Origin of the sequence: Paraburkholderia sp. BR13439 (assembly GCF_040948805.1) — a bacterium.
GTDB lineage: Bacteria > Pseudomonadota > Gammaproteobacteria > Burkholderiales > Burkholderiaceae > Paraburkholderia > Paraburkholderia youngii.
Genome location: NZ_JBFPKN010000029.1, coordinates 1 through 56,029, shown reverse-complemented (window position 1 = coordinate 56,029; position 56,029 = coordinate 1). Strand labels below are relative to the sequence as shown.

Below are 56,029 nucleotides of genomic sequence, written 5' to 3'. Positions count from 1 at the left end.
GCGAACCATAAATAGAACTGAACTTTTCGGAATGTGTGCCGTTAACTCAGCGGTATCTCACTCCTTCCGAATTCAGCATGAAACTGACCATCAAGTTCCGTCTTCTCGCCACCCTCACCCTGCTCGGGTTCTTGCTGACGGTGACTGGCGTACTGGGTATCGCCGGCATGCGCGGTTCGAACCATGCGGTTGCGCAGGCGTATACCAACGACGTGGCCGCCGCGACCGCGCTCGGCAAGTCCAACCTGAACCTGACCGTAGTGCGCACTACGCTCGATCGCGTGCTGCTGCACCCGGAGGCGGCGGATAGAGCCGCCCTCATCGATAAGGCGCGCAACTATCTAGCGGTCTCCGACAAAGCCTGGAAAGAGTACCGCGCACTGCCCGTCTCCGATGCGGAAGCGGCCTTGTCGAAGGCTGTCGCCGACGCCCGCGAAGCGATGCTGCATGGCGCACTCGAGCCGATGATGGACGCGATGAGCCGTGGCGACCACGAGGGTGCCGACCAGATCGCGATGGTCGTTATGCCGCCGTTTGCCGCGGCTCTAACGCAGAAATCCGCGGAGCTGGACAAGTTTCGCAACGCGCAAGGCAACGCTCGCTACGACACGGCACAGCATAGCTACCAGACACTTTCAACCATTACCGCAATCGCGATCGCCGTCGGTCTTCTGACCTGCGTCACCTGCGGCTTCACGCTGCTTCGCGCAATCGCGCGCCCGCTCGACATGACGGTGCGCCATGTCGAGCGACTCGCTCAGGGCGACATGTCGCAGCACCTGCGGTTCGACAGTAATGACGAAATGGGTCGCCTCGTCAGAAGCGTTGGGCAGATGCAGAAGGACATCGGCACGATGATCGAACAGATCGCTCGCGGCAGCGAGTCGATCGCGTCCGCGACCCAGCAAATTTCGGCCGGCAACGCGGACCTGTCGGCGCGCACCGAGGCGCAGGCGGCGTCCATCGAGGAAACGGCGGCGAGTATGGAACAACTGACCAACGCCGTCACGGAGAACGCGGCGCACGCGCGTGAAGCGCGCGAGCTGGCCGACGCGACGAAGGCGACGGCCGGTGCGGGCGCGGACGTCGTCCGTCAGGTCATCGACGCGATGCGCGACATTCACGACGGCGCGAAAAGAATGGGCGAGATCATCGGGGTGATCGAAGGCATCGCCTTTCAGACCAACATCCTCGCGTTGAATGCGGCTGTCGAGGCCGCGCGCGCCGGAGAGGAAGGACGCGGCTTTGCCGTCGTCGCCGGCGAGGTACGCAATCTCGCTCAGCGCTCGGCGACCGCGGCGAAGGAAATCAAGGAGCTGATCGACGCGTCGACCGCGCGCGTCGCCGACGGTTCGCGCCTCGTCGGCCGGGCCGGTGAGACGATGGGCGAAGTACAGACGGCCGTCGGTCGCGTCACGTCGATCATGAGCGACATCGCGACGGCTTCGGCCGAACAGAGCGATGGCATCGAGGAGGTCAATCGCGCGATTACGCAGATGGATCAGATGTCGCAGCAAAATGCCGCGCTGGTCGAACAGGCAGCCGCCGCGGCCGCGTCGCTCACCGAGCAGACTGGCCTATTGACCCGGGCGGCTGGCCGATTCCGCTTTGCGTCCCTGTCCTGATGCCGCGCTATAGGCTCGCGTGCCGCGACACGCCTTAGGTTCGCGAGCCGCCGGAGGTCGTGGTGTCGGCGTCATTGGCAGGCACCGCCTCGAGAAAACCGCGCCCCATCTCCGCCTCGAAGCGCGCAGCGCTGCCCTCCCAGATGATGCGCGCGTGTTCGAGAACGTAAACGCGATCGGCATGCGGCAGCGCAAACCTGACGTTCTGCTCGCCCAGCAGCACCGTAATGGGCGTGGATTTCTGCAGCGAATCCAGCGCTTTCGACAATTGCTCGAGAATCACGGGCGCGAGGCCGAGTGTCGGCTCGTCGAGAATCAGCAGCTTCGGTTGGGTCATTAGCGCGCGCGCGATCGCGAGCATTTGCTGCTCGCCGCCGGACAGCGTACGCGCGGTTTGGCCCTGGCGCGACTTCAGGATCGGAAACAGATCGAACAGCCACGACAGCTGTTTAGCGCGCGCCGAATCAGCAAGATGATATCCGCCAAGTTCGAGATTCTCGCGTACCGTCATGTCGCCGAATAGCTCGCGCGTTTCCGGGCATTGCACGAGGCCGGCGCGCGAGATCGCGGCACCGCTGATACCGCGCAGATCGCGGCCGTCGAAGCGGATCGTCCCCTTGTACGGCACTAGGCCCGAGAGCGCGTTGAACAGCGTCGTCTTGCCCGCGCCGTTCAGGCCGACAACCGAGACGAATTCGCCCTCGCGCACTTGCAGACTGACGTCGTCGAGTGCGCACGCCTTGTCGTAGAGCACGCGCACACCGCTCACCTCGAGGATCGTGGGCTTCGCATTGCCCGCGGCTCCGGTGCGCTGGCGCAGCTCCAGCTTGCCGCCCAGATAGACTCGGCGCACCGTGTCGTTCTGCATCACCTGTTCGGCGGTGCCCTCGGCGACACGCTCGCCAAGGTACATCGCCAGCACGCGGTCGGCGAGCGCGGACAGACTCTTCACGTTGTGATCGACCAGCAGCACCGCGCGGCCTTCGGCGCGAAAGCCTCGAATCAGCTCGGAAAACGCGTGCGATTCCGCCACCGTCAGTCCCGCGAACGGCTCGTCCACCAGCACGACCTGCGGGTCGCGCGCAATCGCCTTGGCCATCTCCATGCGGCGCAGATCCGCAAACGGCAGCGTCGCGGGATGCCGATGCACGACGCCGGCAAGGCCCACGCGCTCGGCGATTTCCTGCGCGCGCTGGTGCACGTGGGGTTCGGCAGCGAGCTTGACGAGCGAATCAGGCAGCAGCGCGAGCTTGATATGTTCCAGCACCGTTTGCCGATGCAGCGGCCGCGAATGCTGAAACACGATGCCCACGCCCGCGCGCGCGATGCGGTGCGGCGCCCAGCCGGCCATCTCCACGCCGTTCACCTTGACCGACCCCGCATTGGGCCGCTCGATGCCCATGATCAGCTTCATGACCGTGGACTTGCCCGAACCGTTCGGTCCAATCAGACCGAGGATCTCGCCGGGCCGGATCTCGAAGCCGATATCCTTGACTGCGACGAGACCGCCAAAGCGCTTGGTCAGCCCGCGTACGGAGAGCAGCGGCGTGTCGTTCATTGGCGCTCCCTCGCACGTAGCAGATTGCCGAGCAGACCATCTGGAAAGAACAGCAGCGCAGCCAGCGCGACCGCCGCGACGACGAACGTGTTGAGCTGCCCGAGCGGTCGCAGGAACTCGCCGGCGACGATCAGGAAGATCGAGCCGAGCACCGCTCCGAGTATCGTCCGGCGTCCGCCGAGCACGGCCGCGATGATGATCTGCACGCCCACGCTGAGATCCACCACCGTGCTCACGGAAGCCGTGCCCTGGTAGAACACCAGCATCGCGCCGGCCACGCCCGAGAAAACGGCGCTGATGCAGAAGGCCACGAGCTTGTGCCGCGTGACATTGAAACCCAACGCCTGCGCGCCGGTCGCGTCCTGGCCGCTCGCCTGCAGGATCAGACCGACTGCCGAACGCGACAGGCCGAACAGCAGGATCGCGCAAACGATCAGGAACGCGAGCGCGATCCAGTAGTTATGGTTCGCATCGACCGACATCACGTCCGGCACCATCATGCCGATCTCGCCGCCCGTTATGCCCGCGAAGATCACGATGGCGTTTTGCAGCAGCAGTACGGCCACGAGCGTAACCAGCCCGAAATAAGGACCGCGCAGCCGCAGCGCGGGCACCGCGAGCAGCAAGCCGCCCACTAGCGCGACGCCGCCGCCTGAGAGCACGCAAACGGGTATGGGCAGGTCCCACCTGGCGTTGAGGATCGCAGCCGAATAGGCGCCGAGTCCGATCAGGAACGTCGGCCCGAAGTTGACCTCGCCGGCAAAGCCGAACAACAGGTCCCACGACATCGCGAACACGCCGAAGTAAAACGCAACCGTGAGCACGCCGAGGATGTAGCCAGAAAGCCACCACGGCAACGTCGCGGCGATCACGGCGAGCGCAACGGCGATCCATGCGCCACGCGAACGGAGAAGAACGGACATAGGGGTACGCTCCATTCGCACTGTTAGCGGCGTCCCAGGAAGCCCTGGGGCCGTACATACACGACCAGCACCAGCAGCAGCAACGCGGGCAGCGGGCGCAGCGTCGGCGCGATCAGATAGGCCGTGACCGTCTCCAGATAACCCACGACATACGCGGCCATCAACGAGCCCGACACACTGCCGAGTCCGCCCAGCACGACGATCGAGAACGCGCTGGCCGTGAGCTGCCCCGCATTGTTCGTGCTCACGCCAAGGAACGAAGCGAGCAGCACGCCCGCAATGCCGGCCAGCACGCCGTAGATGCTCCACGCGAGAAGATAGATCCTGGAGAGTTCGAAGCCGAGCAGCGTGAGACCGCGCGGATTCATCGAAGCCGCGAGCAGCGCTTTGCCTGCACGCGTGCGGTTCACGAACAGCCACAGCATGCCGATCACGGCCCAGCAGACCACCGCGATCATGATTTCGTTGTACGGCACGCGCACGCTGCCCACCATCGCCACCCCGGTGATCAGCGGGCGCATCGTCACCGGGTTGTCGGTGAAGAGCCACGCCATGCCCTGCTGGATCATGATGCCCCACAGCAGCGTGCCGGTGAGCACGAAGATTTCCTTCTCTTCGCCGGGAATCGCAGCCGAGCGTTGAATGGGCCGCACCACCATCAAGTAGGTGACGAAGGCCGTCACCAGACCCGCGATCACGCCGAGCAGCGTGCCGAGATAGGTGCCAAGACCCGCCTCGCCCGCGAGCATCCAGCCCATCAGCGCCGCGACCAGCATCACGCCGCCGTGCGCGAGATTCAGAATGCCGGAGACGCCGAAGATCAACGTGAAGCCGATCGCGCCCAGCGCATAGAGGGAGCTGATTGCAAAGCCGTCGACGAGAATCTGCAGTAGCAACATGCCCGGCCTTTCATGTTGGTTAGGGTGTCGATTCGTGCGGTGTCCGGGCCTTCGCCCGGACAGTCGCGATCGTCGTACGGCTAGTTCGCGCTTGCCTGCTTCACCTTGATGAAGGTCGGGAATTTCACCGCGCCGTTGGCGATCGACTTGGGCCAGATCGCGACCTGCTTGCCGTTCTGCCATTGCAGGTTGATACCCGTGATATAGCCGGGCCCGTACTTCAGCGCGTGCGTGAACTGATCGCTCTTACCATAGAACTGCCAGCGTCCGATCGTGCCCACGTAGTCGGTTTTCTCGAGCGCGTCGACCATCTGGTCCGGATCGGTCGAGCCCTTGTTGCGCCTGATCGCGTCCGCGATGATGTAGACGAGGTCGTAACTGGTGAAGCCGCAATACGCCGGAGAGACGCCGAACTTCTTCTGGTACTCATCCGTGAAGGGGACCGTTTTCGGCGTGATCGCCACGCCCGGTGCGGCGGCCGAGGCCGTGATCACGCCCTCGGTCGCGCCGTTCGTGTCCTTCCAGAAGCTGGTGGTCGTGGCCTGCGAGCTTTGGCCCGACATCGGGATCGGCACTTGCTGGTCGTGCCATTGCACGGTCGGCTGCACGCCCACGTGGCTGATGCCGGTGGTGATCGTATCGGGGTGCTTCGCCTCGATCTGGTTGAAGATCGGCGTGAAGTCGGAGGTATCAGGATTGAAGCGGATGTGATCGAGCACCTGAAGGCCCGCTTTGGGCAGGCATTCGAGGTAACGTTCGTCGAGCGGCTTGGTCCACGCCGCGTCCTCGCTCATGACGACGGTCGTTTTCATCTTGAACTGGCCGACCAGAACGTCGTGCGAGAAGTCGCAGATAGATTGCGCGATGAATGCCGACGTCATCCAGCCGTGGAATGTGTATTTGTAGTGGTCGTAGTCGTCGTGAACGTGCTTCGAGATGTCGTTGCTAGCCGCGCCCGGGGTGATGAAGGGCACCTTCAGGCGCCCGGACCACGGTTCCATCGCGAGCGCCACTTCGCTGATGTAGCTGCCGATCACAGCGACCACCTTGTCCTGGGTCGCCGCGCGCTGGAAGGCGCGCACGCCGTCCGAGGCCGATGAATGGTCGTCGTACGCGACGATCTGGATGGGCCGGCCATCGACGCCGCCGCTAGCGTTGATCTGGTCCGCGGCGAGCTGCGCCGCCTTGCTGATCGAAGCGCCCGCCACCGAGGATTCTTCGCTGATCACGCCGATCTTGATCGGCTCGGCCGCCGCATGAGCGCCTGCCGCCAAACCTAGCCCCGCCGCTACCATCCCCGTCGCGACGACGCAATGAAGGTTTCGCCACACATTGTTACTGGACATCATGCATCTCCGATTCGAATGGATCGTTGAGCAACAATTGCCCGCCACATTGCAGCATCTTAAGAATGCGCACACAACAATATTCACCCGTGTTGCGCCGCTCAATCGGTACAAACGATGACCGGGTCCGTACGGACTTCATGGTGCAGAGCGGAAAAATCTTGCCGCTCGGGCCGCGGGAAGCGGTTTTTTCTTGGTGAGCTAGCGCTGTGTAGTGTGAGATTAGCGGCCTTCTTCCTCTAGCTTATTCGTCATCCGAAGCATTGTGTCGGCGGTTCAATGGACCAACGTCCTGCCGCCTTGCAACCGCCCGCGACGCAGCGCATCAACCCGCGCCACGATCAGCTCGAGGGTGGCACGCGTGCCTGCGTGCGGGTCCGAACATTACGCGGCAACCCTGCTTGCTGACATATGTACGTCATGATAGGTTGCTGCAATTCCCGCTGCCGAACCTGGCATCTGTTTTTGCAACGCTACACGCCCGATAAAAAAAAGCGGGATGGGTTGATCTGGACTCATCGCACGCATACGCCTTTCCCCAACAGGAATTCAAGAGCCATGGCTTCAATGATCCAGCGAACGACCCTGTTCGCCTGTCTTCGCGCGGCTTGCGTCGCGGCTTCCCTGTCCATCGCCGCACTTGGCGCGCACGCCGCCGATCTCGTGATCGCAGGCCGGGACGACATCTACGGCCGCGGACTCGCGCAGGCGGTGGACGGCTACAAGAAACAGCACCCGGGCGTCGATATCGAATTGCTGAAGCTGCCGAATAACGACCTGTATCAGAAGCTGAAGCTGTCGTTACGCGAAAACACGCGCGCTTATGACCTGGTGATGATGGACGACACCTGGTCGCCCGAATTCATCGCCAGCGGATGGCTTCAGCCGCTGCCCGCCACGCTCGCGGATGCCGATATGGTGACGTCGACGATCTCCCTCGGACGCGCGTCGACCGGAACCTTGTATGCGATGCCGATCGTCGGCAATGTCGAGATGTTCGCCTATCGCAAGGATCTGCTCGCGAGTCGCGGCCTGCAGCCGCCGCGCAGCTGGGACGACGTGCTAAAGATCGCACAGACCATCGGGACCGCCGACAAGGACGTTTCCGCTGTCGTGTTTCGTGGCGTGAAGGGCAACCCCGTCGTCACCGGTTTTCTGCCGATCCTTTGGGCCTATGGCGGAGAAGTCGTCGACACGAACGGCAAGGTCACGATCGATTCGCCCGAAGCGCTGGCCGCGCTGAAGATGCTGCTCGCGCTGAAGAAGTGGGCACCGAAGGATGTCGACGTGTATGGCGCCGGTGAAGTGCGCGACGCATTGCAGGGCGGCACGGCCGCGCAGGCCATCGAAGTGTGGCCCGCCTGGCTGCCAGCGCTCGACGATCCAACGAAGTCGCGCGTCGTCGGCCAGGTCGCGCTGCAACCGCCGCCTGGCCAGGTCAAGGGGCCGGCGCCGATGCTGGGCATCTGGCAAATGGGCATTGCGAAAGATGCCGCGCATGCGAAAGTGGCGGCGGACTTCCTCGCCTACCTGACTTCGTCGGCGACGCAAACGCAACTGGCCGTGCTCGGCATTCCGCCGACGCGCAAGAGCGTCTTCGTCAATCCGGCACTCGTCAAGCAATATCGCTGGTACCCGGACCAGCTGAAGGCGCTCGAAGCGGGCCGTGCGCGGCCTCGCGTAAAAGATTGGCAGCAGATCGAGGCGATTCTCGGCGACGCATTGCAACTCGCGCTGACGGGGCAGGCCACGCCCGACGCAGCGTTGCATCAGGCTGCACAGAAGATCGGCCAGGCCAACGCGGCAGTGCAGTGATAGCGGCAGTGACAGCGCAGGCTAGCGTGGGAACGGTTCGATGAGCCGCTTGCGACGTTATCTGCCGCTGCTCGTCCTGATGAGCCCAGCCGCGCTCGTGCTCGGCGTGCTGGCGCTCTATCCGGTCGCGCGCGTGCTGATCGATTCGTTTTTCTCGGTCGATTACGCATCGGGGCATCGCTCGTTCATCGGGCTCGCCAACTATCGATCGGTCATTGCGGACGGCGAGTTCGGCACGAGCTTCGTCAATACGATCCAGTTCATGATCGTGGCCTCGCTCGCTGAAGTCCTGTTCGGACTCGCGCTCGCGCTGCTGTTCGTCCGCGCGTTTGCGGGCCGGCGCATCGCGTTGCCGCTTGCGGTGCTGCCGATGATGCTCTCGACGCTGGTTTGCTCCGCCATCTGGCGCAACTGGCTCAACTACCGAGGCTTTCTGAATGCGCTGCTCAAGGCGATAGATCTACCGGCGGTGCCCTGGCTATCCGATCCGCACCTCGCGCTGTGGTCACTGATGCTGGTCGATGTCTGGCAATGGACGCCGATGGCATTCCTGATCATTCTCGCGGGGCTACAGTCGATTCCGCCTGAAATCGCCGAGGCGGCACGCACCGACGGCGCGAACGAATGGCAGTGCCTGCGCTACATCACGCTTCCGCTCGTTGCACCGCACGTCGCTCTCGCGATGCTGCTGCGCTCGATCGATACCTTCAAGCTGTTCGACAAGGTGTACGCGTTGACGGGCGGCGGCCCGGGCAATGCCACGCAGACGCTGTCGACGTATATCTACGACACGGGTTTCCGCTTCTTCAACGTAGGACCCGCCAGCGCGGCTTCGGTATTGATGCTGGTCACGTGCGCGGTGCTGGTCTCGGGATACATATGGAAATCGGCAGTCAGGCGCGACCGTTGATGCCGCTCGCGCGCTTGCAGGGTTTCGCGCGACGCTCGTCCGGTGCCGCGGTGCGAGGTCTGTTGCGGGTCGTAGCGCTGGCGGTGTTGCTGCTGCCGTGCATATGGATGGCTGGCGCGGCCTTCACGCCGACGCTGGAACGCCTCGCCCATCCGCTTGCGTTGTGGCCTTCGGCGCCCACGTTCGAGCATTTCGCGGCGGTGTGGGAAAGCGGCATTGCCCAGTCGGTGCTGAACTCCGTGTGGGTCGCAGTGGGCGCCACGTTGCTCGCACTCGCGCTGGCTTTTCCGGCCGCCTATGCGCTCGCGCGACTGGCGTTTCCGGCGCGACTCGATCTGCTGTTCCTGATGCTCGTGCTGGCACTGAAGCTGATGCCGCCGATCACCGTGGCGGTACCGCTGTTTTCGCTGGCCAAGTGGCTCCATCTGCTCGATTCGCTGTTTGGGCTGGTACTCGCCTATCAGCTGTACGCGTTGCCGATGGCGATCTGGATGTTGCTGCCATTCGTCCGTGACGTGCCGATCGAATTCGAGGAGGCCGCGGCGCTCGACGGCGCGAACCTCGCGCAGCGCATCGTCTTCATCGTCGTGCCGCTGTGCGCGCCGGGTCTCGTTGCCACCGCGATCTTCGTGTTCATCATCGCGTGGAACGAGTTTCTGCTGGCGCTCTTGTTCGTCTCGTCACCGAGTCATTTCACCCTGCCGCTCACGATGGCGGGTTATGTGACCGAGAACGGCATCGACTGGGGCGAACTGATGAGCGCAGGGCTGATTTCGTCGGTGCCGACGCTTCTGCTCGCGGGCTATGTGCAGCGCTATCTGCTGCAGGGCTTTTCGGGCGGCTTGAAGTAACGGACTCCAACTCTGCGTCGACGTTGCAGCAGACGCTTTGCTTATCCAGAGGTTTTCTTGCGCCCTGCCCTGACCCATCCCAATGTTTCGCCCGCTGACTGGATGTCGGCCATCGATGGCAGCCGCTTGCTGTCTGCACTGACCTTGCCAGGCAGCCATGACACCTGCGCCTACACGGTCGATGACCGGCTCGCGCGCACGCAACATGCCACGCTCGACGATCAGTTGCACCATGGGGTGCGGGTTCTCGACATCCGCTGCCGTCATCAGCGCGATCGCTTTGCGATTCATCACGGCGGCATCTCGCTGGGTCTGAGTTTCGACGATGTGGTACGGACATGCGCTCAGTTTCTCGCGCGTCACCCCGGCGAATGCATCGTCATGTCGATCAAGGACGAATGGCCCGCGCGTGACTGCGCCCGCGCGTTCTCTGCGACCTTCGAATGGTATGTCGAACGACACGCGGATGTGCACTGGCACCTTGCCTCCGACCTGCCGCTGCTGGAGGCGGTACGCGGGAGCATCGTGCTACTGCGGCGCTTCGCGAATGAAAAGCCGCTCGGCATCGACCTGACGGCCTGGCCTGACAACGTAACGTTCGACATCGACGACCTGCCGGCGCCGTTCACCATCCAGGACGAATATCGCGTGCCGGTGCCGACATCGATCGCTTACAAGTGGCGCGCCATCGATTTGCTGTTGAACCGCACCCCCGGTGTGTGCGACGAGCGTTGGGTCATCAACTTTTGCAGCGGCACGGGGATGGCGGCGCCGCCGGTCGTCGTGGCGTGCGGCGATACACAGCATCGCGGTATTCACGAGCAGCTTGCCGAACGGCTCGCGGCTCGTCCGCAACCATGCGGCACCATGCTGCTCGACTTTTGCGACTGGCAGGATTGGCGCCTCGTTGATGCGTTGATCGATTGCAACTGGAGCCGATAACGCATCGCTGCGGGCATCACGTTGACCGCGAATCTCAGCGTGATTCCTTTGCTCGAGGTTGCCGCGGTGGCGGCCTCGATTCCGGTCCGCGCCTCGCCGGTTCACGCGTGCAGGCGTCTGGCGGCGTGACATAAGGAACGTCGTCGCGACAACACGCATAGATCGGAAATCCGTACGCGTTCGTACCGACGATGGTCGTTGGCCCGTGCAGCGGGCACACCGCCTTCATCGCGCCTCCTCGTAACTCATCGATCAATCGCTTCCATCTTACGCTCGCTCGCGACAGATGTTCTATGTGCGCCTGCATTGCCCTTTGCACCGCCTGGTCCCGCTCCCACCACCGACGCGCATTCGCCATCCGTGCCGCGCCGCACCCTCACGTACTGTGTCGGCGGACCGGCACCTCGTGCAGCGACTCTCCCGGGCGACAGCGGCGGTGCAAGGGAGCGTCGGTTGAATTGTCATTTCTTGCACAACATGCAATGATTCATCCCAATGCATGATCCTGTCATTCCGGCCATTTCTATGACATTTCGGGAATGCTCTGCGAGGCAGTCGAAGAGCCGACTCATGGGGGTCGCCGTTCCAGTCCGTTGTCCGGACGATCAAACAGCGCCTTGGCTCGACAGCCACCCCTCAAGGCGGAGCATTTGGTATCAGGGTATTTACCTAGTCCTTCTTCCCGAAAATTTAACATTTTGAAGTTAGAATGAACCCTCTAAAATCGATTGTTATGTCATCTGATGACAATTGAAATAGAGATCGAAGCGTCGGGTCGGCCGCACGACCTACCGTCGCGGGCCATGGCCGATTGAGCGGCTGTGACTCGATGAAGAAACACCATGTTGTATGTCGACTGACGAATACAGACATCAGAAGTGCGATCCGGGCACATTTTTGGCAGCGTTCATTTAGTCTTACTAATAATACTTTTGCTCCGGAATCTTCACCGACGATATTCCGCATACTGATTGCGGATATGGTCTCCGGGGCAGGCGGGTTCGAAATTCAATCCAGGAGAAGCAATGAAAGACCTTTCGTCCGAAGATTTGCTGAAATTCTGCCGAGCGAATCCGTCGACGTTCTTTTCGCCCGCCACCGAAGCGTTTGAAGGAACAGGGAAACTCGCCGGCCTGGACCGGCAGGCGGGGAGCACCGTTCGGGGCACCTGGAATCTTTGAGCAGTGCGCCGGCGCGGCATGTCGCCGCTAGCTGATGCACCAGCTCCATTCGCGCAATACCACAAGCCTATAAAAACCCGCGCAGTTCAATCAATGCGGAAGCCGTTCCTCCCGTGACGCTGGAGGCGGCCGCGCGTTGTGGCAAAGCAATGGCGGGTTGTGCGAGACGGCCATTGGGCGTTCACGATCCTCGCAGACATTTCGATCACGGATGGAAAGGATGACGAAACGAATCGTAGTAGTAACGGGCGGCATGGGCGGACTCGGAGAAGCGATCAGTACGAAACTGCACGACGCAGGGTATGCAGTGGTAGTCACGCACTCGCCGAGCAACACCGGTGCGGACAAATGGTTGGCTGACATGGAAGCTCAGGGTCGGAGCTTTCGCGCTTACCCGGTCGACGTGGCCGATTACGACTCATGCCAGCGTTGCGCGGACAAGATTCGGGCGGAAGTCGGCCCGGTCGACATCCTGATCAACAACGCAGGCATCACCCAGGACATGACCCTCAGGAAGATGGACAAGGTGAATTGGGATGCGGTCATCCGCACCAACCTCGACTCTGTCTTCAACATGACCAAGCCGCTGTGCGAAGAGATGGTCGCACGAGGCTGGGGGCGCATCGTCAATATCTCGTCCGTCAACGGCTCGAAAGGCTCGGTCGGCCAGACCAACTACGCCGCGGCCAAGGCCGGCATGCACGGCTTTACCAAGTCACTGGCGCTGGAAGTGGCGCGCAAAGGGGTCACGGTAAACACGATTTCGCCGGGCTACCTGGCCACCAAGATGGTCACCGCGATTCCGCAGGAGATCCTCGACACGAAGGTCCTGCCGCATATCCCGATGGGACGTCTCGGCAAGCCCGACGAAGTCGCGGCGCTCGTGCTCTATCTGTGCTCGGAAGATGCCGGCTTCGTGACCGGCTCCAATATCGCGATCAACGGCGGCCAGCACATGCAGTGACGCAACATACCGCGCCGGTACGTGCCGCAACACCGGACGAATCGGCGTGAACCATTCACGCAACACCCCTGTGCTTCCATGAGAGAGGAACGTGTCATGAGTGAGACCTGGATGGGCCTGATCATTGGGGGCACGGCCCTCAGCATCGCAATGCTCATGGTGATTGATCACTATCGCCGTGAGCGCAGAAGGGCAAGACTGCTACGACATCTGGATCATCATGAGTGGTGGCATCAACCGCACGGGCGAATGTAAGTGCGTCGACCGCGCCAATAAAAAATCAGATACATCGAGAGGGCTGAAGAATGACACCGGAAATCACCGGACAACAAAAGGCCACAGGCCATCAGATCACGGTTCGTACGAGGCGCGGCGGCATGAGGGTCGCCGCAGTGTGGCAGGTATTGATGCCGGTCGCCGATGCCATCGAGGACGTACGGATTACGAGCAACCGCAAACATGATGTCGAAGACATGACGATCGCGTTTGCAGACAGGTTCTCCGGATCGCTGCACACCGTTCTCAAGAAGTTCGAGACGATGCCGTGGGTGGCCGCCGCGGAGCTTTGCTGAACACCGAGGGCCGTGCCGCTTGCGATGGATCGCGTCGCTGCGAGGACCGGCGCGCGTTACGCTGCCTGGCTCGCCAGGCAGCTGACGGGCGCGCGCGCCTCACAGGGGTTGTATGGCACAAATGGACCAATTGAAGTCCGGGGTACACGGCCGGACCCAGCCGGTCACCACCTGAGAGAAGTGGATGAAAACAACAATCAAGAGAGGGCCCCCGGACAGGGAGAGTCCCTATACACCCCTGACCGCTGGCGAGGCAATTTCGCATCTGGAACGGATCCTGTCCCACGATGGCGTGGATTCGTTGTTCAGCCGGACCTACTGGCGCGCGCGCGTCCAGCAGGTGAGCGCTACTCAAGGACTGACTCCGCAGCAGCAGGCAAGGCTGGTGAAGCTGCTCGAGTCGCTGCATCCCCCGGTCCCAAGCGAGGAAGCGTGCTAGTCACTCCTCGACGCGGACGTACGTCGTCCGCGTCGATCAGAGCTGATCGTCGACATCCAGCAGCCGATCCTCCACATGCAGATCTTCGGCGCACTCTCCCTGCAAGCTCAGTTCCCTGCCTTCCGCTCGGAGGTGATCGCGGACCATCCGGCACAGGCGTTCGCGCACGAGGATACGTTGTGCCGTATCCATCTGCGCGTATCGCTGAATCTGCGAAGCCGAAAAGTGCAGTGTCAACACGCACCGCGCATCCAGCGTCGTGTCGCCATGTGACTCGATCACCCAGGAAGCCTGGATGAGGAAGTTGCGGCCGTCGTCGTAACCGCTGATCGCGGGCGCTTTCGGCGACTCGAATAGCGTGGAAAGAGCCAGTTCGATTTCTTCGATGCGCTGATTCAGATCGATGTCTTTCATAGAAAGTCCTCCTTGTGGTCGAGGCCCCGCCCCCCGCCTGCAGGCGAGCAAAAACCGTGTCCGGCCGTCGCTGTCTGTCCAGTGCTTCGACTGGAGCCGGACTCGCAATCCTGTTGCCGCTCATCAGGCAATATGTGCCGATGAAACCGGTCAGCAGATATTCACGAGCGTAAGGAGCGATTCGCAAGCTTCATACAGCGACGAAACGACGCTGCCGCGCACATATCGCCGGTTCAAATCGCACTTCAGTTCTTTAAACAGAAGCCGACATAAGGAATAGGCCGAACAACCGGTCAAGCCCAGGTCGACGAATCGGGCCGCACCATCGACGAAGTCGTGCCGCGGTGCGTCGCCTGACCGACCTGATGGGCGAGATTACCGCTGCGTCCCGTGAGCAGCATCAGGGCATCGAGCAGGTCAATCAGGCGATCGTGCAGATGGACAAGGTCACCCAACAGAACGCCGCGCTGGTCGAGCAGGCTGCCGCCGCGGCGAGCTCGCTCCAGGAGCAATCAGGCACGCTGGTGCAACAGGTAGCAGTATTCGCCGTCGACTGAGGTCGGCACGCTTTCAAGGGTTGCGATTTTCTTCCAGGGTCATCGAATCTGTTTATCGCGCCCGACGCGAGACCAGGCCAGGCAAGGCCAGGATGCGTCACTCGCGACGTCCGTCGACTCCTGCCGGGAAGAAGCTCCGCGCAACGTAGATCATCGCCGCGCGCGGGCGGGCCCGGCAATGCGCGATGGATGCAGAACAATGCGTATGTGGTTAACCCGCTCTTTCAACCCGTGGTGCGCGTGCTTATTGTGCTGGGTGCGAACGGCAAGCGGGCAGGCTTAAAACTTCAAGCCGCATGCCGTTATTGGTTGGATCGGGAAGTCGACGGCGGACGCAGTCAGCGCAGCTTCGCCATCCCCTACCATCGCACACGCGCGCAAGACGGCGCACAACGGCTTCTGCGGCGCGGGGGCGACCGCCACATCGGCGAGTCGAAAAGCGCACGCAGAAGCGAACAGATACCTGCACCGCCGGCATGGCCGGACGGGTTCGCAGCCGAGCGGGCCACAATCGAGAGGCCTCCGTAGAGGGGACAAAAGATGTTCGGATGCAAGCTGATCGACGTCAACGCATTATCCGCCCGACCCGCCCGAGCGCCGGTCCAGCGGCACGCGCGCCGATCCAATGACGGCCACGTCCATCCCGTGCCCACGCCCCACGACAAGACACAGTGCGGTCATTAGCCACTAGCAGGCTCACCGCCGCATTTCATGACCGCCGCCACTCCCAACCGATCAGTCAATCCCTCGGCTTCGGGTGTGCAAACCGTTACGCCGGACCCCGCTCACAGCGCTCGCCCAGCAATGAACAAGGGGTCCGATTTTCAACGTTGTTTACGTGGTTCGTTAGCAAGGAAATCGAATGCAAAACAAAAAGCGCACTTTGCTTAAGGCCGCCGCCGCACTCGTGCTGGCAGGTTCGAGCGTGGTCGCCCATGCGGACGATGTGGTCAAGGTCGGGCTCATCGTTCCGATGAGCGGACCGTTCGCGTCCACGGGTCGTCAGGTCGACGCGGCGGTCAAGCTGTATATGGCCCAGCATGGCGACACGGTCGCGGGCAAGAAAATCCAGGTCTTCCTGAAGGACGACACCGACGTCCCGGATACCACCAAGCGCCTCGCACAGGAGCTGATCGTCAAGGATCACGTGTCGGTGCTGGCCGGCTTCGGGCTCACGCCGCTGGCGCTCGCCGCCGCGCCGCTCGCGACCCAGGCGAAGGTGCCGATGATCGTGATGAACGCGGCCACCGCGATGATCACCGAGCAGTCGCCTTACATCGTGCGCTCGGGCTTCACGCTGCCGCAGAACACGTTGGGCATCGCGCGTTGGGCGCCGAAGAACGGCATCAAGAAGGTGGTCACGCTGGTCGCCGACTACGGTCCCGGCATCGACGCGCAGAACTCCTTCAAGAAGGTCTTTGAATCGGAAGGCGGCAGCGTCGTCGAGCAACTGCGCGTGCCGGTCGCCAATCCGGACTTTTCGCCGTTCCTGCAGAAGGTCGCCGACCTGAAGCCTGACGCGCTGTTCATCTTCGTGCCATCGGGTGCCGGCACCGCGTTCATGAAGCAGTTCGCCGAGCGCGGCCTGAGCAAGCAGGGCATCAAACTGATCGGTACCGGCGACGTGGTGGATGACGACATCCTGAACGCCATGGGTGACGTGGCGCTGGGCGCGGTGACATCGATGCACTACTCGGCCGCTCTCGACAATCCCGAGAACCGCGCCTACGTGGCCGCCTTCGAAAAAGCCAACCCCGGCATGCGCCCGAACTTCCACAGCGTCGGCGCCTATGACGGCATGCACCTGATCTACGCGGCGCTGCAAGCCACCAAGGGCGACACCAACGGCGACAAGCTGCTGGCAGCCATGAAGGGCCAGAAATGGAACAGCCCCCGCGGCCCGGTGGAACTCGATCCGCAGACGCGTGAAATGGTCCAGAACGTGTACATCACCCGGACGGAACGCGTGAATGGCCAGCTGTTCAACGTGTCGTTCGACAAGGTCGACGCCGTCAAGGATCCGGCCAAGATCAAATAAGCTCGCGAAAGCGGGGCACGCCGTATCCGGATGATTCGATTTGCCCGCCGCGCCCCTCGCACTGCCAGGGGCGCGGCGTTTCGGCGGTAAAAACTCATGCTAACCATTCTCTTCGACGGTATTGCCTACGGCATGCTTCTGTTCGTGCTGGCGAGCGGTCTGGCCATCACGCTGGGATTGATGAACTTCGTCAATCTCGCTCACGGCGCCTTCGCCATGGTGGGCGGCTACGCCACCGTGCTCGCGATGTCGCGTCTGGGCATCCCTTTCCTGTGCGCCTTGCCGATTGCGTTCGTCGCGTCCGCGGTGCTTGGCGGCATTCTCGAACGCACGCTGTATAAGCACGTGTACGGGCAGTCCGAACTCAATCAGGTGCTGTTTACGATCGGCCTGACCTTCATGGCCATCGCGACGGTCGACTACTTCATGGGCTCGACCCAGCAGTTCCTGAACCTGCCGCAATGGCTGCAGGGCCGCACGGTGTTCGCCGGCATCGGCATCGGTTACTACCGGTTGTTCGTGATCCTGGTCTGCGTGGTACTCGTCGTCGCGCTCCAACTGATCCTGACCAAAACCCGTTTTGGCAGCCGCCTGCGCGCATCGGTGGATGATCCGCGCGCGGCGAGCGGCCTCGGCATCAACATCAACTTCGTGTTTCTGACCACCTTCGCGTTCGGCTCGGGCCTCGCCGGCCTCGGCGGCGCGCTCGGCGCAAACATGCTCGGCCTCGATCCGATCTTTCCGCTCAAGTTCATGATCTATTTCCTGGTCGTGGTCGCGGTGGGCGGCACGACCTCGCTGACCGGTCCGCTGCTGGCTTCGCTGCTGCTCGGCATCGCGGACGTGGCGGGCAAGTACTACATCCCCGATCTGGGGGCATTCATCATCTACGGCGTCATGATCATCACCCTGATGTGGCGACCACAGGGTCTATTCGTCAGGGCGGGGGGCAAATGACGTCGGCAACTTCTAGCGAAATGCGTGCATCGACGATCGTGCCCGAAGTCCGCAGCATGGGCAGGCAGTGGTCGCGCTGGCGCCCAGTGGAAATCATCTTCTGGATCGTGGCGCTGGGCATCTGCGTGACGCCGCTCAATAACTTCCTGCTGCTCAACGAGATGGCGATCCTCGCGTTGTTCGCGGTATCGCTGGACCTGATCCTCGGCTATACCGGCATCGTGTCGCTGGGCCATGCGGCCTTTTTCGGTCTCGGTGCTTATTCGGCTGCGTTGCTGGCCAAGTACTTCAATGTCGATCCGCTGCTGGGCATGCTGCTCTCGTGCGGAGCGGCGGTGCTGGCGGGCCTCGTCACCAGCGTGCTGGTGATGCGCGGTTCGGACCTCACGCGCCTGATGGTGACGCTCGGCGTGGCCTCGATCCTGCACGAACTGGCCAACAAGCTCGGCTGGCTCACCGGCGGGGCCGACGGCATGACTGGCGTGCCGATGGTGCCGCTCTTTGGTCACATCGAGTTCGATCTGTTCGGCAAGGTGGCCTACACCTATTCGATCGTCACGCTGTTCGTGCTGTTCGTGATCGCGCGCGCGGTGGTCAAGTCGCCGTTCGGCATGTCGCTACAGGTGATCCGCCAGAATCCGCTTCGCGCGGCGGCCATGGGCGTGCCGGTCAACCTGCGCCGAACTGCCGTCTACACGTTGAGCGCGGCCTACGCGGGCGTGGCCGGCGCTCTGCTCGCGCAGACCACCGGCTTCGCGTCGCTCGACGTGCTCGACTTCCACCGCTCGGCCGACGTGCTGCTGATGCTGATGATCGGCGGCGCGGGTTATCTGTATGGCGGTATCATCGGCGCGGTCGTATTCAGGTTCATGCAGGACCGGCTGGCGGACATCACGCCGCAATACTGGCAGTTCTGGATCGGCTTGCTGCTGGTGATCATCGTGATCGTCGGTCACGAGCGGCTCGTGCGTCCGTGGACGTGGTTCCGTCGCAGCGGGAGCAAAGCATGACGATCGCACTGCAAACATTCAATCTGATCAAGCGCTTCGGCGGCCTCGTCGCCACCAATGACGTGTCGATCGCGGTCGAGAAAGGCGCCCGCCAGGCGCTGATCGGCCCCAACGGCGCCGGCAAGACGACGCTGATCAATCAGCTGACGGGCGTGCTGTCGCCGACTTCGGGCCGCATCGAGCTCGAAGGCTACGACATCACGTCGCTGTCCGTGCACAAGCGGGCTCGCGCCGGGCTCGTCCGCACGTTCCAGATCAATCAGCTTTTCAAGCACATGACGCCGGCCGAATCGCTGTCCGTCGCGATCTCCGAGCGCGACGGCCTGGGCGCACGCTTCTGGCGTGCGCTCGGCCAGCGCGGCGAAATCATGGACGAGGTCGCTTCGCTGCTCGAACAGTGCAAGTTGCTCGACGTGATGAGTCGCGAAACGCGCGTGCTGCCTTACGGCAAGCAGCGCCTGCTCGAAATCGCGCTGGCGCTGGCGGCAAAGCCGCGCGTGCTGCTGCTGGACGAGCCGGTGGCCGGCGTTCCCGACGGCGAACGCCGCGAGATTCTCAATACGGTCGCCGCATTGCCCGACGATGTGACCATTCTGCTGATCGAGCACGACATGGACCTCGTGTTCAGCTTTGCCAACCGCATCTCTGTGCTGGTGAGCGGCGGTCTGCTTACCGAGGGCGCATGCGCGGACATCGCCCGCGATCCTCGCGTGAAGGCCGTGTATCTGGGCGAGGAGCTGGTTGGAGGTGAATATGTCTGAATTGCTGAAGCTGGAAGGAGTCGTAGCGGGCTACGGCGAAGCCAGGATCCTGACGGGCATCGATCTGGCCTTGGATCACGGCCAGGCTCTCGCGCTGCTTGGCCGCAACGGCACGGGTAAAACCACGCTGATCAACAGCATCGTCGGTCACACGCGTCGCTTTAGCGGGCGGATCTGGCTCGATGGCAAGGACGTCACCGCATTCAAGCCGCACCAGCGCGCGCTGGCCGGCATCGGCTGGGTGCCGCAGGAACGCAATATCTTCAAGTCGTTGACGGTCGAAGAGAACCTGACCGCGATCGCGGTGTCCGGTCCCTGGGACCTGGCGCGCATCTACAGGATGTTCCCGCGCCTGGAGGAGCGCCGCGCCAATATGGGCAACCAGCTTTCCGGCGGCGAGCAGCAGATGCTGGCAATCGGCCGCGCGCTGATGCTCAATCCCAGGGTGCTGCTGCTCGACGAACCGCTCGAAGGCCTCGCGCCGATCATCGTGCAGGACTTGATGCGCATCCTGTCGGAGATCATCCGCGACGAAGGCCTGTCGGTGATTCTGGTCGAGCAGAACGCGCGCAAGGCGCTGAGCATTACGCACAACGCCGTGGTGCTGGAGCGCGGCTCGGTGATTCATTCGAGCACGGCGGCCGAGCTGCTGGCCCAGGATCACAAGATCGATACCTTGCTGGCCGTGTCTCAACACTGAGCGGCGCGCGATGCGTGGCCGGGCTACGCGACGAAGGTCGTGACCGCCCGGTTGAACGCATCCGGTCTCGCGACATTCATCCCATGCGACGCACCGTCGATCGTTTCGCGTTCGGCAAACTCGATCCACTGTTCGAGCTTGTCGACCGTATTGCGGAACATGCGGGGACTTCTTTGGCCGTCGATCAACAACGTACGGCACTTGATATCGCGCGCGGCTTCCGGCGTATAGGCCGGAAGCGGATCGAGCAACTGCTTCGGCAGCGTGAGCGCGTTGTCGAGCGCCATGCGACGAAAGCTCTCCGGGCTTTTGTTCCAGTACCCCGGCATGCTCACGGAGTCGACGAACATCGACAAGCCGGCGTCGTACTCGCCCCGTTCGATCAGTTCCGCGACCCGGGCACGCAACACGTTGGTCGCCGGCGGCATGAACGCGGGCTGACCCCGCGGTTCGGTTTGCAGCGGGCCACCGGGATCGGCTAGCGTCAGCGTTTTCACGAGGCGCGGATAGGCGCGCGCGAGATGGAAAGCCACGCACCCACCCCGGGAGTGACCGACCAGATGAACCGGAGCCAGGTCGAGCGCCGTGATGAATCCGGCCATTTCCTCGACGTGCGCCTCCCAGCTGAAGTCGCCGTGTCCAAACGCATCGATCTCGGGCCAGTAATGGCTCAAGCTCGGCGCGAAGCAGCGAAACCGGCCAGACAGCGAAGCCATCTGGGCATCCCAGTAGCGATAGTCGCAAAGCGAGCCGTGCACGAACACCATCGGCTCGCCGCTCCCGGACTCGACATACGGTATGGCAACACTCGATGCGGTGGTCACGAACGATGGCGCGGACGCGCCATAGGCTGAGGCCAGGATCGATGGGCTGGTACGTGCATTCATCAAAGGGCTCCTTTGGCGACACTATCGATGGTGTGCTGGCAAAAGAAAATCGCATAATATTGATGGAATCGATCTATTTTTCTGATACGAACCATCATGGCAACGGAAATGAAAGCGCTCGATCTGGACGTGCTGTCGATGATCATCGCGGTGGCGGACGCCGGCACGATCAGTCGCGCGGCGCAGGTCGTGCATCGCTCGCAATCGGCGGTGAGCATGCAGATCAAGACGCTCGAGACGGCGCTCGGCAAGGCGCTGTTCGTGCGCAAGCCTCGCAGCGTCGTGCCGACGCAGGACGGCGAAATGCTGTTGACCTACGCGCGACGGATGATCGCGCTGCGCGATGAAGCGTGGGCAGCGGTGGTTCGGCCCGACGTGACCGGGCGCGTGGTGATCGGCGTGCCGGACGACTATGCGACGTCACTGTTCCCGCCGATCCTCAAGAAATTTTCGGCGACCTATCCGAAGGTGGAGATTCAGGTGGTGGGGCTGCCAAGCGTCGCGCTCGAGCCGATGTTGAAGGACGGCACGGTCGATCTCGTCTGCGCGACGCGCGTGAAAGGATTGCACGGCGAGTTCCTGCGTCACGAACCGATGGTGTGGGCCGCCGCCCCGGGCGCGACCGATATCTGGCGCGAAAGGCCCTTGCCCATCGCCGTGTTTTTGCCCGGCAGCGTCGCGCGCGAGAAGGCCATCCGGAGCCTCGAGCGTGCGCGCATCACGTATCGAACGTCGTATGAGAGTCCGAGTCTCCTGGGTCTGCTGACGATGGCCGAGGCCGGACTCGCGGTGACCCCTTTGGCCAAGTGCGCGGTACCGGCTCACTTCTCACTGCTGGGGGCCGCGAATGGCCTGCCGGAAATCGGCACGCTCGAAGTCGTGCTGGCGCGAAGCGCGGCTTCGAAGCGACCTGTGTGCGATTTTCTCGCGGAGCACATTCTCGCCGACCTGAAGAATTAACCCGGAAGACGTCAGGAAGACTCCTCCGCGCCGGCTCGGCACGACGCACACATCCACCACGCAGCCTTCGGCGCAGCGACGGTTTCCGCAACCCCGCGCCACCAGCGATCACCGCGATGCACCGCAGTCAGATCGAGCCGCTCGCCCATGCGCGGTGTCGACAGCGCGACGCCGCGCGCGAGCGCCAGCCCCGTCACCCTCTCGAACGGCTCCTGCCAGCGATGCATCGCGAGGTCGAAGGTGCCGTTATGAATCGGCACGAGCCAGCGGCCGCGCAGGTCGATATGCGCCTGCACGGTTTCTTCGGGCTGCATGTGGACGTATGGCCACATCGCGTCGTACGCGCCGGTCTCGATCAACGTGACGTCGAATGGTCCGAGGCGCTCGCCGATCGCGCTGAAACCATCGAAGTAGGCGGTGTCGCCGCTGAAGAACACGCGCAAATCGTTATCGACGATCACCCAGGACGCCCACAACGTGCGGTTGCCATCGAACAGGCTGCGCCCCGAGAAGTGCTGCGCCGGCGTCGCGGTGAACTCGATGCCCTCGACCACCGTGCCCTGCCACCAGTCGAACTGGCGGACCTTCGCCGCGTCGATACCCCATTCGATGAGCCGGTCGCCGACCCCGAGCGGCGTCAAGAACACCTCGGTACGCTGCGCCAGGATCAGGACGGTCTCGCGGTCCAGATGGTCGTAGTGATCGTGCGACAGGATCACGCCATGCAGCGGCGGCAAATCCTCGAGCGAGATCGGCGGCGCATGAAAGCGCTTCGGACCGAGATTGCTGAACGGCGACGCCCGCTCGGCGAAGACGGGATCGGTCAGCCAGAACTTGCCGCGCAACTTCAGCAGCATCGTCGAGTGACCGAGCCGGTACAGGCTGCGATCGGGCGCCGCCTCGAGTTGCGCGCGTGTCAGCGTTTCGACGGGCAACGCGTCGGCCGGCACGGTGCCGCGCGGCTTGTTGAACAGCACCGTCCACGCGAGCCCGAGCGTTTTGCGCAGGCTTTGCGCCGGACGCGGCTTGACGTTGCGAAAGCGCTCGCCGTCATGCTGCGGCGACAGGCCGAACTTCGCGCGGCTGCGTTGCGCGGCGTTCACACCGAGCATTTGGCGGACATAGGCGGGAAGCGACGTCATGAAGTTGACCTTTCGAAGAAAATGTACACCCGGCAGTGTAGTTTATTTTCAAGAAAAGTAAACTGACCAGTGTAAAATTAGGGGATGGAATCGCCTGCCCGCACCCAACGTCTGACTGACCGAAAGCGCGTCGCGATCGTCACCGCCGCGATCGAGGAATTCCTCGCGGCCGGATACGACGCAACCAGCATGGACCGCATCGCCACCCGCGCGAGCGTCTCGAAGCGCACGGTCTATAACCATTTCCCGAGCAAGGAAGCACTTTTCGCGGCGATTCTCCAGCAACTGTGGGACGCGAGCCACGATGGCGATGCGCCCTGCTACCGCGCCGATCGACCGTTGCGCGCGCAGTTGCTCGATCTGCTGGAGCGCAAGCTGAAGCTGCTTAACGACGAGTCTTTCTTGTCGCTGGCACGGGTGGCGATCGCGGCTGGCATCCATTCGCCGGAGCGCGCGCGCGATATGGTCGCACGCATGGGGGAGCGCGAGGAGGATCTGACCGCGTGGGTCCGGGCGGCTGCCGCAGACGACCGCATCAAGACCGAGGACCCCGTTTTCGCCGCACTGCAGTTGCAGGGGCTCGTGAAGGCTTTTGCCTTCTGGCCGCAAGTGGCGATGGGTCAAGTGCCGCTCGATGCCAGCGAGCAGAAGCGGATCGCGCAAGCGGCGGCGGATATGTTTCTCGCGCGTTATGCGTGAGTCGGTTTGTCAGGTTAGGTTTGCTTTGGCTCTGCCCGTATAAGCAAGAAGTTCTTTGCTCGAGGGCCGCCGCACGCGTAGCGAACTTCCGCGAAGCCGCACTTCAAGAGCGAACTCTTCCTTTTTCGCAAACGTTTGCCTCCGGGTATCAAGTCTCAGCTTCCGAAGCCGAAAACGCGTACATCGCCTCGAAACTTTGGAGACCCGATGTGACGCGCGTTGTGCTCTTACTTGCCGTAATGTTCATAACAGGCTGCGCACAAGTGCAGCAGCCCACTACGGCTCAAGCCGAGAAACCTGCGGTGTCGAACGTGATCATGAAGTTCGACATTCCCGCCGATGCACTCGGCGCGCGCGATCCGCAACTGGCTACGGTGCTCGCCAAGGCAGGCGCGCTCGCCGCCGCGCAGAAGCGGCCCACGGTGATCCGCGTGACGGCGCTGGGCCAGGACTTCAAGTACATCAACGAGGCGATCTGGCGGGGCGTGCCGCAGCAGGGGCTCAAACCCGCGCTCGAAAACCTGACGACCGGCGCGAACCAGACGTACAGCGTGTCGATCCAGCCGCTACGTGCGGGGAGCTGACACGATGCGCCTGATCGCTTTCGCCGCGGCATCGCTATGCTTGAGTTCGGCCGCGTGGGCGGGCCAGCCCGCCGCCAGCGCGCCCGCAACCGCCGCCCCCCCTGCCACCCTGGCCTCCGCGGACAAGGTCTACCCGCCGCTGCCCACGCTCGCGATGCTGCCGCCCTCCACCGGCGACGATGACGACCTCCCCGCGCCGCGCTCGACGTCGCGCAACAAGAAGAAGACGCAAAAGCGCGATTGCCACTGCGCGATGCCGACGCCGCGCCTCGTCGTCTCCGATGAATCGCGCGCCTATCTGAAAGACATCGAGCAGCAGCTCGATTCCGCGCTGGCGCAGTAAACCAGGACCCGGAGCCCCGACCCATGGACCAGCCCAAGACCAACGCCTTCCGCCCTTTGCGATCGTGGGCCATCTGCGCCTGGGCGGCGCTGGTGGTCCTCGGCAGTTCGTCCGCGCACGCCGCGCCGAGCGCCGATGATTGCTTCGACAAGGCTGGCGCTTACCAGGGCGTCAATCCGCACGTGCTGCGCGCCGTGGCATGGCGCGAATCGAAAGGCGACGCGACCGCCATCAACCGCAATGCCAACGGGTCGATCGACGTGGGCCAGTTGCAGATCAATTCGATCCACTTTCCGGAACTGGCGAGCCAGGGCATTCCGCACCGCGCGCTCGCCGACCCATGCGTGAATATCTTCGTGGCCGCCTGGCTGCTCAAGCAGAAGATGGTGCGCTACGGCAACACATGGCGCGCGATCGGCGCGTATCACTCGGAATCGCCGCGCGAGCGCGACAGCTACGCGCGCAGCATTCAGGCGATTCTCGTTGGCTGGGGGCTGTTGCAGCCGGAGCGATGAGGTTCAGGCGCGGGCGCGGCGGGTCGTTGCCAGCGCACCGCGCTCCGCTAACTCCCCGCTGATGCAAGCTCCATCCGCTTGCGCTGCAGGAACCAGCGCACGGCCGGGTCACGCTCGAGACCGACCGCCAGATCGTACGCACTGAGGGCTTGTGCCGTCGCGCCGGCACGCGCGAGCAGATTGGCGCGCGCAGCCCAGTAGGGCTGGTAGTCGGTGAGCCTCGGATCGTCCGCATAAGGCGCCAGCGCATCGAGCGCCGCCAGCGGGCCGTCACGCTCCGCCACCGCGAGGGCGCGGTTCACTGCGACTACCGGCGACGCCGCAATCGAAAGCAGCCCATCGTAGAGCTGCACGATCTCGTCCCAGTTCGGGCGCCCCGTCCGGCAGCGATCCACATGCGCCGATTGCAGCGCGGCCTCGAGCTGAAAGCGGCCGATTGCGTTGAACGCGTTCGCGCGCCGCAGCAGTGCGTTCGCCGTTTCGATCATCGGCGCGTTCCAGGTTGCAGGGTCTTGTGCCGACAGCGGCACGTAGTCGCCAGCCGCATCGCGTCGCGCATCACGCCGGGCCTGTGCAAACAGCATCAGCGCGAGCAGGCCCAGCGTCTCCGGTTCTTCCGGAAGCAGCTCGACGAGCAGTTGCGCGAGATACAGCGCCTCGTCGGCGAGCTCGCGCCGCTCGGTGTCGCCGCCGATCGGGTCCGTCCACCCTTCCGCGTACGCCGCATAGACCGCTTCGAGCACCGCGTCGAGCCGGCCGGGCAGCTCCTCGCGCTCGGGCACGCTGAACGGAATGCCCGCTTCGCGGATCTTGGTCTTCGCCCGCACGAGGCGCTTGCTCATCGCGGCGGGCGACATCAGGAACGCCGACGCAATCGTCTTCGCTTCCAGCCCCAACACCACTTGCAGCATCAGCGGCGTGCGAATCGGGGCCTCGAGCGCAGGGTGCGTGCACGCGAACAGCAGCGCCAGCCGCCGGTCGGGCAACGCGTCTGTCGAGCACTCGTCGATTTCGTCGGCGAGAATCAGCAGCTGGTTCGCCACGTCGTCGCCGACCTGGCGATGACGCGCGCCGTCGATCGCCCGGCGGCGCGCAACCGTCATCAGCCACGCTTCAGGACTCGCCGGACAGCCGTGCTCCGGCCAGTCCGCGAGCGCCGCCGCAAATGCGTCGGCGAGCGCGTCCTCGGCCGCGGCGACGTCGCGCGTGCGCATTGCCAGCAGCGCGACGAGCTTGCCGTAGCTGCGGCGAGCGACCGCCTCGGCGATCGACCGCGCGACGCCGTCATCGCCTCGGGCGTCGCGGGACGAGCTCATGCAGACGGCGCTTCGTACGGAGCGGTCCAGACCGGGCGCACCTCCATCACGCCGTGCGCCGCGCCGGGACAGCGCGACGCCCACGTCATCGCCGCGTCGAGGTTAGGCACGTCGATCAGGTAGTAGCCGGCGAGTTGCTCCTTCGAATCGGAAAACGGGCCATCGAGCACCTGCGGCTTGCCGTCGACGAGCCGCACCGTGGTGGCCGTGTTCGAGTGCTGCAGCCGGTTGGCGCCCACCAGAGCGCCCGATTTCTTCAACGATTCGGTGTACGCGTGATAGGCGGCAACGCCTTGCTGCCGCTCGCTGTCGGTCATCTTGTTCCAGCTGTTTTCTTCCGAGTAGATCATCAACAGGTATTCCATTTGAGCCTCCGTCATGGGGTTGAGGCGGATGAATTGCATCGGCCGCCATCACAATGACGCGCAGGCCGCATGCTGATGGACAACGTGCATCAAATAATCGCGCATCGGCGCCCGCAGCCACGCTGCGGTGGGAAAAAACGACTGGATTGCAGCCCGTTCGACCGTGTTTCGTGAAACATTGTCGGGCGCTCGACGCGCGTTGTCGACTCGGGATTAGCTTGCGGCGCAGCGATGTGGAACCGCTGTCCCTTGCCGTTCGATCATCACGGATTGAGCGTATTCCTGCATGCATCGTCGCGTTCGACAATCCGAGGATCAGGCGGCACTGAAACGACCAGCGCGCAGCGCGCCAACCGGGCGATCTCCGCCAGGGCATCAGGCCGGCCCGGTCCGTCTGCGATGTCGCGGATCAGGTGAAGCACCGTATGCAAGCGCGGTATCTCATGCATCATGAACGCATGTCGCATGACATTGCCACTCCGATTCGTCTCGCCTGTTTGATTCACGCAGTTCTCCCTGTTGACGGACCTCGGCCGGGTATCGATCCTTGGTGGACAGTTCAATCAGAACCGATGCCGGATTCCCGCGCCAATGAGCAGCTGGTTACCGCCGGATGACGGCTCCGCGCTGTTGATCACTGCCGGCGCGTCCGTCGAGGCCCGCTGGTAGACCGTCTCGACGTATGTATCGGTACGCCTCGATAGCAGGTAAGCCGCCTGCAGGCCGGCCTGGTGCCAGTGCTGGTTCGAACCGTTCGTATAGTTGTACATGCCGGCAAGCGACAGCGTCGGCATCAGCTGATATTGCGCGTTGACCTCGTAGTTGTTGAACTGCGCCGAAGGAGCAGGGTTGCCGGTGTCCGCATCGACCAGACCGCTGAATGTGGAGCGCGACCAGGCTGCTCCGAGCGTAAGGTCGCCGATCGCGTAGTTCGCCCCCGCACCATATGTATTCTGCGTCTGCGCGAACGCGTCAAACGTGCGGCGAGCACCGCCTGGCACAATGACCGCATCGTATGCACCGGTGCTGGTGGCGCCACGCCCGCTCGCATGCAGCCACGCTGCCCCGGCGTTGAACGGACCATTCTGGTAGCTGATGCCCAGGCTATACGCGCGGTTGTTTGCGAACCGACCGGCAGCATTCGATAGTGAGTACATACCGCCAACGGTCAAACCGCCGAATGACGGGCTCGTGTACTTCACCGAGTTGCGTGCCAAGTACGAGTTGTTGGCGTTGTCGTTGTCGAACGGATGAGCGAACGCGGTGCCGCCCGCTCCGCCCGTCAGTGTTACCGGAGCGAAGAAGTCGTGGACCGAATCGTACTGATGGCCGAGCGTTACCGTCCCCCACGCGTCGCTGCTCAGCCCGACGTAGGACGGGTGATCATCGAATTGCTCCCCTGTCGTGATCGAGAAGCCGCGTTCGAGCATAAAAATGGCCTTGTTGCCGCCGCCGAGATCTTCGCTGCCCTGGAGTGCCCAGAAGCTGCCGTCGATTAGACCGCTCGTTGCCTTGTACTGCGCATGACCGCCCACGTTGTTCAGCCATGCGAGGCCAGTGTCGAGTTCACCGTACATCGTCACGCTGCTCTGGGCTTGTGCGTTGGTTGTCAAAGCCGCAAGCGCCATTGCGCCAGCTGTGAAACCGTCCAGGACTGCTTTTGTTGTTGTCGACATGCAACCATCTTCCTGAAAGTTGTGAATGGAACGGGCGGGCAGGCGGGTGCCGCCGCGCCCTGCATCAACCGCTGACGCGCCCGGACGTCAGCGGAATCGCCGTGTCAGTACCACCGGCCATAGCGCCGGATATAGACGGTCTTGACGAGTTGGGTAAGCAGCATGTAGCTGGCGATGGTCGCGACGAGCCATCCCCAGTAGCGGTGATCCAGCGCCTGGAAGCCAAGCGCCGATGCGAATGGCGAGAACGGCAGCCAGCAGCCAACGAGAATCGCAATGGTCGTCGACAGCGTGACCGGCAGTGCTGCCATGCTCTGCAGGAACGGAATCCGATGCGTGCGCAGCATGTGCACGACCAGCGTCTGCGACACGAGGCCTTCGATGAACCAGCCGGAATTCATGATGATCTGGCCGCCGCCATCGGCGTGATAAGCGGCGCCGGCGCCGAACACCGTCCACATCAGCCAAAAGGTCGTGATGTCGAATACGGACGACGTCGGCCCGAGCCAGATCATGAAACGTTTGATGTTGCCGGCATCCCACTTGCGGGGCTTCCTGAGGAACTCCGGGTCCATCCTGTCCCAGGGCAGGAACATTTGCGACAGGTCGTAGATCAGGTTCTGGACCAGCAGTTGCATTGCGAGCATCGGCTCCCATGGCAGGAACGCACTCGCCACCAGCAACGAGAACACATTGCCGAAGTTCGAGCTGGCAGTCATGTTCAGGTACTTGAGGATATTGCCGAACGTTTCCCGGCCCTTGATGACGCCTTCTTCGAGCACCATCAGGCTCTTTTCGAGCAGGATGATGTCGGCGGTTTCCTTGGCGATGTCGGTGCCCGTGTCGACCGAAATGCCCACGTCCGCGTCGCGCAGCGCGGGCGCGTCGTTGATGCCGTCGCCGAGGAAGCCCACCGTATGGTCGTTGGTCTGCAAAGCCTTGACCACGCGGGCCTTCTGCAACGGCGTGAGCTTCGCGAAGACTGTCGTGCACTCGACCGCCGCACAGAGTTCGTCGTCGTTCATCTGCTCGACGTCGCGCCCAAGCACCGGGATGCCGGGATCAAGGCCGACGTCCCGGCAGACCTTCGCCGTCACGATCGGGTTGTCGCCCGTGAGCACCTTGATCGTCACGCCATGTTCGTTCAGCGCGCGGATCGCTTGTGCCGCCGAGTCCTTCGGTGGATCGAAAAAGGTCAGGAAACCGCGAACCACGAGGCGCTCTTCGTCGGCGTTCCGGTACTGCGGTTTCGCTTCGGCTCGCGAGATTTCGCGCGTGGCGACGACCAGTACCCGGTAGCCTTCCGCGTTGTATTCCTGCGATCTGGCAATCATCGCACTGCGCGCGGCCTCGTCGAGCTCGCAAACGACATCGCCCTGCTGCACCTGCGTGCAGGCTGCAAGCATCTCCTCCACTGCGCCTTTGGACACCATCAGTTGGCTGCCGTCGGCGCGCTCGACGACCACGGACAGACGTCGGCGCACGAAGTCGAACGGCAGTTCGTCGACCTTCGCGAAGTGGGCCTGCGTGGGTGGCACGCCGGCCGCCTCCGCATGGCTCACGATCGCAATGTCCATCAGATTCTTCTGCCCGCTTTGATGGAAGCTGTTGAGCCATGCCAGCTCGAGGATATGGTCGTCGCGGCGGCCCTCGATGTCCAGATGATGTTCGAGGATGATCCGGTCCTGCGTGAGAGTGCCGGTCTTGTCGGTGCACAACACGTCCATCGCGCCGAAGTTCTGGACAGAGTTCAGGCGCTTGACCACCACCTTGCGTCGTGCCATAGCCACAGCGCCTTTCGCAAGATTCGCCGAAACGATCATCGGCAGCATTTCCGGCGTAAGGCCAACTGCGACGGCAAGCGCGAACGTCAGAGCGGAAAGCCAGTCACCTTTGAGCAGCCCATTGATCAGGAATACGACGGGCACCATGACGAGCATGAAGCGGATCAGTAGCCACGAAACGCTGTTCACGCCGCGATCGAAGCTCGTTTCAATCCGCTTCCGGCTAGTCACGTTCTTCGCGAGTGCGCCGAAGTAAGTATCGGCACCGGTCGCGACGACAACTGCCGTTGCCGTGCCGCTGACCACATTGGTGCCCATGAAACAGACGTTCGCCAGTTCGAGCGGATCGGCCGGGCCCGCATCGGCGACATCGGCCGACTTCTGCATCACGGCGCCGAGCGTGTCGTACTTCTCGACCGGCAGTGCTTCGCCCGTAAGCGCGGCCTGGCTGATGAACAGATCGCGCGACTTGATGAGGCGAATATCGGCGGGAATCATGTCGCCCGCTTGCAGCGTAACGATATCGCCGACCACGAGATTGGACATCGGAATCTCGCGCTTCACCGACTTCCCGGCCTTCGACGCACGGCGCACGACGGTAGCCGTGGTCCGCACCATCGACTTGAGCCGTTCCGCTGCCTTGTTCGACCGGTATTCCTGGAAGAAGCGCAGCAGGCTGCTCACCGTGACCATCGTGAGCAGGATGCTCACGCCGGTCCAGTCGCGATCTCCTGCCGCGGCAAAGTAAACGTCTGTGCAATAGCTGATGCCGGCGAGCACGAGCAGCACGATCACAAACGGGTTGTAGAAAGCATGCAGCACCTGGATCAGCGCGTGTGGCGGCTTGTCGTGCGCGACCTCGTTCGGACCCGTGCTGCGCAGGCGCTGTTCGGCATCGGCGTCGACCAGGCCGTCAACGGAGCTTTGCGTATGCAGCAAGGTGGCTTCGATGCTGTTTCCGGCTTCGCTGGCAATCTGCGCGGAAATCCTGTTGCGATCCCCGGACGAGGATCCACTTAGAAATCCCTTCTGTCTGAGACGAGATTCGTGATGATGCGAGGGTTGTTTTTGCATGGATTATCCCGGGCAGGGGCGAGCGCTAGCCGACCCCTGTCGCGGCCTCAAAAAGTTGATGTTTAACGCAGAAAGTCAGCGGAAGCGGGCGCGGACTGCGGCCCAACACTTTCCGATCAATGTGATGTTTTGATGCTCGCCGGTACGCAGAGTGAGCAGCGAGTCATAGTACGGGCGTGCCTCTTGAATATGAGGCAGGTTCGATACAAGAAGAGCGAAGTGCATGATGTTTCTCCGTCCGGGCTATGGCCCGGAGCGTCGTTCCGGTTTGCCTGCCCGAAGGCCTGAACCATGACGTCAATGCTCAATGTTCGAGTGACGGGAAACGGTGCAGCCTCCGCTCAGGCGGAAGAAAAACTGGATGGAGGTAAGGGACAAGAGTCACCGTCGGGCATAGGGGCTCCTTCCTCGTGCCAGATGCACGAGCGCGTTTATTCAATCAAGACCCGTACTGTTCACAAGGACCGTACGGACGTGAACGGACAACGCTGCGCGAATCGAAGTGCGCAACGCGGGAAGCACGAACGAGCGCAATCGCGCCGGTTTGTGCGTAGCTATTTGAAGGTGCGAGGGGAGTATTGCGACGAATACTGCGACGCGCACCGTCCCGCCTGATGGCGGGACGGCGGCTTGATGGGGCGGACGTCCTGCCGGTCAGGCGGTCAAACTGCTCGAAGATCGACTACTACAGGGTTCCAAGGCATTAGCCCCAATCGTTGAAAACGAACGAATCGTAAACACCACGAAAGGCTATGTCAAGCAGACCGAAGGAAAATCTGCGAGGAGATGGTTTGGGGAATTTTGAGAGAGTCTCAACCCATGCGCGAGTTCTATTGATTCCCATAGCGACGCACAAAAAAATGGCGCCGCAGGCATTCAGCCCGCGGCGCCATTTCGTGGCGCTACGACGCGAACAACACGCCGTAGCCCGACAGCACACTTACATCGTTACGGTGTCGGCAACTTCCTTGAAGTCTTCGATCTGGTCGAAGTTCATGTATTGATAGATCTTGTCGCCGTTGGCGTTGAGCACGCCCATGTCGGCCATGTACTCTTCCCTGGTCGGGATCTTGCCCAGACGCGAGCAGATCGCCGCCAGTTCCGCCGAGCCGAGGTACACGTTCGTGTTCTTGCCGAGGCGGTTCGGGAAGTTGCGGGTCGAAGTCGACATGACCGTCGCACCTTCGCGCACCTGGGCCTGGTTACCCATGCACAGCGAGCAGCCCGGCATTTCGGTACGCGCACCAGCCGTGCCGAACACGCCGTAGTGGCCTTCCTCGGTCAGTTGCTTCTGATCCATCTTGGTCGGCGGAGCCACCCACAGCTTGACCGGAATGTCGCGCTTGCCTTCGAGCAGCTTCGACGCGGCGCGGAAGTGACCGATGTTGGTCATGCACGAGCCGATGAACACTTCGTCGATCTTGGCACCCGCCACGTCCGACAGCGTCTTCACGTCGTCCGGATCGTTCGGGCAAGCCACGATCGGCTCGTGGATGTCGGCGAGATCGATCTCGATGACGGCTGCGTACTCGGCGTCGGCATCCGGCGACAGCAGTTGCGGGTCGGCCAGCCACTGCTCCATCGCCTTGATGCGGCGCTGCAGGCTGCGCGGGTCCTGGTAGCCCTGGGCGATCATCCACTTCAGCAGCGTGACGTTGCTGTTCAGGTATTCGATGATCGGTTCCTTGTTCAGGTGCACCGTGCAACCGGCGGCCGAACGCTCGGCGGAAGCATCCGACAGTTCGAACGCTTGCTCGACCTTAAGATCGGGCAGGCCTTCGATTTCGAGAATGCGGCCGGAGAAGATGTTCTTCTTGCCTTGCTTGGCAACCGTCAGCGTGCCTTGCTTGATCGCGTACAGCGGAATCGCGTTGACGAGATCACGCAGCGTCACGCCCGGCTGCATCTTGCCCTTGAAGCGGACCAGCACCGATTCAGGCATGTCCAGCGGCATCGTGCCGGTGGCGGCCGCGAAGGCGACCAGACCCGAACCTGCCGGGAAGCTGATACCGATCGGGAAGCGCGTGTGCGAGTCGCCGCCGGTGCCGACGGTGTCGGGCAGCAGCATGCGATTCAGCCACGAGTGGATCACGCCGTCGCCCGGGCGCAGCGCGATGCCGCCACGGTTGCTGATGAAGTTCGGCAGCGTCTGGTGGGTCTTCACGTCCACCGGCTTCGGATAAGCGGCGGTGTGGCAGAACGACTGCATCACGAGATCGGCCGAGAAGCCGAGGCACGCCAGGTCCTTCAGTTCGTCGCGCGTCATCGGGCCCGTGGTGTCCTGCGAGCCGACCGAGGTCATCTTCGGTTCGCAGTACGTGCCCGGGCGGACGCCCTGGCCTTCCGGCAGACCGCAAGCACGGCCGACCATCTTCTGCGCCAGCGAGAAGCCCTTGCCGCTGTTGGCCGGCTGCTGCGGCAGGCGGAACAGCGTCGACGGAGCGAGACCCAGCGCTTCACGCGCCTTGGCGGTCAGGCCGCGGCCGACGATCAGCGGAATGCGGCCGCCGGCGCGCACTTCGTCGAACAGCACGTCGGACTTGACCTGGAACTCGGCGATCACTTCGCCGTTCTTCAGGGCTTTGCCTTCGTACGGGCGCAGTTCGACCACGTCGCCCATTTCCATCTTCGACACGTCGAGTTCGATCGGCAGCGCGCCGGCGTCTTCCATCGTGTTGTAGAAGATCGGAGCGATCTTGCCGCCGAGGCACACGCCACCGAAGCGCTTGTTCGGGATGAAGGGGATGTCTTCGCCCGTGAACCACAGCACCGAGTTGGTGGCCGACTTGCGCGAAGAGCCGGTGCCAACCACGTCGCCCACGTATGCGACCAGGTGGCCCTTTTCCTTCAGCGACTCGATGAACTTGACCGGGCCGCGCTTGCCGTCTTCTTCCGGCGTGATGCCGGGGCGCGCGTTCTTCAGCATCGCCAGCGCGTGCAGCGGGATGTCCGGGCGGGTGGTCGCGTCCGGGGCCGGGGACAGGTCGTCGGTATTGGTTTCGCCCGTCACCTTGAACACGGTGATGGTCAGGCTTTGCGGCACTTCGGGACGGCTCGTGAACCATTCGGCGTCGGCCCAGCTTTGCATCACGGCCTTCGCGTTGGCGTTGCCCTTGTCGGCCAGTTCCTTGACGTCGTGGAACTGGTCGAACATCAGCAGGGTCTTCTTCAGCGCGTCGGCGGCCACGGTGCCCACTTCGGCGTCGGACAGCAGTTCGATCAGCGGCTGGATGTTGTAGCCGCCCAGCATCGTGCCGAGCAGTTCGGTGGCACGGGCGCGCGAGATCAGCGCGCAGGCGGTCTCGCCTTTGGCCACGGCGGCGAGGAAACCTGCCTTCACGCGGGCGGCTTCGTCCACGCCGGCGGGCACGCGATTGGTGATCAGGTCGAGCAGCGTCTGCTCTTCGCCAGCGGGCGGGTTGGTCAGGAGTTCGACCAGCTCGGCGGTCTGCTGAGCCGTCAGCGGCAGGGGAGGAATGCCGAGCGCGGCGCGTGCGGCCACGTGAGCACGAAAGTTTTCAAGCATGGGGGACCTGCTGGTATTTGCGTTTCAGGGAAAGGCTTTTTAGGCACTCCAAGCTGTGCCGGGCACTGCTTCGATCGCGATTTTAATTGCAATACCCCTCCACGGTCAAATGTCTTATGTCTTATATAAGAGTTGGGCCTGTAAACCGGCGAGGCGCGATGCGCTTCGGGTGCTGTGCGCACGCCTGCCCCGCCACCGCAAAAGCACCGACTGTGTAAGCCGTTTCAATCATTCGCCGTCGCTCGAATGCTTTGATTACTGCCCCCTTAACGCCTACAACAGAGGATGTCCGGCGATGTTCTTCCCGGCCGGATTCAACCGGCAGCGGAGGCGCAAATGAGCTATCAACTGATGGGCAGCATCCTCGAAGTGTGCGAATGCAAGGTGCTGTGTCCGTGCTGGATCGGAGAAGATCCCGACAACGGCGTTTGCCGCAGCGCGCTTGCATACCACTACGAGCGAGGCACGATCGACGGCGTCGATGTGTCGGGCCTGACTATCGCGTTCGCGGCGTTCATTCCGGGCAATGTGCTCAAAGGTGGCTGGCGCGTCGCGATGTTCGTCGACGAGCGCGCGAGCGACGCGCAATTCGACGCTCTGGTGAGCGTGCACCGTGGCGAGCGCGGTGGCCCCCTCGCGGATCTCGTGCAGTTGATCGGGGAAGTCGTGTCGGTGGAACGCGTGCCGATCGAATACACGGTCGTCGACGGCAAGGGCAGGATGAAAGTCGGCGAAGCAATCGATGCCGAGTTGGAGCCCTATCGCGGCCCGACCGGCGAGCCGACCAAGCTGGTCGAAAGCATCTTTTCGACGATACCGGGCTCCCCTGCTTTCGTCGGCAAGGCGAACTCTTTCCGCCTGCGGCACGAAAAGCTCGATCTCGACCTCGCCTTGAGCGGACATAACGCCATTCAGGGATCGTTCAACTTCGCGTCGTGAAGATGCAAGCACGCTCGCGGCTGTTCGCGCCGCTCTTCGTCGCATTGACGAGCAGCGCGTGGATCGCGTTATGGGTGTGGGACGCGGGGCCCTATGCGCGTTACCTGCGTCACGCGAGCTGGGCCGACCTGCCGCTCGTCGGCCCGATATGCCGCGAGGTGCCCGGCGCTAGCGTCACCATCGCGGCGCTGCTGCACAGCGCCGCATGGCTGCTGATGATCGCGGCGATGATGCTGCCGAGCGCCTTCCCGCTGTTCGACACCTTCCGGCGGATGACCGCCGCGCGCGAAAACCGGCGCACGCTGATAGCGCTTCTGATCGCCGGTTATGCGACGACGTGGGCGCTGTTCGGCGTAGTCGCGCACGGCTTCGACGCGGCGCTCCATCTGGTCGCCGAGCAAGTTCCGAGCTTGCTTGCCAACGGCTGGCTGATCGGCGCCGCGATCGTCGCGCTCGCGGGTCTCTATCAGTTCAGCAGCCTCAAACATCGATGTCTCGACAAATGCCGCTCGCCGCTGATGTTCATCACCGGGCATTGGCGGGGCAAAAGCGCGCGCCGCGAGAGCTTCGTGCTCGGCATCAGTCACGGCGCGTTCTGCGTCGGCTGCTGTTGGGCGCTGATGTTGCTGATGTTCGCGGTCGGCACCGGCAGCGTCGGCTGGATGCTGGCGCTGGGCGGGATCATGTCGGCCGAGAAGAACTTCCGCTGGGGCAGGTCCATCGGCAAGCCGCTCGGCGTTGCGTTGCTTGCGTGGTCCGCGTGGATCGTCGTACAGCACGCCCGCATCGCCTGAGCCGTGCCCGGCGGCCCGCGTCCACCTGCCCCGTTACCCCTATGCGCTCCCAAAGAATGCCGTGAGTTCGTCGGCGACCGCGCGCGGTTGTTCTTCTGGAATGAAGTGCCCGCAGTGACTAATGGTGCGGCCTTGGACGTCAGTGAAAAACGCTCGCAGAGGGGTCGCCATATCGGCGATGGACCCTTCATCGGAGCCGAGCGTCAGCAGTGGCAAATCGAGCATGCCTCGCTGCTTCAATTCCGCGTTCTGTCGGGCGGACACGTGCGCGGCGCGGTAATACGCAAGGCCGGCGCGTAAGCCGCCGTCTTTCTTCAGAATGCGCAGATATTCATCGATATCGGCTTCAGTGAAAGTATCGGGATTGGCCGTCTTTCGCCGCAAAAACCAGTCGAGGTATTCGCGTTCCTTGCCGGCCAGCAGCACTTCCGGCAGGTCAGGTAGGACGTGAAACGCAAAATGCCAGGTACGCCATGCACGCTCGGGCGCGGTCGGCAACGCATCGGGCAACGTCACGCCGGGGATCCCCGCATCCAGCAGCGCAAGTCGACGGACCTCGTCGGCGAACATCACGGCGTACGGAAAAGCCACCCACGCTCCAATGTCGTGTCCGGCGAGAAAATACCGGGTCACTCCGAGTTGCTGGAGCAAACCGTGGACATGGCTCGCAAGGGTCTGTGTGTCGTAGCCGTCCATCGGACGTTCCGAATCACCTTGTCCGGGCAGGTCCGGTGCGACGATCCGGTAGGTCTTTGCAAGCAGCGCCATCACGTTGCGCCACGCGAACCAGCTCTGCGGAAAGCCCGCGAGCAACACGATCACATCGCCCTGCGGGTTTCCACCGGTGACGTAGTGCAGTCTCAGCCCGTCTACGGTCGCGAACTTGTGCTCGAATCCTTCTAACCCCGGAACGGGCCTTGATGCTGGCAGCGTGCTTACGATTTCGGAACTCCCAGATGGCATGGGCGAGTGAAGTGCTTTCACGAACGAGACTCCTTTGGGTTGAGTGATTACATCGTTGAACGGCTGTTTCTCATCGGCGGATTACGTTAGGAAATAGTCATTTCCTAATTTGGCGAGCAGCCCTGGTAACTGATGCGATGCTATATCTTGCTGTGCTTAGTCCAGCAGACGCATGGCCTGCTCCGCCGCCGCCATTATGTGCGCCCGGGGCCGCCCAACTTTGCCGACGACCCTCAAACCTTGCGTCAAACTCAGCAGGGCGCGGCCGGTAGCGTCCGCATCCACGGCGGACGCGATCGAACCGTCTGTCTGGCCCAGCCGGATCAGACGGCACAACAAACGCTCCGTTCGCTGCAAAGAGGCGGCGACATGACCCGCGACCTCATCATCGAAAGCGAGCAGATCGATTGCGCTTCCGACTACGAGACAGCCCCGCTTGCCCTCGTCGCCAACCGCGGACTCGGCATAAAACCGCAGAACGGCCCGCACCTTGTCGCGGCCGGTTTGCTCCGCGTCGAGCAGGCTTTGCAACTGGCCATTTCGTAGACGGATGTAGCGCTCGAGCGCGGCAAGGAACACCGCTCGCTTGTCGGTGAACGCCTTGTAGATACTGCCGGCCGTGAGGCCCATCGCGGCACCGAGGTCGCCAAGAGACGTCCCTTGATAGCCGCGTTCGCGAAAAATCTGGATTGCGCCGTCCAGCGCGATGTCCATATCGAATTCGCGAGGACGACCTGGAGCTCGAGGCTGTCTGGCAGGATGGTGGCGTGTGGTCATGGCGCGATTATAGGAAATGATCATTTCCTAATCAAGATGTCCCCGTGTGGATGGTTTTGAGAATCGCGAACTCGGGGTGCGTCGAGCCGTGCAAACTCTAGGGCAAGGCGCTGCCTTCGGGCGAGTTTTGTACGGCATTCTTACTGTATGGCGTGAGGTGAGACCTTATCGACAGCAGGCCGCAATGACTCCCGTTGGCGGTCACTCCCTGGGCGACGCGCTTCGCGCTTCCGATACGCGTTGGCTGTCCCACACGCCTAGCTCAATCGCACGCTGCAGCATTCCGACTGTAATTGGCTCTTTATTTTTGTAGTCCTTCACGCCTCTGAGTTTTAGAACATACCGGGTAAGAATCGAAAATGGCCAAACGCTGAATCCTTCCATATTAAAATATCTAGGAAATTCGAAATCGCCGGGTTGAACGTTAAATGTTATTGCGAACGTGTTGATAAGCTTGCTCGCATCGTCGCCCGTGACGCCAAAATCGTCTTCTAAAGAACTGGATGGCTTTATTGATATTTTTGGCGGAATTCCGATTTTCTCCCGCAAGAATTCCTCGAGCTCAGCCGAAACTTCCGGTGGTGGCATCATTTACAATTCCAAAGTGTTTGCAAGCTTCTTCGGTTGCGATGCAAATGAAAAGTGTTTCGTTATCGACGGCCCGTCCGTCATAGATATATGTATTTATCTTCTTTGTTGAATCATTGCTTATGAGCTGCTCGTATTCGTTCACCTGTTTGGTGCTCCGCTTGCGTTACGTGCATCGCCTGGTGGCGCGTTGCATCACATCGATTAATGTCGTTGCCGCGCCATGAGAGTGATCGTTTTTACTCTGTGCGGCATATGATTCCCCTACTCTTTCGAAGAATTGGGGTAATGCGCTCTAGTGTCATTTCTGAAAATATTTTTGGGCCCGACTTCTGGGAGTTTATTGAGTCTTTTTTCAGCATACCCCATATCCTCGGGGGAATTTGCAAAATGCTGTCAAGATTTGCACATCCTCATTCCGACTCGAATGGCGTCGACCAGAAATGCGGGCCGTTAGCCTGGCGGTTCCAACATGTCGGTCCATAGTTGCGCATACCGTTTTCCCCGATTTACTTTGGGAACACTCGCTATTTGTCGTTGTGAGCTTGTATCGGGTCGACGTGCATCACCGTTTTAAGCACGACGAAAGTTGTGCACAGAAGAGGTGACTAAGACGGTGGACAAGTTTTGCACGAATGCCTGCTTGCGCTGCTAACCCACCCCGTCTCCAGGAAACGTCGGGTTCGGAGCGGCCACTTGGGACGATCGGCTGCGACGCAGCCCACCGAATCCGGTGTAGTCTGACGGTATGGTGCTCATTTCGGAGGCGGCATGGAACGGGAGCTAAAGCTGCGCGTTGCGAACGAAGATCTGGGCAAGTTGCGTAACGCGTCGATACTGGCGCAATCGGAAGCCACAGCGGGGGCGCCTCGCCTGCTGACGAGCACCTATTTCGATACGCCCGAGTTTTCATTTCACTGGTGCGGGGCTTCGCTGCGCGTGCGCAGCGTCGGCAAGGAGAAAATCCAGACGCTGAAGCTCGAAGGATCGGCCAAGGCGGGGCTGTTCGACCGGGACGAGTTCGAGATGCCCGTGAATAGCGACACGCCCGATCTGAAGCTGCTGTGGGACCAGATCCCCGAGGACAGCGACTGCGGGAAGCTGATTCGCGACGAGACCGTTCCCGCCCAACTGAAGCCAGTGTTCGTCACGCGGATCAACCGCTCGGCGTTTGAACTGCGCCAGCCGTCCGGAGACGAACTCGAGCTTGCTCTCGACGAAGGAACCATCGAGGCGCAGTCGGGTTCGGTGCAGATCGCCGCCGTGGAACTGGAATTGAAACAGGGCGATCCGGACATGCTGTACCGCGTCGCGCTGGAAATGCTCGAAACCGTGCCACTCCATATCGATCGTCGCAGCAAGGCCGATATCGGGTATGCACTGCTGGTAGCCGAGCACAGAGAGGCGGTGAAAGCGCAACCGGTGCAACTGGACAGGCGCGAGTCGATCGAGGATGCATTCTGCGTCATTGTGCGCAACTGTCTGGACCAGGTCCACGCGAATGAACTGGGCGTCGTGTCGGGCCACGATCCATCGAGCGTCCATCAGATGCGCGTGGGGCTTCGCCGCTTGCGTTCGGCTCTCGACCTGTTTGCGAAGGTCATCCCCGCCGCTCCGGGCTTCGACGAGGAGTTGCGCTGGATTGCCTCGGAGCTCGGCACCGCGCGCGACTGGGAAGTGCTCGCGGGATCGACGCTCGAACATGCCGGCGCCGACGGCAATACGGACGAGATCCGCCCCGTCAGAGAGGCCTGCGAGCAGAATGCCGTCGACAACCGGCAGCGCGCGGCGGCCGCGGTCGAATCGGTTCGCTATACGCGGCTCGCGCTCCAGTTGGCGCTCTGGTTGAGCCGCAAGGGTTGGCGAGATGAGATGTCCGACGAACAGCGCGACGTGATCGGCAGCCCAGTGAAGCCGTTCGCCGCCGATGTTCTGCGCCGTCGGCACAAGAAACTGATCAAACGTGGCAAGGGTTTGGCCGATCTCGACGATCACAGCCGTCACCGCGCCCGCATCGCGGCGAAGAAGGTTCGATACGCCACCGAGTTCTTCGCGTCGTTATGCCCGAGGCGGGTCGTCCGCCACTATGTCGAAGCGCTCACCGCGCTTCAGGACGATCTCGGCTGGCGCAACGATGCCGTCGTCGCCGATCAGCTGCTGAAGTCGCTGCTGACGACGGCGCCCGAGGCCGCCTCGGGCGCGGCCTTCGCACGCGGCTTTCTCGCGTCACGGGTCGCTGCCGATCATCGGACATTGAAGAAGCTGTGGAAGCGCTTCAAGCTGCTTTCGTCACCGCACTGATTGTCCGAACAAACGCGACCAGACCGCGCGCACGCGGCGCGCGCGATCCTCGAACAGGTACGACGCAGCGAGCGCAAACAGGCCGGACATGATCCCCGTCGCGATGTGTTCGAGAGCGTGAAAGCGGTAATGGCTCAGATGAGAGTAGGCATCGCCGATGGCGGTCAGGCAACCGACGAGCAGTGCGTTGCTATAGCGATTCCCGTACCACTTCGCCGCCGGCGTGAAGGTGAGCAGCAGCGCGAGCACACCGGTGAGCAGCCCGGTCTTGAATGCGATCGCCCAGTGCGTGAGGCTCATGACGTTGCCCCAGCTCCCCGGCATACAGGTCATGCACGCGCTGGTTGGCTGCCAGAAACGCTGGACAAGCAGTTTGAAGCGGCGTTTCCATGCGCTTCCCATGATGTACTCCACGATGTCCGGCGTGAGACTCCACGCGGAAATGGTACATCGCGAGCGTGCCGTAGCGTACCTGAGCGCCGTGGCGCACGAGGGAACTTCGCTATGACGACCGATCTCGATTACGCGCTCGCGTAGCGCCCGTAATCACCGCGATGCCGAGCAGAATCACGGCCACGATGGCAATGATGTGCTGCGCGACATGCAGCGCCATCAATCCCCACGCGACGCCGCCAATGAAAATGATCCATCCGACCAGATAGATGAGCAGGGTCATCGTTCTTCTCCTTGATCCACGGGTCTATCTGCAAGCACATTGCGCGCCTGATGCCATGCGTCTCTCTGTCTGGCATAGTCTGTGCTCCCCACACCACCGTTTGCGCGGCCCTCCAGGCAGCGCGAAGGAAAGCCGCACGGCCGTGTATCTGCGGCAACACCTCGTCGCTTGAGCTGGGGACGCGTCTGCCTGGGCATTGCAGACAGCAAGTTGGCCGACGTGCGACGGCGGCTGCTGATTCAATATCTCACCTCGTTCGCGGACATTCAGCCATACGACGTGCCGGCGCTGCGTTTGACGTGGGTACTCGCCCGACGGCAAGGAACGCACTGCCCCTCGCATGCATAAGCCAGATCAAATGTTCTAATCTTTCTCTGCAGCCCGTAAGCTAGCAAGCATTGACCGGGCAGCAAAATGCGCGACGCCCATGGACCTCTGACATGCCGCTATCCAGTCCAGCCCGGAATGTGTCGACCAGACCGCCCGCCCCTCGCCTGACGACGCTCAGTCACATACAGATCGCGTCACTGTGGTTTGCGCTGTTTACCCAATGGATGACGGTCGTTCCGGTGCTGGTGCCGTCACAGGTCGCCGAAATGCTCGGACGCGATGCCGCATTGAAGGAAGGTGTGGCCGGCTCCGTCATTGCGTCCGGCGCATTCGTTGCAATGATCGTGGCGCCGCTGGCCGGCGCCCTGTCAGATCGCTCCATCGCAAAACATGGACGTCGGCGATCGTTTCTCGTCACCGGCGTGTTCGGCACTGCGGTTGCCCTGGTATGGCTTGCTTCATTCAACAGAGGGGCGAGCGTATGGCTTTATGCACTCGCGTTCTTGCATCTGCAGTTCTGGTGGAACTGGGCGGCGGGTCCGTATGCCGGGCTGGTGCCCGATGTCGTGCCAAAACGGGAAACCAACCGCGCGAGCGCGTGGCTCAACGTGATGTCCGTGCTCGGCACCATCAGTGGCAACGTGGTGCTCGTCGTGCTCTATTCGCCGGGCCGCCTGTATCCGACGGTGGCCACGTTCATAGCGATCATGCTGCTCTGCCTTTGGCTGACGATTCGCGGCTCGCGCGAGCCGACGCCTGTCAGATCCCATGAACGGTTCGAACTCCTCGCGTTCATGCGTTCGTTCTATCTCGATCCGCGCCTCCACCGAAACTTTTACTGGGTGCTGGTAACCCGTCTGTTCGGCAACATGGGAATCTGGTCGATCTTCACCTTCATGTTGTACTACCTGCAGGACGTGATCGGCATTCGTCATCCGACCGGTGTGATGAACGGGCTTCTTGGTGTCGGCGTGGTGCTGGCGATCCCGGCCAGTCTCTTGGGCGCACGGCTCGCCGACCGCCACGGCGCCGTCCCCCTCGTCCGCCTGACAAGCTGGATTATGGCCGGAGCCGCAATCGGCTTTGTCATGCTGGCGTTGCGTCCGAACCTGGTGCTGGTGATCGCAGTCGGACTCGTTTTCTGCGCCGCTTACGGGACCTATCAAGCCGTCGACTGGGCGCTCGCGCTGCAAGTGTTGCCAGACGATGCATCCAGCGGCAAGGACATGGGCATCTGGCAAGTGTCGATGGTGCTGCCGCAGATCCTCGGCCCCGCGGCGACCGGGTGGATGCTGTCGTGGGTCAAGGCGCTTGCTGGTGCCGGAACCGCCTATGTCGTCGCGTTCGTCGTCGCAGCGGGGTGGTTCGTGCTCGCGGCGTGGTTCGTCTCGCACATCAGGATTGCTTCGCAGCAACACGTATCCACCGGGCTCGCCGGGCGATCGTCATAGAGCGACGCCCCGCCTGTTGCAGGTTCATCCGGTCGTAACGGAGGCAGAAATGGCTCTCGCAGACGGCGATGTCGCGGAACAAAAACGCTTGAACGACGCGCGTGCGGCGCAGGTGCCGTGGAAGCAGTGGGGGCCGTACTTGAGCGAGCGGCAATGGGGAACGGTCCGCGAAGACTACAGCGAAGATGGCGACGCCTGGAACTATTTCACCCACGATCAGGCGCGCTCACGCGCCTACAGGTGGGGAGAAGACGGGCTCGGCGGACTATCCGACGACCAGCAGCGACTCAGCTTCGCGCTCGCACTCTGGAACGGGCGCGACCCGATTCTGAAGGAACGCCTGTTCGGGCTCACCAATAGCGAAGGCAATCATGGCGAGGACGTGAAGGAGTATTACTTCTATGTCGACAGCACGCCCACGCACTCGTACATGAAGTATCTGTACAAGTACCCGCAGCAGGAATATCCGTACCTCGACCTGATCGAGACGAACCGCAAGCGATCGCGAGAAGACCTCGAGTACGAACTGCTCGATACCGGCGTGTTCGATGACGACCGCTATTTCGATGTATTCGTCGAATACGCGAAGCGCGATCCACGAGACATCCTGGTGCGCATTTGCATGCACAACCGCGGTCGGGACGCGGCGCAGCTTCGAATCCTGCCAACGCTATGGTTTCGCAATACATGGTCGGAGAACCACGACGATCCCAGGCCGTCGCTGTGCGAAGAGGCGCCGGGCGTCATTCGAGCGCGGCATCATGAACTGGGTGACTACTGGCTCTATTGCGAAGGCGCGACGGAACTGCTGTTCACGGAGAACGAAAGCAATGCACGGCGTCTGTGGAATCAACCCAATGCTTCGCCCTATGTGAAAGACGCATTCCACGCGTATGTGATCGGCGGACAACGCGAGGCGGTGAATCCGGCCAAAACGGGAACCAAGGCGGCGGCCCATTACGTATGCAACATACCCGGCGGCGACAGCGTGACGATCCGGCTGCGCCTGAGCGCGATAAGCCGCGACAACGCGTTCGACGGCTTCGAGAACACCTTCAACGAACGCATTGCCGATGCTGACGAGTTCTACGAGCGCATCGCGCCGAAATCGCTGACGGAAGACCAGCGCCGGGTGCACCGTCAGGCGCTGGCGGGCATGTTGTGGGGCAAGCAGTACTACTACTTCGATCTCGAACTGTGGCTGCGCGAGCATGGGAGCCATCCGTTGCTGGACGGCGAGCGGCTCGATGTGCGCAACACCGGGTGGTTCCACATGCTGAACGCGGACGTGATCTCGATGCCGGACAAATGGGAGTACCCGTGGTACGCGGCCTGGGATCTGGCGTTCCACACGATCTCTCTGGCGCTCGTCGACTTCGATTTCGCGCAGGAGCAATTGCTGCTGATGTTGCGCACCCTGTATGTCCATCCGAGCGGCCAGATCCCGGCCTACGAGTGGAACTTCAGCGACGTCAATCCTCCCGTGCATGCGGCTGCCACGCTTTGGCTCTACCGGTACGGCAAAGAGCTGGGACGGGCCGACCCGCGCTTTCTTGAGCGCTCGTTTCAGGGGCTGATGCTCAATTTCAACTGGTGGGTGAATCGCAAGGACCCGTCGGGACGCAACGTGTTCGCCGGCGGCTTTCTGGGGCTGGACAACATCGGGGTATTCGATCGCAGCTCGCATCTGCCGACGGGTGGATCGCTGGAACAGGCGGACGGAACCGCGTGGATGGCGTTTTATTGCCAGTGCATGCTGGAGATGGCGATCATCCTGACGGAATACGATCCGATGTACGAGGAGATCGCCTTCAGGTTCGTCCAGCACTTCATGTGGATCGCCTATGCGATGGATCGGCGGGGCGAACATCCGGACGACATGTGGGACGAGCATGACGGCTTCTTCTATGATCTGCTGCGGCTTCCCGACGGCCAGACCATGCGTCTGAAGATCAGGTCGATGGTGGGGCTGCTGCCGCTGTGCGCGACCACCGTATTCGAAGCAGATTCGGTGACGCGGTATCCGAAACTGATGGAGCTGATCGCCCAATTCCGCAAACGCTACCCGGAGCTGCTCGCCCACGTGGCTCCGACGGATACGGGCTTCATCGGCCATCGGGAGCGCAGGCTCCTGTCGATCCTGAACAGACGCAAGCTCGAACGCGTGCTCGGATACCTGCTCGACGAGAACGAGTTCCTCGGACCGCATGGCATCCGTTCGCTCTCCCGCTATCACCTCGAGCATCCGTATGTGCTCAATATCGGTGGGACCGATTACAAAGTGCAGTACCTGCCGGCCGAATCGAATACGGGCATGTTCGGCGGGAACTCCAATTGGCGAGGTCCGGTATGGATGCCGGTGAACCTGCTCGTTCTCAGGGCCCTGATGAACCTCTACAGCTTTTTCGGCGACGAATTCAAGGTTCAATGCCCGAGCGGGTCCGGGCATTACATGACGCTTTTCGAGGTGACACAGGAAATCGTCCGGCGACTGACGGGTACCTTCCTGCGCGATGCGGATGGAAGACGTCCCGTCTACGGCGGAACCAGCAAATTTCAGGACGATCCGCACTGGCGCGACCTGATCCTGTTCTACGAGTATTTCCACGGCGACAACGGTGCAGGGCTCGGGGCCAGTCATCAGACGGGCTGGACGGGCCTCGTCGCACCTCTGTTGGACATGTTCGGGCGGATCGACGCTCGAGCCGTGCTCGACAGCGACCGCTGGCGCGTGATGGCCGGCGCTTCCGCGCATGAGGCAGGCGGCGGCGACAATGCTCTCAACGCGCACCGTCCGTGACCATCGATCCGGACGTCTTGAGGCCAATGACTATGCTCAGGAGGCTCAAAAGCGTCACAGTAGCGGCCAGGATCGCGGCCAGATGCAGACCTTCGGCAAGATGGTCGAACTCCGGCCGCACAAGGGCGCCGAACAACCCCACGCCGAGCACGCCGCCAATCTGACGCGCGGTGTTCAACACGCCGGACGCAATGCCCATGTACGACGGTTCCACGTGCGCCAGCACCGCGGTGTTGATCGACGGCACCGCGAGCGCCACACCGACGCCAACACTCAGCAGAGGCAATGCGACTGCTAGCGCGCTGCTATCCACCCGCACGAACGCAAGCGAAACATAGCCGAGCGCCGCCAGTGCCTGGCCGACAAGCATCGGCAGGCGATAACCGAAGCGCGCCGTCAGCGAGCCCGACGCGACGTTTGCGACCGCGACCACCGCCGTCATCGGCAGGAACGCGAGGCCGGTTTCGAGCGGCGTGTCGTGACGCGCGCTCTGGAAAAACAGACTCATCGCAAACATCAGTCCGTAGTAGCCGAAATTCAGCGACAGCCCCGTTAGCGCGCTGACGTTCACCACGGCATGGCGGAACAGCGCGAGCGGTAAAAGCGGCTGCGCCTGCCGCGCCTCGACGATGACGAACAGCCCGCCCGCAACGGCCGCGACGGCCATTCCCGTCAATACGGTCATGCCAGTCCAGCCCAGTCTGCCGCTTTCGACAACCGCATACGTCAGCCCGACCAACGCAACGACGGCAAGCGTCTGGCCGGCCAGGTCGATGCGACGGGTCGCATGACCCTGCGTGTCGGGTGCATGAGCGATGGTCAGCCAGATGCCCGCGACGCCAATGGGCACGTTGATCAGAAAAATGGCCGGCCAGCCGAAGCGGTCGACGAGCACGCCGCCGACCAGCGGACCCGCCCCGAGCGCGAGCGCCGCCGTGCCCGCCCAGACGCTGACCGCCCTGGCCCGTGCATGCGGGTCCGGAAACGCCGCGCCGAGCAGCGCCAGCGACGACGGCACGCACAGCGCCGCGCCGATGCCCTGCACCATCCGCGACCCAACCAGCAGCGCCGCGCCATCCGACAGCCCGCACCCCACCGATGCGCAGGTAAACACCACGAACCCGGCGACAAACATGCGGCGCGCGCCGAACCGGTCGGCCAACGCGCCGGCGGTCAGCAGGAGGCTCGCGAACGCCAGCGTGTACGCGTTGACGACCCATTCCAGCGCCGTCGAATCGAGGCCGAGGCCATCGCGGATTCGTGCGAGCGCGACGTTTACCACCGTGACGTCGAGACAGATGATGACGAAGCCGAGGCTCGTCGCGAGCAAGGCAAGACGTGGTGACCGGGCCGGTGAGCTGAGCTGTTTGCGCATGATGTCCGTGCATGAAGTCGGGCGATGCGGAACCGGGATGGGCCGCAAGCGCCGTGTACGCGGACTGTATTCCCACAGCGAAGATTGATAAACGGACGGCAAATAGCAACAGAACCAATTATTATTGGGGAATGGATCTCCTCAAAGCGATGACCGTGTTCGTGCGCGTAGTCGAAAGCGGCAGCCTGACGGCGGCGGCGGTGGCATGCGATCTGTCGCCGACGATGGTCGGCAATCACCTTCAGGCGCTGGAAACGCGGCTAGGCGCGACACTCATCCATCGCACCACGCGCAAGCAGCAGATCAGCGCGTTTGGGCAGGCCTACTATGAACGATGCATCGAGATTCTGGGGCTGATCGACGATTCGGAACGGCTCGCGCTCGATCACCTCGCGACGCCACGCGGACGGCTGCGCGTAACCGCGCCCGTCGTGTTCAGCAACGAATGCCTGATGCCGGTGATCGCGGACTACTGCGAGCGCTATCCCGATGTGAAGCTCGATATCGTCGCCACCGATGCGCTGTCGGACCTGCTCGACGACGGCTTCGAGGCGGCGGTTCGGATCGGCGCGCTGGGCAATCCGGATCTCGTCGCGCGGCCTCTGCAGCCGTACCGTCTGGTGTTGTGCGCGTCACGCGCGTATCTGGCAACGCATGGCACGCCGTCATCGCCCGACGCGCTGCGCGCGCATCAGTGCCTGACGTACGCGTATCCGCCGCGCTCGGAATGGCACGCGGCGCAGGCCGAATGGAGTTTGGAGGGTCCTGACGGCCGCCTGAGCGTGCCCGTCGACGGCAGGCTGAGGATAGACAATGCGGAAGCGCTGCGACGAGCGGTGTTGCGCGGCCTGGGCATCGCAATGCTGCCCGAGGTCCTGGTGGCCGCGGATCTGCGAGCGAAGCGGTTGGTCGAAGTGCTGCCGGCGTTTGCCGCGCCCGAGCGGCCGCTGAACCTGCTGTATCTGCGTGAGCGGCGGACGTCGCCGAAGCTTCGGAGCTTTATTGAATTTATGGTCGAGCGCTTCGGCGCGGAAGCGGCATCGCACAACGGCGCTTGACCAACCCACTCTCAATGCGAATCCTGTTGTCGCCTGCGTAGGTTGTCGCGCACACGACGAGCGACCAGAACCGTCAGGTAGTCCGTGATTCGTGCCCCTTCGCTGTATTCGATCCACGTCTGCGCGTACATTTGCGAGACCGTTTCCTCTGGCGTGTTGGTAGCGGCGGCAATCTGCTTGATGACTTCCTCGACGTTGCGCGTGACCATTGCCTGGCTCCCAGCGTGCGGTGATAAAAGACCGTCACGCGCACGTTACCCGCCTCGATGCGGCCTTTACTTGATCTAAGTCAATTGATTTCGCCCATGGCCGACCACGAGCTGTTCGAGGCGGGTCGCAACGAGGCCTTCACTGAAACACCGGTTTTCCCGACGCATCCTTGACCTTGGTCTTCCACTGCTCGCGGATTTCCGACACGACCGAATCCGGCAGCGAGATGTAGTCGAGATCGCTGGCAGCCTGCCCGCCGTTCTTGAACGCCCAGTCGAAGAACTTCAGCGTTGCCGCGCCCTGCGCCGGCTTGTCTTGTATCGCGTGCAGCAGCACGAAGGTCGCGCCGACGACCGGCCATGCGTCCTTGCCGGGCTCGTTGGTCAGGATCTGGTAGAACGACGTCTTCCAGTCCGCGCCCGAGGCGGCCGCCTTGAAGGTCTCGGTTTTCGGCGCAACCACCGCACCGGCCGAGTTCTTCAGGCTGGCGTAGACCATGTTGTTCTGCTTCGCATACGCCCACTCGACATAGCCGACCGCGCCCGGCAGCCGTTGCACGAAGGCGGCAACACCGTCATTGCCCTTGCCGCCCGTACCGGTCGGCCAGTTCACCGTCGTGCCTTCGCCGACCTTCGACTTCCACTCCGGGTTCACCTTCGACAGAAAGTTCGTCCAGATGAAGCTCGTGCCCGAACCGTCTGCGCGGCGTACCACGGCGATGTCCGTATCCGGCAGTTTCATGCCCGAATTCAGCGCGGCGATCGCCGGATCGTTCCATTTCTTGATCTTGTTCAGATAGATGTCGCCGAGCACCGCACCCGACAGAACCAGTTGACCCGGCTTCACGCCAGGCAGGTTCACGACCGGCACCACGCCGCCCACCACCGTCGGGAACTGGAACAGGCCAGTCTTCGCCAGTTCGTCGTCCTTCATCGGTGCGTCGGAGCCTGCGAAATCCACGGTCTTCGCGAGGATCTGCTTGATGCCGCCCGCTGACCCGATGCCCTGGTAGTTGACCTTGCCGCCCCCCGCCTTATGGTAGGCATCCGCCCACTTGTTATAGATCGGGGCTGCAAAAGTGCTGCCTGCACCGGTGATGTCGACGGTTTGCGCTTGCGCGGCCGCGAGGGGTAGAGCAACGGCAAGAACTGCAATTCCTCGTTTGAACAGCATGGTTTGCCTCCACGAGATTGACTGACCGGATCATTGGTTGCAGCAAGCTTCGCTCCGCGACGCAATTTCTCAACTACGCATCCTGCGGGCCCAGGGTACTTCCGCTGGACACCCGCAACTTGCGCGGGCGCGCGGTGTTCTTGCGATGATGCATTTCAATTCGCCCCAGCACGTCCGTGTCTGTATTGAGCGTTTCCAGAAGGTACGCCCTTTGTTCGGCTTTACGCATCCGGCACGGCTGCCCATCGCTCGAACCTTCAAACTTAAGCACTTCAGGTTACATTCCGTTGACAGCCGCCGCGCTGTGTTCAGTGCGGTCGGAGCGCGGCATCGTTCGATATCAGGGAGAATTGCTCGCTGCTCGCCGCCCACTACACCGCCTGAGCCGAGCGAGCCCTGCCAAGCGGGTTACTGCGTATCGGTCGGTAGTGGAATGTCGGTGAGACTGTCCTCGATCGCAGCCAACACAGCGGGCATCAGCGGCTCCCTGCCGATCCCCGCCCCTCCCAGCGCTTGCAGCACAGTGACGATCTTGTTTGCGTCATATCTACGGCCACTGCCCACTACCTCTTCGAAGTCGTTGGCCCGCTGGTTCGCCTCATCCGGATCGGCACTGACAAGCAATACGGCATGCGCGAGCACCAGATGGCCCCGTCCATCGCTCGTCCGCATCGCAGCTGGCGCCTGTCGCCAATACTGCGCCGTGCCAGCAATCTTGCGAGCGTCAGTATCGACTCCCCAAGCCAAATTGAAGCGACCGTCGCAAAATGAACCGTCCACTGCCTGGTAATGGGTCGTGACGCCGATCACGCGCAGCGCGCTCCCGATGACTTCGCATAAGTGCAGGTACACCGCCTCGCTCATTTTGCTCGGCTGCTGCTCGACGAAATAAGCCAGACTCAAATTTAGAATCCCGGGGCCCTGCGGTACGAGGCCGCCGCCCGACATGCGTAGCCAGACGGGGCATCCGCCGCGAAGGAAAGCACAGCGTGCAGATTCGAACTGCGGATAGCGCAGATAGCTGCGCGGTACCACCAAAGACTTCGGCGCTTCCCATAATTGAGCAACAGTGCGGCCACGCGCCGCTAAGTCCAGCAGTGTGTGCTCTGCCTGAAGGGGGTCGTGGACGGTCGGGTCAGGTTCGATGAATTCGAATGACATAGTCGAAACGCGAAACAGAGCAACTCTCAGGATCGGTTGCAAGACGGAATGGCCGAAGCCTCGCCGTTTCCAACGAGGAATGTGACATCAGTTTCCGAGCCGGTCAACGTTGACGTCGAACGGGCGCGCGATGCTTCACCGACTTTGAACGTCAGCAACGGTGTCTTCTTCTCACGACCGTGGAAATCAAAATCGGCATTGACAGGTTGCGTCAGGCGTGTTCATATTTATGCACCATATTCTAATTTTCGCACCAAGTGCATCGATCCCGGCATCTACGTAAAGCGATCTGCACCCAGCAAGACGCGCAATGTCCACAGCCTGAGCCCAATGTCTTCCACGAAACCACAACCCGAGCCCGGCCCGCTTCGCTATCGCCCGTTTCGCGCAATATGGATGGCAATGTTGGCGGCGAGCCTTGGCGCCTGGGTGCAGAACGTTGGGGCAGCATGGTTGATGACTTCGCTCACGACGTCCCCGGTGATGATTGCACTGACCCAGGCTGCGACCACGATGCCGGCCTTCCTGCTCGGGATGCCGGCAGGAGTACTCGCCGATTCGATGGATAAGCGCCGCCTCTTGCTAGCCGCGCACTGTTGGATGCTGGTCTCGTCGATCTTTTTTTATGTTCTGTTGATGCTGGATGCAATCGATCCAGTCAGACTGCTGATCTTCACCTTTTTGCTCGGTTCAGGCAGTGCCGTATCAGTTCCGGCCTGGCAATCCTCAACCGCGGAAGCAGTGCCTCGAGCGGCGTTGCTCTCTGCGATCGCTCTCAATGGAGTCGCTTTCAATGGCGCGCGCGCAGTGGGCCCCGCGTTGGCAGGGGCAGTCATCGCTGGGATAGGATCGTATGCAGTGTTCGCATTAACGACCGGGCTATTTGCGGTCGCAGTGACCATCTTTTTGCTTTGGTACAAGCCGAAAAAAGAACAAGTCGTTTCAAAGCAGGAGCGTCTGGTAAGCGCGATGTGCGTGGGCGTACGCTATGTGCTTGGTTGCGGTGTTTTGCGCGGACATCTGGTTCGCACATTCACCTTTGTAGTTAGCGCAAGCGCGTTGTGGGCGCTACTGCCGATCGTAGCGAAAAATAACCCAGGTTTAGGCGGCGGCGGGTACGGTACGATGCTGGGGAGTATGGGAGCAGGCGCCGTGGCTGGTGGAATTGCACTTGGTCGGGTACGCCGCTATCTGGCGCTCAATAGTCTGGTCTGCGGTGCGTCTGTGTTGTTCGGCATTTCGACGCTTATCGCCGCCTATGTGCAGTACAGCGCACCTGTATATCTGTCCCTGCTCGTCGGGGGTGCCGCGTGGATCACATTCAACTCCACCGTCTCCTCGGCCTTCCAGGCGACTCTTCCCGCTTGGGTGCGAGCTCGGGCGTTAGCAGTTTTTTTGCTCACGTTCCAAGGCTCAATGGCATTGGGTGCATTGATATGGGGCGTTTGTGCGGATCAATTTGGTGTCTCGAAGACGCTAACTGCCGCTGCGTTGCTGATGCTCACCGGACCGCTGCTCTTGCGGCGACACCCAGTGCACATGGAGGCCGAGTTGATGCCTCCATCCACAATGATTGAATCGCAAGGCGGTAGTTGAAACCCGCAGCAAAATCAGTAGCGGTTATCCGTATTCGGCCGCAAAATCCCTGTTGCCGCTCAGCTCACGCTGCCAGGCGGCTTCAGTACTTATAGACCCCGCAACCGGCTTTTCGCCCTAGCCGTCCCGCCGCAACCAGCTCCCGCAATAGCGGGCATGCGCGATACTTGGAATCGCCGAAGTCTTTCAGATAAACATCCATGACAGAAAGACAAACGTCTAGCCCGACCAGGTCGGCGAGCGCGAGTGGCCCGATCGGGTGATTCGCACCGAGCTTCATTCCGGCGTCGATTTCTTCCGCGGTGGCGACGCCTTCCGCTAGCACGAAAAACGCCTCATTGATCATTGGCACGAGGATACGGTTCACTACGAAGCCTGGCGAGTTGGTCACGCCTATCGGCGTCTTGCCGAGCCGTTCAGTCAACTTGCGCACCGCATTGACAGTGGAGTCGGTGGTTTGCAGCCCACGGATGACCTCCACGAGCGTCATTAGCGGTACAGGGTTGAAGAAATGCATGCCGATGAAACGTGTCGGATCAGTAAGCACCGCACCGAGCGCGGTGATTGAAATCGACGACGTGTTCGACGTAATGATCGCATCGGCACGCGCCACCGACTCGATTTGCTTCAGGATGCGGATCTTCAGATCAACGTTCTCGGTTGCCGCTTCGATAATGATGTCTGCAGTCGAGAGGCGCTGATAGTCAGTGGAAGTTTCGATACGGGTTAGCGCAGAATCACGTGACGCCGCGTCCAGCTTTCCCTTGTCGACGAGACGCCCGAGATTCGCCGTCAAGGTTGACAGGCCCCTTGAGAGGGCCGTCTCGTTGACATCGGTCATGACCACGTGGAGACCCGCCACGGCGGCGACCTGAGCGATGCCATTGCCCATTGTTCCGGCACCGACTACAGCTAGCGTCTTGAAAATCATATGTTCTCTCCTTGCAAGATCGAGGTTATCTTGTTCCTTTTCATCGACGAATGCCGGCTTCGGACGCCAGCCCGCCGCGAGCCGCGAACAACGAGGGGCTCTCTATAAACCATGATGACAAGGCCTTTCGCACGATCTTTCCGGCAAGCAGCTTTTCGGCTCCTGCAGGAGGCGGAATGATCAAGCTGCGGCGGAAGTATCCTGTCAGGCAAGCATGAATAAAAGTTGCCTCGAACGCGTAGTCGAGATCCTCAGATGTACCTGGCGGCTTTGCGATGCGTGCCAAGGTCGTCTCGATCGAGTACTGTGCAAGAAGCGCCGACTCCCTGAACATCGATGCCGGCAACGTGCAATCGCCATCAATTTCCGTAGTGGACAGCGCGATCGAATACAACCGCCGCTTCGTCCCTATTCGTAGCACATCGACCAACCGCTGCTCGAGCTCGACACGCAACGCATCGATGGTTGCGATCGCGGCTTCTGCGCGGCACACAGTGAATGCATCCAGCGGCAGTTCCGAGCGTTCGAACAGCGCGCTTACGAGCGACCACTTGTTCGTGAAGTGACCATAGATGGCGCCACGAGTCATACCGCTCGCACGAGCAATGTCCTCGAGGGTCGTCGACGCGACACCACGTTCGAAAAAAAGGCATTCCGCGCTATCGAGTAGCTTCTCGCGTGTAGCGAGTCCTTGCAATTTCCGCTTCATTACTTGCCCTCGACGGTCGGCGGATGCACATTTTCTTCGCCATCAGTGATTCACTGACGGTCTGCGAAGAGACACTCAGCAGCAGCGCGGCCTTTCGACACCGAGTCCATGAACATTACGTCACGGCTGCTCGATACAAGATGCTGACCTCCGTCAACGACCAATGTCGTCCCCGTGACGCCATGGGCATTGACGAGATACGACGCCGCTTCGACGATATCCTCCGGTCGCGAACCGCGCAGAAGCGGCGTCATCTTATGGACTGTGTCGAATTGCGCCTGTGTTTGATCGCCCGACACTAACGTCAATCCCGGAGCCAGCCCCACGACTCTGATTTTCGGAGCGAGAGCCTGCGCGAGTGCGACGGTCGCGTTGGCCAGCGCAGCCTTGGTCGCGGTGTAGGAGATGTAGTCGGGGTTCATGTTGAACAGCTTCTGGTCGAGCACGTTCACCACTACACCGCGCTTCGCTTCGTCCGATACCGCGCCGTCCGGCACCACGTCGAAGAGTCCTCGCGCCAACGCCAGCGGTGCGGCGACGTTGATCGCCATCAGTTCGAGCAACCGCGCATAACCGAAGGTTTGGGCGGTATCTTCATCGAACCGTGACGCACAGTTCAGCACGCAGTCGAGTCGACCGAAGGTCTCCACGCACGCTGGTACCAGTTGCTCGACCTGTTTCTCGACCGCCAGGTCAGCGCATAGGGCGACCGATCTGCGCCCCTGCGACTCTATGTGGTCCGGTCTGAATAATTCGCTTTCGGCGGCACCGCTCACGGTGTCGACGCGAAAGCGGCGCAGAGGTTTAGCCACGACACAAGCACAAGGACGCAAAAACGCCGCAGTTTTCTGAGGATCATGCGCA

At 62.1% G+C, this 56,029-nt stretch carries 54 protein-coding genes and 1 pseudogene (1 of these 55 cut by a window edge); 29 read left to right on the top strand and 26 right to left on the bottom strand.

The genetic code is table 11. From position 1 onward, the window contains the following. Positions 1-15 carry the 3' portion of a C4-dicarboxylate transporter DctA gene (gene dctA / locus AB3X96_RS36650; protein ID WP_368593553.1) on the top strand. The gene continues 1,356 nt to the left of window position 1, outside the view, so only the last 15 of its 1,371 coding nucleotides appear in the window; its start codon lies off the left edge, out of view; its stop codon occupies positions 13-15. Between the two features lie 62 nt (positions 16-77). Continuing rightward, positions 78-1,625, top strand: a complete 1,548-nt coding sequence (locus AB3X96_RS36645; RefSeq protein ID WP_368593552.1) for a methyl-accepting chemotaxis protein — start codon at positions 78-80, stop codon at positions 1,623-1,625. A gap of 34 nt (positions 1,626-1,659) precedes the next feature. Here the strand turns inward: AB3X96_RS36645 and AB3X96_RS36640 are convergent, their stop codons facing one another. The 4 genes from AB3X96_RS36640 to AB3X96_RS36625 all read right to left on the bottom strand — a co-directional run bounded on the left by AB3X96_RS36640 (position 1,660) and on the right by AB3X96_RS36625 (position 6,351). Next, complete coding sequence (locus AB3X96_RS36640) at positions 1,660-3,183, bottom strand: ATP-binding cassette domain-containing protein (RefSeq protein WP_368593551.1); 1,524 nt, start codon at positions 3,181-3,183, stop codon at positions 1,660-1,662. Beyond that, positions 3,180-4,106 carry a branched-chain amino acid ABC transporter permease gene (locus AB3X96_RS36635; RefSeq protein ID WP_368593550.1) on the bottom strand — a complete coding sequence of 309 codons (927 nt, stop codon included), beginning with the start codon at positions 4,104-4,106 and terminating at the stop codon, positions 3,180-3,182. Before AB3X96_RS36635 ends, AB3X96_RS36640 begins: the two co-directional genes overlap by 4 nt. Positions 4,107-4,129: 23 nt before the next feature. After that, positions 4,130-5,005 (bottom strand): branched-chain amino acid ABC transporter permease, encoded by an 876-nt coding sequence (locus AB3X96_RS36630; protein ID WP_368593549.1) that lies wholly within the window; start codon positions 5,003-5,005, stop codon positions 4,130-4,132. Between the two features lie 80 nt (positions 5,006-5,085). After that, the gene (locus tag AB3X96_RS36625; protein ID WP_176378273.1) at positions 5,086-6,351 is read right to left on the bottom strand and encodes an ABC transporter substrate-binding protein; all 1,266 of its coding nucleotides are present in this window, start codon (positions 6,349-6,351) and stop codon (positions 5,086-5,088) included. Between the two features lie 558 nt (positions 6,352-6,909). Between AB3X96_RS36625 and AB3X96_RS36620 the strand changes: the two genes are divergently transcribed. The 8 genes from AB3X96_RS36620 (at position 6,910) to AB3X96_RS36585 (ending at position 14,025) form a co-directional block, all read left to right on the top strand. Then, a complete protein-coding gene (locus AB3X96_RS36620) occupies positions 6,910-8,166 on the top strand; it encodes an ABC transporter substrate-binding protein (protein WP_368593548.1) in 1,257 nt (418 codons plus the stop codon). A gap of 40 nt (positions 8,167-8,206) precedes the next feature. Continuing rightward, positions 8,207-9,076: a carbohydrate ABC transporter permease gene (locus AB3X96_RS36615; protein WP_368593547.1), complete on the top strand. Its 870-nt coding sequence runs from the start codon at positions 8,207-8,209 to the stop codon at positions 9,074-9,076. Beyond that, positions 9,076-9,927, top strand: coding sequence for a carbohydrate ABC transporter permease (locus AB3X96_RS36610; RefSeq protein ID WP_368593583.1), 852 nt, complete (start codon positions 9,076-9,078; stop codon positions 9,925-9,927). Before AB3X96_RS36615 ends, AB3X96_RS36610 begins: the two co-directional genes overlap by 1 nt. A gap of 102 nt (positions 9,928-10,029) precedes the next feature. Beyond that, positions 10,030-10,869, top strand: a complete 840-nt coding sequence (locus AB3X96_RS36605; protein WP_368593546.1) for a phosphatidylinositol-specific phospholipase C — start codon at positions 10,030-10,032, stop codon at positions 10,867-10,869. Positions 10,870-11,894: 1,025 nt separating this feature from the next. Beyond that, on the top strand, positions 11,895-12,050 hold the full coding sequence (locus AB3X96_RS36600) for a hypothetical protein (protein ID WP_368593545.1): 156 nt from the start codon (positions 11,895-11,897) through the stop codon (positions 12,048-12,050). A 220-nt stretch (positions 12,051-12,270) separates the two neighbouring features. Beyond that, positions 12,271-13,014 (top strand): acetoacetyl-CoA reductase, encoded by a 744-nt coding sequence (phbB, locus tag AB3X96_RS36595; protein ID WP_176378279.1) that lies wholly within the window; start codon positions 12,271-12,273, stop codon positions 13,012-13,014. Between the two features lie 305 nt (positions 13,015-13,319). Continuing rightward, entirely contained in the window at positions 13,320-13,586 is a 267-nt protein-coding gene (locus AB3X96_RS36590) for a hypothetical protein (protein ID WP_176111277.1), read from the top strand. Positions 13,587-13,770: 184 nt separating this feature from the next. Continuing rightward, positions 13,771-14,025, top strand: a complete 255-nt coding sequence (locus tag AB3X96_RS36585; protein WP_368593544.1) for a hypothetical protein — start codon at positions 13,771-13,773, stop codon at positions 14,023-14,025. A 36-nt stretch (positions 14,026-14,061) separates the two neighbouring features. Here AB3X96_RS36585 and AB3X96_RS36580 read toward each other — a convergent pair whose 3' ends face one another. Continuing rightward, entirely contained in the window at positions 14,062-14,439 is a 378-nt protein-coding gene (locus AB3X96_RS36580; RefSeq protein ID WP_368593543.1) for a DUF3022 domain-containing protein, read from the bottom strand. 291 nt (positions 14,440-14,730) lie between these two features. Here AB3X96_RS36580 and AB3X96_RS36575 point away from each other — a divergent pair. The 7 genes and pseudogenes from AB3X96_RS36575 to AB3X96_RS36545 form a co-directional block, all read left to right on the top strand. Then, positions 14,731-14,996, top strand: a pseudogene (locus AB3X96_RS36575) (methyl-accepting chemotaxis protein); the annotation flags it as partial. Positions 14,997-15,185: 189 nt separating this feature from the next. Continuing rightward, positions 15,186-15,524 (top strand): hypothetical protein, encoded by a 339-nt coding sequence (locus tag AB3X96_RS36570; protein ID WP_368593542.1) that lies wholly within the window; start codon positions 15,186-15,188, stop codon positions 15,522-15,524. A 334-nt stretch (positions 15,525-15,858) separates the two neighbouring features. Next, positions 15,859-17,034, top strand: a complete 1,176-nt coding sequence (locus AB3X96_RS36565; protein WP_368593541.1) for an ABC transporter substrate-binding protein — start codon at positions 15,859-15,861, stop codon at positions 17,032-17,034. 96 nt (positions 17,035-17,130) lie between these two features. Further along, a complete protein-coding gene (locus AB3X96_RS36560; RefSeq protein ID WP_368593540.1) occupies positions 17,131-17,991 on the top strand; it encodes a branched-chain amino acid ABC transporter permease in 861 nt (286 codons plus the stop codon). A 20-nt stretch (positions 17,992-18,011) separates the two neighbouring features. Then, positions 18,012-19,001 (top strand): branched-chain amino acid ABC transporter permease, encoded by a 990-nt coding sequence (locus tag AB3X96_RS36555; RefSeq protein WP_368593582.1) that lies wholly within the window; start codon positions 18,012-18,014, stop codon positions 18,999-19,001. Continuing rightward, positions 18,998-19,762: an ABC transporter ATP-binding protein gene (locus tag AB3X96_RS36550; RefSeq protein WP_368593539.1), complete on the top strand. Its 765-nt coding sequence runs from the start codon at positions 18,998-19,000 to the stop codon at positions 19,760-19,762. The genes AB3X96_RS36555 and AB3X96_RS36550 overlap by 4 nt, the downstream gene beginning before the upstream one ends. Continuing rightward, positions 19,755-20,462 (top strand): ABC transporter ATP-binding protein, encoded by a 708-nt coding sequence (locus AB3X96_RS36545; RefSeq protein ID WP_368593538.1) that lies wholly within the window; start codon positions 19,755-19,757, stop codon positions 20,460-20,462. The genes AB3X96_RS36550 and AB3X96_RS36545 overlap by 8 nt, the downstream gene beginning before the upstream one ends. Before the next feature lie 23 nt (positions 20,463-20,485). Here the strand turns inward: AB3X96_RS36545 and AB3X96_RS36540 are convergent, their stop codons facing one another. Then, positions 20,486-21,349 carry an alpha/beta fold hydrolase gene (locus tag AB3X96_RS36540; RefSeq protein WP_176111283.1) on the bottom strand — a complete coding sequence of 288 codons (864 nt, stop codon included), beginning with the start codon at positions 21,347-21,349 and terminating at the stop codon, positions 20,486-20,488. Positions 21,350-21,457: 108 nt separating this feature from the next. Between AB3X96_RS36540 and AB3X96_RS36535 the strand changes: the two genes are divergently transcribed. Beyond that, complete coding sequence (locus AB3X96_RS36535; RefSeq protein ID WP_368593581.1) at positions 21,458-22,309, top strand: LysR substrate-binding domain-containing protein; 852 nt, start codon at positions 21,458-21,460, stop codon at positions 22,307-22,309. A gap of 11 nt (positions 22,310-22,320) precedes the next feature. Here the strand turns inward: AB3X96_RS36535 and AB3X96_RS36530 are convergent, their stop codons facing one another. After that, complete coding sequence (locus AB3X96_RS36530) at positions 22,321-23,451, bottom strand: MBL fold metallo-hydrolase (RefSeq protein WP_368593537.1); 1,131 nt, start codon at positions 23,449-23,451, stop codon at positions 22,321-22,323. Between the two features lie 84 nt (positions 23,452-23,535). Here AB3X96_RS36530 and AB3X96_RS36525 point away from each other — a divergent pair, with 84 nt between their 5' ends. The 4 genes from AB3X96_RS36525 (at position 23,536) to AB3X96_RS36510 (ending at position 25,592) form a co-directional block, all read left to right on the top strand. Next, complete coding sequence (locus AB3X96_RS36525) at positions 23,536-24,150, top strand: TetR/AcrR family transcriptional regulator (protein ID WP_368593536.1); 615 nt, start codon at positions 23,536-23,538, stop codon at positions 24,148-24,150. 239 nt (positions 24,151-24,389) lie between these two features. Next, entirely contained in the window at positions 24,390-24,734 is a 345-nt protein-coding gene (locus AB3X96_RS36520) for a hypothetical protein (protein WP_152851402.1), read from the top strand. 4 nt (positions 24,735-24,738) lie between these two features. Further along, positions 24,739-25,077, top strand: coding sequence for a hypothetical protein (locus AB3X96_RS36515; protein WP_368593535.1), 339 nt, complete (start codon positions 24,739-24,741; stop codon positions 25,075-25,077). 23 nt (positions 25,078-25,100) lie between these two features. Next, a complete protein-coding gene (locus AB3X96_RS36510) occupies positions 25,101-25,592 on the top strand; it encodes a lytic transglycosylase domain-containing protein (RefSeq protein WP_368593534.1) in 492 nt (163 codons plus the stop codon). Between the two features lie 47 nt (positions 25,593-25,639). Here the strand turns inward: AB3X96_RS36510 and AB3X96_RS36505 are convergent, their stop codons facing one another. The 7 genes from AB3X96_RS36505 to acnB all read right to left on the bottom strand — a co-directional run bounded on the left by AB3X96_RS36505 (position 25,640) and on the right by acnB (position 35,333). After that, positions 25,640-26,908, bottom strand: a complete 1,269-nt coding sequence (locus AB3X96_RS36505) for an RNA polymerase sigma factor (protein ID WP_368593533.1) — start codon at positions 26,906-26,908, stop codon at positions 25,640-25,642. Further along, positions 26,905-27,273, bottom strand: coding sequence for a YciI family protein (locus tag AB3X96_RS36500; RefSeq protein WP_176111289.1), 369 nt, complete (start codon positions 27,271-27,273; stop codon positions 26,905-26,907). Before AB3X96_RS36500 ends, AB3X96_RS36505 begins: the two co-directional genes overlap by 4 nt. Before the next feature lie 263 nt (positions 27,274-27,536). Beyond that, complete coding sequence (locus tag AB3X96_RS36495; protein WP_368593532.1) at positions 27,537-27,779, bottom strand: hypothetical protein; 243 nt, start codon at positions 27,777-27,779, stop codon at positions 27,537-27,539. 57 nt (positions 27,780-27,836) lie between these two features. Beyond that, complete coding sequence (locus AB3X96_RS36490; protein ID WP_368593580.1) at positions 27,837-28,901, bottom strand: porin; 1,065 nt, start codon at positions 28,899-28,901, stop codon at positions 27,837-27,839. Between the two features lie 152 nt (positions 28,902-29,053). Next, positions 29,054-31,807, bottom strand: coding sequence for a magnesium-translocating P-type ATPase (gene mgtA / locus AB3X96_RS36485; RefSeq protein ID WP_368593531.1), 2,754 nt, complete (start codon positions 31,805-31,807; stop codon positions 29,054-29,056). Between the two features lie 75 nt (positions 31,808-31,882). Continuing rightward, positions 31,883-32,032 carry a hypothetical protein gene (locus tag AB3X96_RS36480; RefSeq protein ID WP_368593530.1) on the bottom strand — a complete coding sequence of 50 codons (150 nt, stop codon included), beginning with the start codon at positions 32,030-32,032 and terminating at the stop codon, positions 31,883-31,885. A 715-nt stretch (positions 32,033-32,747) separates the two neighbouring features. Beyond that, positions 32,748-35,333: a bifunctional aconitate hydratase 2/2-methylisocitrate dehydratase gene (gene acnB, locus AB3X96_RS36475; RefSeq protein WP_368593529.1), complete on the bottom strand. Its 2,586-nt coding sequence runs from the start codon at positions 35,331-35,333 to the stop codon at positions 32,748-32,750. Between the two features lie 336 nt (positions 35,334-35,669). On the opposite strand from acnB, the gene AB3X96_RS36470 reads away from it, so the two are divergent. Both AB3X96_RS36470 and AB3X96_RS36465 read left to right on the top strand, forming a co-directional pair. Further along, positions 35,670-36,272: a DUF1326 domain-containing protein gene (locus tag AB3X96_RS36470; RefSeq protein WP_176122636.1), complete on the top strand. Its 603-nt coding sequence runs from the start codon at positions 35,670-35,672 to the stop codon at positions 36,270-36,272. 2 nt (positions 36,273-36,274) lie between these two features. Further along, entirely contained in the window at positions 36,275-37,066 is a 792-nt protein-coding gene (locus AB3X96_RS36465; RefSeq protein WP_368593528.1) for a DUF2182 domain-containing protein, read from the top strand. A gap of 39 nt (positions 37,067-37,105) precedes the next feature. On the opposite strand, the gene AB3X96_RS36460 is transcribed toward AB3X96_RS36465, so the two are convergent. From AB3X96_RS36460 to AB3X96_RS36450, 3 genes are all read right to left on the bottom strand, one after another. Then, positions 37,106-37,888, bottom strand: a complete 783-nt coding sequence (locus AB3X96_RS36460) for an alpha/beta fold hydrolase (protein ID WP_368593579.1) — start codon at positions 37,886-37,888, stop codon at positions 37,106-37,108. Between the two features lie 297 nt (positions 37,889-38,185). Further along, positions 38,186-38,743 carry a TetR/AcrR family transcriptional regulator gene (locus tag AB3X96_RS36455; RefSeq protein ID WP_368593527.1) on the bottom strand — a complete coding sequence of 186 codons (558 nt, stop codon included), beginning with the start codon at positions 38,741-38,743 and terminating at the stop codon, positions 38,186-38,188. Between the two features lie 264 nt (positions 38,744-39,007). Then, positions 39,008-39,397, bottom strand: a complete 390-nt coding sequence (locus AB3X96_RS36450) for a DUF1493 family protein (RefSeq protein ID WP_368593526.1) — start codon at positions 39,395-39,397, stop codon at positions 39,008-39,010. Positions 39,398-40,165: 768 nt separating this feature from the next. Between AB3X96_RS36450 and AB3X96_RS36445 the strand changes: the two genes are divergently transcribed. Beyond that, entirely contained in the window at positions 40,166-41,695 is a 1,530-nt protein-coding gene (locus AB3X96_RS36445; protein ID WP_368593525.1) for a CHAD domain-containing protein, read from the top strand. On the opposite strand, the gene AB3X96_RS36440 is transcribed toward AB3X96_RS36445, so the two are convergent. After that, positions 41,684-42,097 (bottom strand): hypothetical protein, encoded by a 414-nt coding sequence (locus tag AB3X96_RS36440; RefSeq protein ID WP_176111297.1) that lies wholly within the window; start codon positions 42,095-42,097, stop codon positions 41,684-41,686. The two genes, AB3X96_RS36445 and AB3X96_RS36440, sit on opposite strands and share 12 nt — an antisense overlap. Positions 42,098-42,197: 100 nt before the next feature. Continuing rightward, positions 42,198-42,371, bottom strand: a complete 174-nt coding sequence (locus tag AB3X96_RS36435; protein ID WP_013093753.1) for a hypothetical protein — start codon at positions 42,369-42,371, stop codon at positions 42,198-42,200. A 440-nt stretch (positions 42,372-42,811) separates the two neighbouring features. On the opposite strand from AB3X96_RS36435, the gene AB3X96_RS36430 reads away from it, so the two are divergent. Together AB3X96_RS36430 and AB3X96_RS36425 are read left to right on the top strand one after the other, a co-directional pair. Next, entirely contained in the window at positions 42,812-44,152 is a 1,341-nt protein-coding gene (locus tag AB3X96_RS36430) for an MFS transporter (protein WP_368593524.1), read from the top strand. A gap of 49 nt (positions 44,153-44,201) precedes the next feature. After that, on the top strand, positions 44,202-46,952 hold the full coding sequence (locus AB3X96_RS36425) for a glucosidase (protein WP_368593523.1): 2,751 nt from the start codon (positions 44,202-44,204) through the stop codon (positions 46,950-46,952). Here AB3X96_RS36425 and AB3X96_RS36420 read toward each other — a convergent pair. Then, positions 46,933-48,327, bottom strand: a complete 1,395-nt coding sequence (locus tag AB3X96_RS36420; protein WP_368593522.1) for an MFS transporter — start codon at positions 48,325-48,327, stop codon at positions 46,933-46,935. The genes AB3X96_RS36425 and AB3X96_RS36420 overlap by 20 nt on opposite strands. 131 nt (positions 48,328-48,458) lie before the next feature. On the opposite strand from AB3X96_RS36420, the gene AB3X96_RS36415 reads away from it, so the two are divergent. Continuing rightward, complete coding sequence (locus AB3X96_RS36415) at positions 48,459-49,385, top strand: LysR family transcriptional regulator (RefSeq protein WP_368593521.1); 927 nt, start codon at positions 48,459-48,461, stop codon at positions 49,383-49,385. Between the two features lie 11 nt (positions 49,386-49,396). On the opposite strand, the gene AB3X96_RS36410 is transcribed toward AB3X96_RS36415, so the two are convergent. The 3 genes from AB3X96_RS36410 to AB3X96_RS36400 form a co-directional block, all read right to left on the bottom strand. Beyond that, positions 49,397-49,594 carry a DUF3562 domain-containing protein gene (locus tag AB3X96_RS36410; protein ID WP_368593520.1) on the bottom strand — a complete coding sequence of 66 codons (198 nt, stop codon included), beginning with the start codon at positions 49,592-49,594 and terminating at the stop codon, positions 49,397-49,399. A 139-nt stretch (positions 49,595-49,733) separates the two neighbouring features. Next, complete coding sequence (gene pstS, locus AB3X96_RS36405) at positions 49,734-50,768, bottom strand: phosphate ABC transporter substrate-binding protein PstS (protein ID WP_368593519.1); 1,035 nt, start codon at positions 50,766-50,768, stop codon at positions 49,734-49,736. Positions 50,769-51,176: 408 nt separating this feature from the next. After that, entirely contained in the window at positions 51,177-51,929 is a 753-nt protein-coding gene (locus AB3X96_RS36400; RefSeq protein ID WP_368593518.1) for a lipoate--protein ligase family protein, read from the bottom strand. A 48-nt stretch (positions 51,930-51,977) separates the two neighbouring features. Between AB3X96_RS36400 and AB3X96_RS36395 the strand changes: the two genes are divergently transcribed. Then, positions 51,978-53,525 carry an MFS transporter gene (locus tag AB3X96_RS36395; RefSeq protein WP_368593517.1) on the top strand — a complete coding sequence of 516 codons (1,548 nt, stop codon included), beginning with the start codon at positions 51,978-51,980 and terminating at the stop codon, positions 53,523-53,525. An 82-nt stretch (positions 53,526-53,607) separates the two neighbouring features. Here the strand turns inward: AB3X96_RS36395 and AB3X96_RS36390 are convergent, their stop codons facing one another. From AB3X96_RS36390 to AB3X96_RS36380, 3 genes are read right to left on the bottom strand one after another with little or no spacing between them, the layout of a single operon-like run. Then, positions 53,608-54,456, bottom strand: coding sequence for a 3-hydroxybutyryl-CoA dehydrogenase (locus tag AB3X96_RS36390; RefSeq protein ID WP_368593516.1), 849 nt, complete (start codon positions 54,454-54,456; stop codon positions 53,608-53,610). Positions 54,457-54,496: 40 nt separating this feature from the next. Beyond that, a complete protein-coding gene (locus AB3X96_RS36385) occupies positions 54,497-55,165 on the bottom strand; it encodes a TetR family transcriptional regulator (protein WP_368593515.1) in 669 nt (222 codons plus the stop codon). Between the two features lie 50 nt (positions 55,166-55,215). Then, positions 55,216-55,941 carry an SDR family oxidoreductase gene (locus AB3X96_RS36380; RefSeq protein ID WP_368593578.1) on the bottom strand — a complete coding sequence of 242 codons (726 nt, stop codon included), beginning with the start codon at positions 55,939-55,941 and terminating at the stop codon, positions 55,216-55,218. Positions 55,942-56,029 lie beyond the last annotated feature (88 nt).

Excerpts from the sequence above, each read along its gene's own strand:
- AB3X96_RS36450 (WP_368593526.1), bottom strand. The coding sequence starts at position 39,397 with ATGATGCCACCACCGGAAGTTTCGGCTGAGCTCGAGGAATTCTTGCGG.
- AB3X96_RS36435 (WP_013093753.1), bottom strand. The coding sequence starts at position 42,371 with ATGACCCTGCTCATCTATCTGGTCGGATGGATCATTTTCATTGGCGGC.
- AB3X96_RS36515 (WP_368593535.1), top strand. The coding sequence starts at position 24,739 with ATGCGCCTGATCGCTTTCGCCGCGGCATCGCTATGCTTGAGTTCGGCC.
- AB3X96_RS36385 (WP_368593515.1), bottom strand. The coding sequence starts at position 55,165 with ATGAAGCGGAAATTGCAAGGACTCGCTACACGCGAGAAGCTACTCGAT.
- AB3X96_RS36625 (WP_176378273.1), bottom strand. The coding sequence starts at position 6,351 with ATGTCCAGTAACAATGTGTGGCGAAACCTTCATTGCGTCGTCGCGACG.
- AB3X96_RS36510 (WP_368593534.1), top strand. The coding sequence starts at position 25,101 with ATGGACCAGCCCAAGACCAACGCCTTCCGCCCTTTGCGATCGTGGGCC.
- AB3X96_RS36425 (WP_368593523.1), top strand. The coding sequence starts at position 44,202 with ATGGCTCTCGCAGACGGCGATGTCGCGGAACAAAAACGCTTGAACGAC.
- AB3X96_RS36440 (WP_176111297.1), bottom strand. The coding sequence starts at position 42,097 with ATGGGAAGCGCATGGAAACGCCGCTTCAAACTGCTTGTCCAGCGTTTC.
- AB3X96_RS36410 (WP_368593520.1), bottom strand. The coding sequence starts at position 49,594 with ATGGTCACGCGCAACGTCGAGGAAGTCATCAAGCAGATTGCCGCCGCT.
- AB3X96_RS36535 (WP_368593581.1), top strand. The coding sequence starts at position 21,458 with ATGAAAGCGCTCGATCTGGACGTGCTGTCGATGATCATCGCGGTGGCG.
- AB3X96_RS36550 (WP_368593539.1), top strand. The coding sequence starts at position 18,998 with ATGACGATCGCACTGCAAACATTCAATCTGATCAAGCGCTTCGGCGGC.
- AB3X96_RS36580 (WP_368593543.1), bottom strand. The coding sequence starts at position 14,439 with ATGAAAGACATCGATCTGAATCAGCGCATCGAAGAAATCGAACTGGCT.
- AB3X96_RS36490 (WP_368593580.1), bottom strand. The coding sequence starts at position 28,901 with ATGGCGCTTGCGGCTTTGACAACCAACGCACAAGCCCAGAGCAGCGTG.
- AB3X96_RS36540 (WP_176111283.1), bottom strand. The coding sequence starts at position 21,349 with ATGAATGCACGTACCAGCCCATCGATCCTGGCCTCAGCCTATGGCGCG.
- mgtA (WP_368593531.1), bottom strand. The coding sequence starts at position 31,807 with ATGCAAAAACAACCCTCGCATCATCACGAATCTCGTCTCAGACAGAAG.
- AB3X96_RS36445 (WP_368593525.1), top strand. The coding sequence starts at position 40,166 with ATGGAACGGGAGCTAAAGCTGCGCGTTGCGAACGAAGATCTGGGCAAG.
- AB3X96_RS36415 (WP_368593521.1), top strand. The coding sequence starts at position 48,459 with ATGGATCTCCTCAAAGCGATGACCGTGTTCGTGCGCGTAGTCGAAAGC.
- AB3X96_RS36420 (WP_368593522.1), bottom strand. The coding sequence starts at position 48,327 with ATGCGCAAACAGCTCAGCTCACCGGCCCGGTCACCACGTCTTGCCTTG.
- AB3X96_RS36500 (WP_176111289.1), bottom strand. The coding sequence starts at position 27,273 with ATGGAATACCTGTTGATGATCTACTCGGAAGAAAACAGCTGGAACAAG.
- AB3X96_RS36635 (WP_368593550.1), bottom strand. The coding sequence starts at position 4,106 with ATGTCCGTTCTTCTCCGTTCGCGTGGCGCATGGATCGCCGTTGCGCTC.
- AB3X96_RS36560 (WP_368593540.1), top strand. The coding sequence starts at position 17,131 with ATGCTAACCATTCTCTTCGACGGTATTGCCTACGGCATGCTTCTGTTC.
- AB3X96_RS36645 (WP_368593552.1), top strand. The coding sequence starts at position 78 with ATGAAACTGACCATCAAGTTCCGTCTTCTCGCCACCCTCACCCTGCTC.
- AB3X96_RS36455 (WP_368593527.1), bottom strand. The coding sequence starts at position 38,743 with ATGGACATCGCGCTGGACGGCGCAATCCAGATTTTTCGCGAACGCGGC.
- AB3X96_RS36585 (WP_368593544.1), top strand. The coding sequence starts at position 13,771 with ATGAAAACAACAATCAAGAGAGGGCCCCCGGACAGGGAGAGTCCCTAT.
- phbB (WP_176378279.1), top strand. The coding sequence starts at position 12,271 with ATGACGAAACGAATCGTAGTAGTAACGGGCGGCATGGGCGGACTCGGA.
- AB3X96_RS36555 (WP_368593582.1), top strand. The coding sequence starts at position 18,012 with ATGCGTGCATCGACGATCGTGCCCGAAGTCCGCAGCATGGGCAGGCAG.
- AB3X96_RS36590 (WP_176111277.1), top strand. The coding sequence starts at position 13,320 with ATGACACCGGAAATCACCGGACAACAAAAGGCCACAGGCCATCAGATC.
- AB3X96_RS36430 (WP_368593524.1), top strand. The coding sequence starts at position 42,812 with ATGCCGCTATCCAGTCCAGCCCGGAATGTGTCGACCAGACCGCCCGCC.
- AB3X96_RS36640 (WP_368593551.1), bottom strand. The coding sequence starts at position 3,183 with ATGAACGACACGCCGCTGCTCTCCGTACGCGGGCTGACCAAGCGCTTT.
- AB3X96_RS36620 (WP_368593548.1), top strand. The coding sequence starts at position 6,910 with ATGGCTTCAATGATCCAGCGAACGACCCTGTTCGCCTGTCTTCGCGCG.
- AB3X96_RS36605 (WP_368593546.1), top strand. The coding sequence starts at position 10,030 with ATGTCGGCCATCGATGGCAGCCGCTTGCTGTCTGCACTGACCTTGCCA.
- AB3X96_RS36610 (WP_368593583.1), top strand. The coding sequence starts at position 9,076 with ATGCCGCTCGCGCGCTTGCAGGGTTTCGCGCGACGCTCGTCCGGTGCC.
- AB3X96_RS36545 (WP_368593538.1), top strand. The coding sequence starts at position 19,755 with ATGTCTGAATTGCTGAAGCTGGAAGGAGTCGTAGCGGGCTACGGCGAA.
- AB3X96_RS36570 (WP_368593542.1), top strand. The coding sequence starts at position 15,186 with ATGCAGAACAATGCGTATGTGGTTAACCCGCTCTTTCAACCCGTGGTG.
- AB3X96_RS36390 (WP_368593516.1), bottom strand. The coding sequence starts at position 54,456 with ATGATTTTCAAGACGCTAGCTGTAGTCGGTGCCGGAACAATGGGCAAT.
- AB3X96_RS36480 (WP_368593530.1), bottom strand. The coding sequence starts at position 32,032 with ATGCACTTCGCTCTTCTTGTATCGAACCTGCCTCATATTCAAGAGGCA.
- AB3X96_RS36465 (WP_368593528.1), top strand. The coding sequence starts at position 36,275 with ATGCAAGCACGCTCGCGGCTGTTCGCGCCGCTCTTCGTCGCATTGACG.
- AB3X96_RS36470 (WP_176122636.1), top strand. The coding sequence starts at position 35,670 with ATGAGCTATCAACTGATGGGCAGCATCCTCGAAGTGTGCGAATGCAAG.
- pstS (WP_368593519.1), bottom strand. The coding sequence starts at position 50,768 with ATGCTGTTCAAACGAGGAATTGCAGTTCTTGCCGTTGCTCTACCCCTC.
- AB3X96_RS36400 (WP_368593518.1), bottom strand. The coding sequence starts at position 51,929 with ATGTCATTCGAATTCATCGAACCTGACCCGACCGTCCACGACCCCCTT.
- AB3X96_RS36600 (WP_368593545.1), top strand. The coding sequence starts at position 11,895 with ATGAAAGACCTTTCGTCCGAAGATTTGCTGAAATTCTGCCGAGCGAAT.
- AB3X96_RS36525 (WP_368593536.1), top strand. The coding sequence starts at position 23,536 with ATGGAATCGCCTGCCCGCACCCAACGTCTGACTGACCGAAAGCGCGTC.
- AB3X96_RS36530 (WP_368593537.1), bottom strand. The coding sequence starts at position 23,451 with ATGACGTCGCTTCCCGCCTATGTCCGCCAAATGCTCGGTGTGAACGCC.
- AB3X96_RS36505 (WP_368593533.1), bottom strand. The coding sequence starts at position 26,908 with ATGAGCTCGTCCCGCGACGCCCGAGGCGATGACGGCGTCGCGCGGTCG.
- AB3X96_RS36395 (WP_368593517.1), top strand. The coding sequence starts at position 51,978 with ATGGCCGAAGCCTCGCCGTTTCCAACGAGGAATGTGACATCAGTTTCC.
- AB3X96_RS36630 (WP_368593549.1), bottom strand. The coding sequence starts at position 5,005 with ATGTTGCTACTGCAGATTCTCGTCGACGGCTTTGCAATCAGCTCCCTC.
- AB3X96_RS36520 (WP_152851402.1), top strand. The coding sequence starts at position 24,390 with ATGTTCATAACAGGCTGCGCACAAGTGCAGCAGCCCACTACGGCTCAA.
- acnB (WP_368593529.1), bottom strand. The coding sequence starts at position 35,333 with ATGCTTGAAAACTTTCGTGCTCACGTGGCCGCACGCGCCGCGCTCGGC.
- AB3X96_RS36615 (WP_368593547.1), top strand. The coding sequence starts at position 8,207 with ATGAGCCGCTTGCGACGTTATCTGCCGCTGCTCGTCCTGATGAGCCCA.
- AB3X96_RS36565 (WP_368593541.1), top strand. The coding sequence starts at position 15,859 with ATGCAAAACAAAAAGCGCACTTTGCTTAAGGCCGCCGCCGCACTCGTG.